This is a genomic window from uncultured Winogradskyella sp. (assembly GCF_947501905.1).
Lineage (GTDB): Bacteria > Bacteroidota > Bacteroidia > Flavobacteriales > Flavobacteriaceae > Winogradskyella.
Genome location: NZ_CANMXL010000002.1, coordinates 1 through 57,671 on the forward strand (window position 1 = coordinate 1; position 57,671 = coordinate 57,671).

At 33.0% G+C, this 57,671-nt stretch carries 58 protein-coding genes, 1 other RNA gene and 1 pseudogene (1 of these 60 running past the window's edge); 29 read left to right on the plus strand and 31 right to left on the minus strand.

Annotated elements, in window-relative coordinates; genetic code table 11:
- The 8 genes from Q0770_RS03550 to Q0770_RS03585 form a co-directional block, all read left to right on the plus strand.
- Nucleotides 1-3,720: gliding motility-associated C-terminal domain-containing protein (locus Q0770_RS03550; protein WP_299114088.1), on the plus strand; the 3,720-nt coding region annotated here is incomplete at its 5' end.
- Nucleotides 3,721-3,743: 23 nt separating this feature from the next.
- Nucleotides 3,744-4,661 (plus strand): type IX secretion system membrane protein PorP/SprF, encoded by a 918-nt coding sequence (locus Q0770_RS03555; protein WP_299114090.1) that lies wholly within the window; start codon nucleotides 3,744-3,746, stop codon nucleotides 4,659-4,661.
- A 13-nt stretch (nucleotides 4,662-4,674) separates the two neighbouring features.
- Nucleotides 4,675-6,594: an OmpA family protein gene (locus Q0770_RS03560; protein WP_299114092.1), complete on the plus strand. Its 1,920-nt coding sequence runs from the start codon at nucleotides 4,675-4,677 to the stop codon at nucleotides 6,592-6,594.
- Nucleotides 6,595-6,800: 206 nt separating this feature from the next.
- Entirely contained in the window at nucleotides 6,801-7,358 is a 558-nt protein-coding gene (locus Q0770_RS03565; protein ID WP_299114095.1) for a Crp/Fnr family transcriptional regulator, read from the plus strand.
- Between the two features lie 20 nt (nucleotides 7,359-7,378).
- Nucleotides 7,379-7,621 (plus strand): hypothetical protein, encoded by a 243-nt coding sequence (locus tag Q0770_RS03570; RefSeq protein ID WP_299114096.1) that lies wholly within the window; start codon nucleotides 7,379-7,381, stop codon nucleotides 7,619-7,621.
- Between the two features lie 51 nt (nucleotides 7,622-7,672).
- Nucleotides 7,673-8,191 carry a hypothetical protein gene (locus Q0770_RS03575; protein WP_299114098.1) on the plus strand — a complete coding sequence of 173 codons (519 nt, stop codon included), beginning with the start codon at nucleotides 7,673-7,675 and terminating at the stop codon, nucleotides 8,189-8,191.
- Nucleotides 8,192-8,193: 2 nt separating this feature from the next.
- Nucleotides 8,194-9,078 carry a sterol desaturase family protein gene (locus Q0770_RS03580; RefSeq protein WP_299114100.1) on the plus strand — a complete coding sequence of 295 codons (885 nt, stop codon included), beginning with the start codon at nucleotides 8,194-8,196 and terminating at the stop codon, nucleotides 9,076-9,078.
- An 8-nt stretch (nucleotides 9,079-9,086) separates the two neighbouring features.
- The gene (locus Q0770_RS03585) at nucleotides 9,087-9,836 is read left to right on the plus strand and encodes a VOC family protein (RefSeq protein ID WP_299114102.1); all 750 of its coding nucleotides are present in this window, start codon (nucleotides 9,087-9,089) and stop codon (nucleotides 9,834-9,836) included.
- 69 nt (nucleotides 9,837-9,905) lie between these two features.
- On the opposite strand, the gene Q0770_RS03590 is transcribed toward Q0770_RS03585, so the two are convergent.
- The 7 genes from Q0770_RS03590 to rpsA form a co-directional block, all read right to left on the minus strand.
- The gene (locus tag Q0770_RS03590) at nucleotides 9,906-10,403 is read right to left on the minus strand and encodes a CAP domain-containing protein (protein WP_299114103.1); all 498 of its coding nucleotides are present in this window, start codon (nucleotides 10,401-10,403) and stop codon (nucleotides 9,906-9,908) included.
- A gap of 200 nt (nucleotides 10,404-10,603) precedes the next feature.
- Entirely contained in the window at nucleotides 10,604-11,251 is a 648-nt protein-coding gene (gene pdxH / locus Q0770_RS03595; protein WP_299114105.1) for a pyridoxamine 5'-phosphate oxidase, read from the minus strand.
- Nucleotides 11,252-11,311: 60 nt separating this feature from the next.
- Nucleotides 11,312-12,217, minus strand: coding sequence for a ribonuclease Z (locus Q0770_RS03600; RefSeq protein ID WP_299114107.1), 906 nt, complete (start codon nucleotides 12,215-12,217; stop codon nucleotides 11,312-11,314).
- Between the two features lies 1 nt (nucleotide 12,218).
- A complete protein-coding gene (locus Q0770_RS03605) occupies nucleotides 12,219-12,551 on the minus strand; it encodes a ribonuclease Z (RefSeq protein WP_299114109.1) in 333 nt (110 codons plus the stop codon).
- 5 nt (nucleotides 12,552-12,556) lie between these two features.
- On the minus strand, nucleotides 12,557-13,483 hold the full coding sequence (locus Q0770_RS03610; RefSeq protein ID WP_299114111.1) for an aspartate carbamoyltransferase catalytic subunit: 927 nt from the start codon (nucleotides 13,481-13,483) through the stop codon (nucleotides 12,557-12,559).
- A 4-nt stretch (nucleotides 13,484-13,487) separates the two neighbouring features.
- Nucleotides 13,488-14,027: a bifunctional pyr operon transcriptional regulator/uracil phosphoribosyltransferase PyrR gene (gene pyrR, locus Q0770_RS03615; RefSeq protein WP_299114113.1), complete on the minus strand. Its 540-nt coding sequence runs from the start codon at nucleotides 14,025-14,027 to the stop codon at nucleotides 13,488-13,490.
- Nucleotides 14,028-14,152: 125 nt separating this feature from the next.
- On the minus strand, nucleotides 14,153-15,994 hold the full coding sequence (gene rpsA, locus Q0770_RS03620; RefSeq protein ID WP_299114115.1) for a 30S ribosomal protein S1: 1,842 nt from the start codon (nucleotides 15,992-15,994) through the stop codon (nucleotides 14,153-14,155).
- A 273-nt stretch (nucleotides 15,995-16,267) separates the two neighbouring features.
- Between rpsA and Q0770_RS03625 the strand changes: the two genes are divergently transcribed.
- The gene (locus tag Q0770_RS03625) at nucleotides 16,268-16,645 is read left to right on the plus strand and encodes a LysM peptidoglycan-binding domain-containing protein (protein WP_299114117.1); all 378 of its coding nucleotides are present in this window, start codon (nucleotides 16,268-16,270) and stop codon (nucleotides 16,643-16,645) included.
- Nucleotides 16,646-16,692: 47 nt separating this feature from the next.
- Here Q0770_RS03625 and cmk read toward each other — a convergent pair whose 3' ends face one another.
- The 4 genes from cmk to lon form a co-directional block, all read right to left on the minus strand.
- Nucleotides 16,693-17,382: a (d)CMP kinase gene (cmk, locus tag Q0770_RS03630; protein WP_299114119.1), complete on the minus strand. Its 690-nt coding sequence runs from the start codon at nucleotides 17,380-17,382 to the stop codon at nucleotides 16,693-16,695.
- A 5-nt stretch (nucleotides 17,383-17,387) separates the two neighbouring features.
- Nucleotides 17,388-18,074 (minus strand): hypothetical protein, encoded by a 687-nt coding sequence (locus tag Q0770_RS03635; protein WP_299114121.1) that lies wholly within the window; start codon nucleotides 18,072-18,074, stop codon nucleotides 17,388-17,390.
- 22 nt (nucleotides 18,075-18,096) lie between these two features.
- The gene (gene porQ / locus Q0770_RS03640) at nucleotides 18,097-19,119 is read right to left on the minus strand and encodes a type IX secretion system protein PorQ (RefSeq protein ID WP_299114123.1); all 1,023 of its coding nucleotides are present in this window, start codon (nucleotides 19,117-19,119) and stop codon (nucleotides 18,097-18,099) included.
- A 97-nt stretch (nucleotides 19,120-19,216) separates the two neighbouring features.
- On the minus strand, nucleotides 19,217-21,670 hold the full coding sequence (gene lon, locus Q0770_RS03645) for an endopeptidase La (protein ID WP_299114125.1): 2,454 nt from the start codon (nucleotides 21,668-21,670) through the stop codon (nucleotides 19,217-19,219).
- 228 nt (nucleotides 21,671-21,898) lie between these two features.
- Here lon and Q0770_RS03650 point away from each other — a divergent pair, with 228 nt between their 5' ends.
- The 4 genes from Q0770_RS03650 to Q0770_RS03665 are packed head-to-tail and all read left to right on the plus strand — an operon-like array spanning nucleotide 21,899 to nucleotide 24,855.
- A complete protein-coding gene (locus Q0770_RS03650; RefSeq protein WP_299114127.1) occupies nucleotides 21,899-22,450 on the plus strand; it encodes an RNA polymerase sigma factor in 552 nt (183 codons plus the stop codon).
- A 3-nt stretch (nucleotides 22,451-22,453) separates the two neighbouring features.
- Nucleotides 22,454-23,005 (plus strand): hypothetical protein, encoded by a 552-nt coding sequence (locus Q0770_RS03655; protein ID WP_299114129.1) that lies wholly within the window; start codon nucleotides 22,454-22,456, stop codon nucleotides 23,003-23,005.
- Nucleotides 22,983-24,074 carry a hypothetical protein gene (locus tag Q0770_RS03660; RefSeq protein ID WP_299114130.1) on the plus strand — a complete coding sequence of 364 codons (1,092 nt, stop codon included), beginning with the start codon at nucleotides 22,983-22,985 and terminating at the stop codon, nucleotides 24,072-24,074. Before Q0770_RS03655 ends, Q0770_RS03660 begins: the two co-directional genes overlap by 23 nt.
- 49 nt (nucleotides 24,075-24,123) lie before the next feature.
- Nucleotides 24,124-24,855 carry a head GIN domain-containing protein gene (locus Q0770_RS03665; protein WP_299114132.1) on the plus strand — a complete coding sequence of 244 codons (732 nt, stop codon included), beginning with the start codon at nucleotides 24,124-24,126 and terminating at the stop codon, nucleotides 24,853-24,855.
- Between the two features lie 61 nt (nucleotides 24,856-24,916).
- On the opposite strand, the gene Q0770_RS03670 is transcribed toward Q0770_RS03665, so the two are convergent.
- The 3 genes from Q0770_RS03670 to Q0770_RS03680 form a co-directional block, all read right to left on the minus strand.
- The gene (locus tag Q0770_RS03670; protein WP_299114134.1) at nucleotides 24,917-25,654 is read right to left on the minus strand and encodes a hypothetical protein; all 738 of its coding nucleotides are present in this window, start codon (nucleotides 25,652-25,654) and stop codon (nucleotides 24,917-24,919) included.
- Between the two features lie 40 nt (nucleotides 25,655-25,694).
- Nucleotides 25,695-27,020, minus strand: coding sequence for an MFS transporter (locus Q0770_RS03675; protein WP_299114136.1), 1,326 nt, complete (start codon nucleotides 27,018-27,020; stop codon nucleotides 25,695-25,697).
- 68 nt (nucleotides 27,021-27,088) lie between these two features.
- The gene (locus tag Q0770_RS03680; protein WP_299114138.1) at nucleotides 27,089-27,916 is read right to left on the minus strand and encodes a M48 family metallopeptidase; all 828 of its coding nucleotides are present in this window, start codon (nucleotides 27,914-27,916) and stop codon (nucleotides 27,089-27,091) included.
- Between the two features lie 121 nt (nucleotides 27,917-28,037).
- Here Q0770_RS03680 and msrB point away from each other — a divergent pair, with 121 nt between their 5' ends.
- Both msrB and Q0770_RS03690 read left to right on the plus strand, forming a co-directional pair.
- The gene (gene msrB / locus Q0770_RS03685; RefSeq protein WP_299114140.1) at nucleotides 28,038-28,523 is read left to right on the plus strand and encodes a peptide-methionine (R)-S-oxide reductase MsrB; all 486 of its coding nucleotides are present in this window, start codon (nucleotides 28,038-28,040) and stop codon (nucleotides 28,521-28,523) included.
- A complete protein-coding gene (locus Q0770_RS03690; RefSeq protein ID WP_299114142.1) occupies nucleotides 28,520-29,071 on the plus strand; it encodes a DUF1572 family protein in 552 nt (183 codons plus the stop codon). Before msrB ends, Q0770_RS03690 begins: the two co-directional genes overlap by 4 nt.
- Here Q0770_RS03690 and Q0770_RS03695 read toward each other — a convergent pair whose 3' ends face one another.
- Complete coding sequence (locus tag Q0770_RS03695; protein WP_299114144.1) at nucleotides 29,072-30,355, minus strand: NAD(P)/FAD-dependent oxidoreductase; 1,284 nt, start codon at nucleotides 30,353-30,355, stop codon at nucleotides 29,072-29,074. It abuts the gene before it with no gap.
- A gap of 106 nt (nucleotides 30,356-30,461) precedes the next feature.
- Between Q0770_RS03695 and lpdA the strand changes: the two genes are divergently transcribed.
- A complete protein-coding gene (lpdA, locus tag Q0770_RS03700) occupies nucleotides 30,462-31,838 on the plus strand; it encodes a dihydrolipoyl dehydrogenase (RefSeq protein WP_299114146.1) in 1,377 nt (458 codons plus the stop codon).
- A 72-nt stretch (nucleotides 31,839-31,910) separates the two neighbouring features.
- Here lpdA and aroQ read toward each other — a convergent pair whose 3' ends face one another.
- Both aroQ and Q0770_RS03710 read right to left on the minus strand, forming a co-directional pair.
- Nucleotides 31,911-32,327, minus strand: a complete 417-nt coding sequence (aroQ, locus tag Q0770_RS03705) for a type II 3-dehydroquinate dehydratase (RefSeq protein ID WP_299114148.1) — start codon at nucleotides 32,325-32,327, stop codon at nucleotides 31,911-31,913.
- A gap of 78 nt (nucleotides 32,328-32,405) precedes the next feature.
- The gene (locus tag Q0770_RS03710) at nucleotides 32,406-32,948 is read right to left on the minus strand and encodes a hypothetical protein (RefSeq protein ID WP_299114151.1); all 543 of its coding nucleotides are present in this window, start codon (nucleotides 32,946-32,948) and stop codon (nucleotides 32,406-32,408) included.
- Between the two features lie 214 nt (nucleotides 32,949-33,162).
- Here Q0770_RS03710 and xerD point away from each other — a divergent pair, with 214 nt between their 5' ends.
- Nucleotides 33,163-34,071, plus strand: coding sequence for a site-specific tyrosine recombinase XerD (xerD, locus tag Q0770_RS03715; protein ID WP_299114153.1), 909 nt, complete (start codon nucleotides 33,163-33,165; stop codon nucleotides 34,069-34,071).
- Between the two features lie 53 nt (nucleotides 34,072-34,124).
- On the opposite strand, the gene rny is transcribed toward xerD, so the two are convergent.
- The 4 genes from rny to Q0770_RS03735 form a co-directional block, all read right to left on the minus strand.
- Nucleotides 34,125-35,702: a ribonuclease Y gene (rny, locus tag Q0770_RS03720; RefSeq protein WP_299114154.1), complete on the minus strand. Its 1,578-nt coding sequence runs from the start codon at nucleotides 35,700-35,702 to the stop codon at nucleotides 34,125-34,127.
- 56 nt (nucleotides 35,703-35,758) lie between these two features.
- Nucleotides 35,759-35,884: non-coding RNA, 6S RNA (ssrS, locus tag Q0770_RS03725), on the minus strand.
- A 60-nt stretch (nucleotides 35,885-35,944) separates the two neighbouring features.
- Entirely contained in the window at nucleotides 35,945-36,232 is a 288-nt protein-coding gene (locus Q0770_RS03730) for a cell division protein ZapA (RefSeq protein WP_299114155.1), read from the minus strand.
- A 15-nt stretch (nucleotides 36,233-36,247) separates the two neighbouring features.
- Nucleotides 36,248-36,538, minus strand: coding sequence for a hypothetical protein (locus tag Q0770_RS03735; RefSeq protein ID WP_299114157.1), 291 nt, complete (start codon nucleotides 36,536-36,538; stop codon nucleotides 36,248-36,250).
- 277 nt (nucleotides 36,539-36,815) lie between these two features.
- Here Q0770_RS03735 and Q0770_RS03740 point away from each other — a divergent pair, with 277 nt between their 5' ends.
- A complete protein-coding gene (locus tag Q0770_RS03740; RefSeq protein WP_299114159.1) occupies nucleotides 36,816-38,504 on the plus strand; it encodes a M23 family metallopeptidase in 1,689 nt (562 codons plus the stop codon).
- Nucleotides 38,505-38,515: 11 nt separating this feature from the next.
- A complete protein-coding gene (locus Q0770_RS03745) occupies nucleotides 38,516-40,984 on the plus strand; it encodes a TonB-dependent receptor (RefSeq protein WP_299114160.1) in 2,469 nt (822 codons plus the stop codon).
- On the opposite strand, the gene Q0770_RS03750 is transcribed toward Q0770_RS03745, so the two are convergent.
- The gene (locus tag Q0770_RS03750) at nucleotides 40,981-42,126 is read right to left on the minus strand and encodes a cysteine desulfurase family protein (RefSeq protein WP_299114162.1); all 1,146 of its coding nucleotides are present in this window, start codon (nucleotides 42,124-42,126) and stop codon (nucleotides 40,981-40,983) included. The two genes, Q0770_RS03745 and Q0770_RS03750, sit on opposite strands and share 4 nt — an antisense overlap.
- A gap of 87 nt (nucleotides 42,127-42,213) precedes the next feature.
- Between Q0770_RS03750 and Q0770_RS03755 the strand changes: the two genes are divergently transcribed.
- The gene (locus Q0770_RS03755; protein WP_299114164.1) at nucleotides 42,214-43,158 is read left to right on the plus strand and encodes a hypothetical protein; all 945 of its coding nucleotides are present in this window, start codon (nucleotides 42,214-42,216) and stop codon (nucleotides 43,156-43,158) included.
- Here the strand turns inward: Q0770_RS03755 and Q0770_RS03760 are convergent.
- Together Q0770_RS03760 and Q0770_RS03765 are read right to left on the minus strand one after the other, a co-directional pair.
- Nucleotides 43,155-43,715, minus strand: a complete 561-nt coding sequence (locus Q0770_RS03760; protein ID WP_299114166.1) for a Smr/MutS family protein — start codon at nucleotides 43,713-43,715, stop codon at nucleotides 43,155-43,157. The genes Q0770_RS03755 and Q0770_RS03760 overlap by 4 nt on opposite strands.
- Entirely contained in the window at nucleotides 43,705-43,929 is a 225-nt protein-coding gene (locus Q0770_RS03765) for a hypothetical protein (protein WP_299114168.1), read from the minus strand. The genes Q0770_RS03760 and Q0770_RS03765 overlap by 11 nt, the downstream gene beginning before the upstream one ends.
- Before the next feature lie 43 nt (nucleotides 43,930-43,972).
- On the opposite strand from Q0770_RS03765, the gene Q0770_RS03770 reads away from it, so the two are divergent.
- Complete coding sequence (locus Q0770_RS03770; protein WP_299114170.1) at nucleotides 43,973-44,272, plus strand: DUF2752 domain-containing protein; 300 nt, start codon at nucleotides 43,973-43,975, stop codon at nucleotides 44,270-44,272.
- 11 nt (nucleotides 44,273-44,283) lie between these two features.
- The gene (locus Q0770_RS03775; protein ID WP_299114172.1) at nucleotides 44,284-44,619 is read left to right on the plus strand and encodes a CCC motif membrane protein; all 336 of its coding nucleotides are present in this window, start codon (nucleotides 44,284-44,286) and stop codon (nucleotides 44,617-44,619) included.
- Nucleotides 44,620-44,709: 90 nt separating this feature from the next.
- On the opposite strand, the gene rocD is transcribed toward Q0770_RS03775, so the two are convergent.
- From rocD to Q0770_RS03790, 4 genes and pseudogenes are all read right to left on the minus strand, one after another.
- Nucleotides 44,710-45,990, minus strand: coding sequence for an ornithine--oxo-acid transaminase (gene rocD, locus Q0770_RS03780; RefSeq protein WP_299114174.1), 1,281 nt, complete (start codon nucleotides 45,988-45,990; stop codon nucleotides 44,710-44,712).
- Nucleotides 45,991-46,169: 179 nt separating this feature from the next.
- Complete coding sequence (locus Q0770_RS03785) at nucleotides 46,170-46,556, minus strand: DUF6768 family protein (RefSeq protein ID WP_299114176.1); 387 nt, start codon at nucleotides 46,554-46,556, stop codon at nucleotides 46,170-46,172.
- Nucleotides 46,546-46,704: pseudogene (locus Q0770_RS14710) on the minus strand (RNA polymerase sigma factor); the annotation flags it as partial. The gene Q0770_RS03785 and the pseudogene Q0770_RS14710, both read right to left, overlap by 11 nt.
- A gap of 96 nt (nucleotides 46,705-46,800) precedes the next feature.
- A complete protein-coding gene (locus tag Q0770_RS03790; protein WP_299114178.1) occupies nucleotides 46,801-47,097 on the minus strand; it encodes an RNA polymerase sigma factor in 297 nt (98 codons plus the stop codon).
- 151 nt (nucleotides 47,098-47,248) lie between these two features.
- Between Q0770_RS03790 and rlmD the strand changes: the two genes are divergently transcribed.
- From rlmD to Q0770_RS03810, 4 genes are read left to right on the plus strand one after another with little or no spacing between them, the layout of a single operon-like run.
- Nucleotides 47,249-48,700: a 23S rRNA (uracil(1939)-C(5))-methyltransferase RlmD gene (rlmD, locus tag Q0770_RS03795; protein ID WP_299114180.1), complete on the plus strand. Its 1,452-nt coding sequence runs from the start codon at nucleotides 47,249-47,251 to the stop codon at nucleotides 48,698-48,700.
- A 7-nt stretch (nucleotides 48,701-48,707) separates the two neighbouring features.
- The gene (locus tag Q0770_RS03800; protein ID WP_299114182.1) at nucleotides 48,708-50,192 is read left to right on the plus strand and encodes a thioredoxin-like domain-containing protein; all 1,485 of its coding nucleotides are present in this window, start codon (nucleotides 48,708-48,710) and stop codon (nucleotides 50,190-50,192) included.
- Nucleotides 50,192-50,767: a DUF6452 family protein gene (locus Q0770_RS03805; protein ID WP_299114184.1), complete on the plus strand. Its 576-nt coding sequence runs from the start codon at nucleotides 50,192-50,194 to the stop codon at nucleotides 50,765-50,767. The genes Q0770_RS03800 and Q0770_RS03805 overlap by 1 nt, the downstream gene beginning before the upstream one ends.
- Nucleotides 50,748-51,506, plus strand: coding sequence for a DUF6048 family protein (locus Q0770_RS03810; RefSeq protein ID WP_299114186.1), 759 nt, complete (start codon nucleotides 50,748-50,750; stop codon nucleotides 51,504-51,506). The genes Q0770_RS03805 and Q0770_RS03810 overlap by 20 nt, the downstream gene beginning before the upstream one ends.
- Here the strand turns inward: Q0770_RS03810 and holA are convergent.
- Nucleotides 51,503-52,507 carry a DNA polymerase III subunit delta gene (gene holA / locus Q0770_RS03815; protein WP_299114189.1) on the minus strand — a complete coding sequence of 335 codons (1,005 nt, stop codon included), beginning with the start codon at nucleotides 52,505-52,507 and terminating at the stop codon, nucleotides 51,503-51,505. The genes Q0770_RS03810 and holA overlap by 4 nt on opposite strands.
- 85 nt (nucleotides 52,508-52,592) lie before the next feature.
- On the opposite strand from holA, the gene Q0770_RS03820 reads away from it, so the two are divergent.
- The 3 genes from Q0770_RS03820 to Q0770_RS03830 all read left to right on the plus strand — a co-directional run bounded on the left by Q0770_RS03820 (nucleotide 52,593) and on the right by Q0770_RS03830 (nucleotide 54,984).
- Nucleotides 52,593-53,036, plus strand: coding sequence for a type I restriction enzyme HsdR N-terminal domain-containing protein (locus tag Q0770_RS03820; RefSeq protein WP_299114191.1), 444 nt, complete (start codon nucleotides 52,593-52,595; stop codon nucleotides 53,034-53,036).
- Nucleotides 53,036-54,040 (plus strand): glycosyltransferase family 2 protein, encoded by a 1,005-nt coding sequence (locus Q0770_RS03825; RefSeq protein ID WP_299114193.1) that lies wholly within the window; start codon nucleotides 53,036-53,038, stop codon nucleotides 54,038-54,040. The genes Q0770_RS03820 and Q0770_RS03825 overlap by 1 nt, the downstream gene beginning before the upstream one ends.
- A gap of 86 nt (nucleotides 54,041-54,126) precedes the next feature.
- Nucleotides 54,127-54,984: an OmpA family protein gene (locus tag Q0770_RS03830; RefSeq protein ID WP_299114195.1), complete on the plus strand. Its 858-nt coding sequence runs from the start codon at nucleotides 54,127-54,129 to the stop codon at nucleotides 54,982-54,984.
- A 72-nt stretch (nucleotides 54,985-55,056) separates the two neighbouring features.
- Here the strand turns inward: Q0770_RS03830 and Q0770_RS03835 are convergent, their stop codons facing one another.
- Nucleotides 55,057-57,348 (minus strand): von Willebrand factor type A domain-containing protein, encoded by a 2,292-nt coding sequence (locus tag Q0770_RS03835; protein WP_299114197.1) that lies wholly within the window; start codon nucleotides 57,346-57,348, stop codon nucleotides 55,057-55,059.
- A 22-nt stretch (nucleotides 57,349-57,370) separates the two neighbouring features.
- Nucleotides 57,371-57,671, minus strand: the 3' portion of a protein-coding gene (locus Q0770_RS03840; protein ID WP_299114199.1) for a hypothetical protein. 305 nt of this gene lie beyond the right edge of the window; only the last 301 of its 606 coding nucleotides appear in the window; the start codon falls outside the window, past its right edge — the gene reads right to left on this strand; its stop codon occupies nucleotides 57,371-57,373.

Genomic DNA, 57,671 nt, shown 5'->3' on the forward strand with positions numbered 1-57,671 from the left:
TGTGATGATAATACTCCTACGCCTGCTTGTGATACCGCTACAGTAACTATTCAAGTCGTGCCTGATAATGGAAACATTACAGTTGCTAATGATGATGCGTATAATGGAGAGGTAAATACTGATATTTCTGGTAACGTTACGGATAATGACAATGATCCGGAAGGGGACGACTTTACCGTAACTAGTAATACGAACCCTAGTAATGGTACTGTTACTTTCAATCCTGATGGAAGTGGAAACTTTACATACACACCTAATCCTGGTTTTACAGGCACTGATTCATTTACATATACCATCACGGATGATAACGGGGCTACGGATACTGCTACAGTATATATTACTATTCAGCAAACACCAGATCCAGGAATTGCATTAATAAAAACTGGAATCTTTGTTGATGTAGATCAAGACCAGTGTACAGATGTAAACGAAACTATTGATTATACATTTACTGTGACTAATCAAGGTAACGTACCATTAAGTGCAGTTTCAATCACTGATCCATTGTTTGAGGCTCCAAATCCAATAGTAAATATTGTATTAGTAAGTGGAGATGATAATTCAGATAATTTATTAGACACAAATGAAACTTGGGTATTTACAGCAACTTATGCAATTACTCAAGAGAATATTGATGCAGGAAATGTTACTAACCAAGCGACAGTGCAAGGGACGTCAACTGGACCAAATCAAGATATAGTTACTGATTTATCTGACGATGATTCTATAATAGAGAATAATCCAACAGTAACTACGCTTTGTAATTCAGCATCTATAGATTTAGTTAAAGTTGGTGTATTCAATAATGAGAACTTAAATGAATGTTCCGAATTAGGTGAAACTATTTCTTATACTATTACTTTAACTAATACAGGTAATACAAGTTTAGAGAATGTTGTAGTTACTGATTCATTACTAGATAATGCAAATCCAGTTATACCGCTTCAATTTACTTCAGGTGATACTGATAATGATTCTGAATTAGACCCTAATGAAATATGGATTTATACAGCAGATTATCCAATTACTGAAATTGACATTGCAGCTCTTGAAGTTGATAATACAGCAGTTGTTACAGCAGTTGATGTATTAAATGGAAATAGCGTTACAGATATGGAAGAGGTAACCACAGATTTAGTTGAAGATATGACACCTCCTGATACATCTCAATGTCAGCCTTTAGACGAAACTATTGAATGTGATGGAAATAATAATGAAACTTTAGCTGATGCATGGAATACTGCCAATATTCAAGCACTATTAAACTGTGCTACAGATAATTGTGATGACAACTTTACTGTAACATCTAATTATGATTATGCCAACCTAGTTATTTCTTGTGGGGCAGCTGGAACAATTGATGTTATTTATACATTAACTGATGTACAGAATAATTCAAGTACATTTAATGCAACTTTCACTATTGAAGATAACACAGCTCCTGTAATTGATACATTACCTGCGGAATCAACTATAGATTGCCCAGACACACCTAGCTTTGCTACAGCTACAGCTACAGATGCTTGTGGTAGTGACTTTACATTAACTTTTGATGATGTAACTACACCTGGTAATTGTGCTGGAAACTATACAGTAACTCGTACATGGACGGCTACTGATGAATGTGGTAATTCTTCAACTGCAACTCAAGTTATAAATGTTCAAGATATTACTGCACCAGAATTAATAGTTCCTGCAGATGTCACTGTAGAATGCTCTGATGATTCTTCTACAACGGCTACGGGTACTGCTACAGCTACTGATAACTGTGCAACAACTATTGATATTGTTTTCAATGATGTAACAACGCCTGGTAACTGTACTGGTAACTTTACTATTACACGTACTTGGACGGCTACGGATGAGTGTGGTAACGCAACATCTTTAGATCAAGTGATTACGGTTCAAGATACTACTGCTCCGGAATTAACAATTCCTGCGGATGTCACTGTAGAATGCTCTGATGATTCTTCTACAACTGGTACTGGTACGGCTACGGCTACTGATAACTGTGCAACAACTATTGATGTTGTTTTCAATGATGTAACAACGCCTGGTAACTGTACTGGTAACTTTACTATTACACGTACTTGGACGGCTACAGATGAGTGTGGTAACGCAACATCTTTAGATCAAGTGATTACGGTTCAAGATACTACTGCTCCGGAATTAACAATTCCTGCGGATGTCACTGTAGAATGTTCTGATGATTCTTCTACAACGGCTACGGGTACTGCTACAGCTACTGATAACTGTGCTACAACTATTGATGTTGTTTTCAATGATGTAACAACGCCTGGTAACTGTCCTGGTAACTTTACTATTACACGTACTTGGACGGCTACGGATGAGTGTGGTAACGCAACATCTTTAGACCAAGTGATTACGGTTCAAGATACTACTGCTCCGGAATTAACAATTCCTGCAGATGTCACTGTAGAATGTTCTGATGATTCTTCTACAACGGCTACGGGTACTGCTACAGCTACTGATAACTGTGCTACAACTATTGATGTTGTTTTCAATGATGTAACAACGCCTGGTAACTGTCCTGGTAACTTTACTATTACACGTACTTGGACGGCTACGGATGAGTGTGGTAACGCAACATCTTTAGACCAAGTGATTACGGTTCAAGATACTACTGCACCAGAGATTACTAATCCTGATGGAGACTTAGATGTAACTATAGAATGTTCTGATACAGATGCATTAGATAACGCACTTAATTTAGTACCAACTGTTACAGACAATTGCTCTAATAATATTACAACTACTTTAGTTAGTGACGATACAGTTCAAGATCCAGATTGTGCAAATGCTTCTGTTAGAACAAGAACATGGACATTTGATGATGGATGTGGTAATATTTCTGAAGAATTCACTCAAGTGATTACTATAGTTGACACTACAGCTCCAGTATTAATTACTACAGATTTTGATGAAAATATCAGTGCTTCATGTGACGCAATACCTGAAATACCAGAGTTAATGTTCGAAGACAATTGTTCTACAGATGTTACTGTAGTATTTGATGAGCAAATAAACTTCTTCCCAAATACTGATGATTACGAAATTGTTAGAGATTGGACAGTTGATGACGGTTGTGGTAATACAGCAGTATTTACACAATTAATCTCTGTAACTACTCCAACTATTGACGCAATTGATGGTGATAGATGTATAGATGACGGTGTAATTAACTTATTCGATTTCTTACAAGGTAATGTAGATACAAGTGGTACATGGTCTATAGTAATAGGAAATGGAATTAATCTTAACGGAAGCTTATTTGACCCTCAAGATGGTGGCGAAGTAAATGATATATATACATTTAGATATACTATAGATGGTACTTGTAATACTCAAGTAGATGTAAATGTAACCTTAAATGACGATTGTATTGTTCTTCCTTGTGGAGAAGAAGATGTAAATATCTCTAAAACAGTTACTGCTAATGGTGATGGTGTAAATGAATTCTTCCAAATTACAGGTGTAGAAACTTGTGGATTTGTAACAGAAGTACAAATATTTAACCGTTGGGGTGCTGTAGTATACAAAAACAATAACTACCAAAATGATTGGAGTGGACAAACAATACGTTCATCTGTTGGTAGCTCTGGAAATGTCCCAACTGGAACATACTATTATGTAGTAACACTAAGAAATAGTGGTTTAGAACCATTTGCTGGTCCTATTTACGTAGTCACTGGCAATTAATAAAAAAGTAAAAACTGATACCTATGAAGTTAAATAAATTTTACGGCATTGCATTTATGTTACTGTTAACATCAGTAACCTTTGCTCAACAGCTTCCGCAGTTTACGCAGTATATGTTTAATACCATTTCTATAAATCCTGCTTATGCTGGATCTAGAGAAACATTAAGCGCTGTTGGATTGCACAGAAGTCAATGGGTAGGTCTTGAGGGTGGTCCCCAAACTCAGACACTATCTATACACGCGCCGTTGCGAAATGAAAAAGTTGGTCTAGGACTATCTGTAATTAATGACGAACTTGGATTTGAGAATTTCCAATATGTTTATGCAGATTTTTCATATACTATACAAACTGGTGTAAATACCAAATTAGCCTTTGGACTAAAAGGTGGTGTTACTGCTTATAACCTTGATGGTGACTATCAAGCATCAGAAGCTCAAGATCCATTAATTTTTGGATTCGAAGACCGTCTTGATTTTAATATAGGTGCTGGTGTGTATTGGCATAGTGATAGATGGTATGTTGGACTTTCTGCTCCAAGAATTTTTACTAACGAATATACTGGCCAAGGTACTTTTGAAGCTCTTGAAAGAGTAAGTTACTACTTTACGGGTGGTTATGTTTTTGATTTAAGCGAAAGCGTAAAGCTAAAGCCTTCTACCCTATTAAAAGCTACTAACGGTGCGCCTTTGTCATTTGATATTTCTGCTAATTTCTTATTTAACGAAAAATTTTGGATTGGTGGTGGATACCGAATTAATGAACAAGCAGCAGCAATTGGCGGAATTGCAGACTTTCAAGTCTCAAAACAATTACGTATTGGATATGCTTACGAATACCCGATTTCTGATATAAGGCCATTTACTAGTGGTACTCATGAAATTTTATTAATGTTCGAAATATTTAAGAGTCGTAGAATTAAATCACCAAGATACTTCTAAAATGCAGTTTACTATGAAAACAAGACTAATTTTAATACTATTTACACTCTGTTTTTCTTCAAGCTTTGCACAGTTGAAGTTAGCTGATAAGTTTTTTAAAGGCTATAGTTATATCAAAGCTATTGAGCTTTACGAAATAGCTGTCGAAAAAGGTGATAGTTCAATGCACGTCTTAACAAGGTTAGGTGATGCATATTATAACAATACAAATACTGAGAAATCTGCTTTATGGTATGGACTTGCAGCAGATAAGTATGAAGACAAATTAGAGTCTGAATACCTCTTTAAGTATATTCAATCTTTAGTAAGTACTAAGCAATATGACAAAGCTAAATTATGGGTACAGAAACTAAAAGATAAGCAAAGTGAAGATTCTGAAGCTAATAAATATATTACCGAAAACTTTGATGTCTATACAGTGACGGGTAATGTAGATGAGAGACGAATCATTAAACTAAACAATCTAAATTTTAATACTGAATATTCAGATTTTGGTGCTTATGTAAAAGATAATACACTTTATTTTGCATCTTCAAGAGATGCGTCTTCTGGAGTTTATGATTGGAACAAAGAACCATTCTTAGATCTTTATCAAGTAGAGATTAATCGAGGAAACAAATCTATTAGTTTTGATGCACCTCAAAAAATTTCGGCTAGTAAGGTAAATACGGACTATCATGAGGCAAATATTGCTATTACTAATGATGGAAAAACATTATACTTTACTAGAGATAATCTAACCAAAAGAAACAGATTAGAATACACAAAAGATGGTACAACGCATTTAGAGTTATATAAAGCAACTTTAAATGAAGAAAACAATCAATGGGAAAATCTTGAAGCACTTCCTTTTAATGATGATGTTTTTTCTACAGGTCACCCAGCTTTAAGCCCAGACAATAAACAATTATATTTTGCATCTGACCGTGAAGGTGGTTATGGCGCTTCAGATATCTATGTAGTAGATATTAATGAAGACGGCACATATTCAGAACCTCGCAATCTTGGCGAAAACATTAACACAGCTGGTCGAGAATTATTTCCTTCTATTGATAATGATGGCACATTTTATTACTCTTCTGATGGTCTAATTAACTACGGGCTTTTAGATATCTACAAATCAGATATTTTAAGCAATCCTGATGCTAAAAGCGAAAATATCGGTGAGCCTTTTAATACTGGTTATGATGATTTTAGTTATGTGTTTAATTCAGACACCAAAGAAGGTTACTTGTCTTCTAATAGAGAAGGTGGAAAAGGTGGAGATGACATCTATAGCTTTAATTCTTATGTGTGCGAGCAAACCATTGAAGGTGTTGTAAGAGATGAGTTAACAAATGAGGTTATACCTGGTGCAACTGTAAGATTAATTGATGATTCTGGTAAGGTGATTTCTGAGCTCACAACTGATGACCAAGGAAGTTATAAATTTGAGAAAACGCTATGCGAAAAAACATTCACTGTAGTAGGCTCAAAATCTGATTATAAAGATGACCAAAAAACGGTTACGACTTCTGATGAAAATGAAAAAGTAAACATGGCCGACTTATTGTTAACGCCACTAATTATAGATAACCAAATTGTAATAAATCCTATTTTCTTTGATTTCGATAAATGGAACATAAGAACAGATGCACAATTTGAATTAGAAAACATTGTAGATGTGATGCGTAGACACCCAACAATGGTTATTAAAATAGAATCTCATACAGATAGCCGTGGTGGAGAGCGTTATAACATGAGACTCTCAGACAGACGTGCAAAATCTACTAGAGATTATATTATATCCCGTGGTATTGAAGCTAATAGAATTGAGAGTGCTATCGGTTACGGTGAATCTCAACTATTAAACAGATGTTCTAACGGTGTAAAATGTAGTAAAGAAGAACACCAACTTAACAGACGTTCTTACTTCTATATATTACAAGACTAATCATACAAATAATTAATCCGCTTACAATAAAAATAGCTCAGCAAATCGCTGGGCTTTTTTATTACTGCTATGGTATTAGAAAAAGAATTAAATTTACCATAAGCAGCAACGAATTTACCTTTTATCTACTTATTTTTAGAATAGCAATAATATAAATCACTAAATAGTAATTTGATAAAAACTTTCAGATAAGAACAAAAATCAATATGCAAATCTTACTTCAGGAAATAAGTAAAAGATGTTTTTTAAGCCCAGAATTACAACAAAGAATTAAGAAGTGCTTTGAAGAAAAGAATGTGAAAAAAGGAGAAAAAATCCTAGTACAGGGAAACAAAGCTAATCACCTCTATTTCGTTAAAAAAGGAGTTTTACATAACTACTACTACCATGATGGCAAGCAAATATCCTCTTGGTTCTACAACGAAAACCTGTTTATAACGTCATGGTATAGCTTTTATGCTCAAAAATCAAGCTTTGAGGAAATTGAATGTTTAGAGAATTGCACTTTATTTCAAATAAGTTATAAAGATTATCAGAAATTAATAGCAGATTTTCCAGCATTTGGAAACTTTGCTCGACTGCTTGCCGAAGAGATGCTTACATTTATTGATGAGTTTTCAAAAGGCTGGTCTTTTCTATCTGCCAGCGAAAAGTATAAATTATTACTTACTTATTTCCCTGATATTGAATTAAGAGTAAAGCTTGGATATATTGCATCCTTCCTAGGAATTTCACAAGAAACTCTTAGCAGAATCAGAAAATAAAATTTTAGTAATTTTCATTTATGAAACACTGGAAAACTATTTTAGCTCTTATTTTTATGGCTTTAGCCATTTACTTTGATTGGCAATGGTTTTGGGCCATTTTTATTTTGCTTGGACTGTTAAATATGCTTAAAAGTAAAAACATTCATTTCGTGGAAGAGGTCTCTAGAGGGGATTCTCCAAAACTATATTGGTTCATGATTGTCATTTGGTCATTACTTGCCCTTTATTCAATTTTAAGTTATTTGAAGATTTTGACATAAGTCAAAAAATATGATTACAAACAGTCTCATTTTTGTAAAAATATTTAACACATGAAAAATTCAACATTACTATTTAGAAGCTTAGCAACTATAATTTTTATTGCTGGTACTGCTCATTTAGCAGGTTATACCTTTCAAAAAAATGACATTGATTATAATTACCAAGAATCCACTGATTCAAATAAAGAAAACCTTCTCACTAAAGATGAAAAATCCAAATCGAAAAACAATCCAGAAACTGATTATATCGTTGGAAAATGGAAAGTAAATTATAACACCGAAGATTTTAATGGAGCTGTTTTCTATACCATTAAAAAAGAAGGGGGAAATTTTAATGCATACTCTTATCAGTATCAAGATAAAAATGGCAACTCAGAAAAAGCTGAAGGTCTTAAAACTTTGATTATTAAAAGCTTTGATGGTTACCAAGGTAAAGGCGTTTATACAATTGAATACGAACAACAACAATACCAGGTTGATTGCCAAATTGATATGGTAGATGAAAATACTTTTAAGTTGAGCTATGACTATTATGGTTATAGTGATGTAGAAACCTGGAAAAGAAAATAGTTATGATAGAATTCTTGTCAAAAAAACTCGATTGGATAGATGTAGAATATTGGTTTTACATCTTAAATGACTTAAGCTTAGTGTATATCATTGTTCCTTTTTTTGTATTAGAGTTAGTTAGGTACGCCTATTTGAAAAAATTAGACAAAAATTTAATTTTAGATAGTGTAGCAAATCTTATAACATTTGGAGCATTTTTCTTAATAGAAATCATTCTGGGACTTTTAGCAATAACAAAAGTATATTTTTGGATCTATAACAACTTTAGTTTACCACATTTAGAATTAAACTGGATAACAATCATTACTTGTTTATTATTAGCCGATTTTGCCTATTATTGGGAACACAGAATGATGCATAGAATTGGCATTGGTTGGGCTACTCATACTGTACACCACAGTTCGCCTCATTTTAATATGTCTGTAGCGTACAGATTTGGACCTTTGGATGCAATTATGCCTATACTATTTTCTTTGCCCATTGTTATGTTAGGCTATGATCCTATTTTGGTATTACTAGCAGAAGTGTTCGTTCAAGTCTTTCAAACCTTATTGCATACAGAAATAATAGGTAAGCTTATAAAACCCGTAGAATATATTTTCAATACGCCATCACATCATCGTGTTCATCATGGCTCAAATCGACAGTATTGGGATAAAAACTATGCTGGTATTTTAATAATTTGGGATAGAATGTTTGGTACTTTCGAGCCCGAAGTAGAAAAAGTTCGTTATGGAATTTCGGAGCCTCTAAATAGTAACAACCCTATAAAAGTATTTTTTCATGGAATTATACGCCTAGCTAGGAAATTAAAAAAAGTAAATGGGTTTAAAAATAAACTTTTGGTTTTTATAAAGCCACCTGATTGGATGCCAACAAATAAATAGAGACGACAATGTTTAACAATCCTTTTTTTGCAGATATATCAACCTATTCTCCTAAAAAAACCATGTCATTTTATGAACGCATTTTTGGGTGGAAATACGACAAGACTAATAACTATTTCACAGCATTTTCAGGAAATACAGTAGTATCTGGCTTATACGAAACTCCTGAAAAGTTCAAACAAATGCGTATGCCACATTTTTGGATGACGTACATTAAAGTAGCTAATTTGGATGCTACAATAGATAAAGCTAAACAACTTGGAGGTATTATTGAATTGAATTACGAAATGAATGGTTTTGGTAAAGTGGCTTTAATTCGAGACCCTCAAGGTGCTGGTTTTACTATTTATGAAGGTGATAAACTAAAAAGCACAAGAACAGAAAACACAAAAAACACACTTATCTGGAACGAATTACACGTTTCTGATGTAACAAAAATTATCCCATTTTATGAAGGGATTTTTAATTGGCAGATTGTGCAAAATATAAATGGAATATATGAAGTCTTGAACAATGAAGGCGAATATATAGTTGACATTATGGAAATACAAAACCAATATAAAGGGAAATACGAATATTGGGCATGTACATTTGGTGTTGATAATTTAGAGAAATCTAAAAAGGTGATTTTAGAAAATGATGGTCATCTCATCAATAACGAAAGTAATCGCATATTGTTTACAGACAATTCTAATGAAGCATTTTTTTTCATTAAAGAAGTTAAAAGTTACATAAAAGGCAGTAGTAAAAATATATAGCTCGTTATAAATTAATTAAAAAAAAGGCCACAATATTGCGGCCTTATTACATTATATAATTAAACTACTTTACTTTTTAATAAATATGTTGGTGTAATACCAGTCACCATCAGCATTTTGCTCTGCTGAGATATCAAAGTCTGTATAATTACCTTCGATATTACTCTTGTGAGATGGGCTATTAAGCCATGCATTAACAAGAGATTCTGCAGAAGTATAACCATAGGCTACATTCTCAGACACCACTTGTGCATTCTGGTAAGTTTGTAAACTCTGCTTACGCTCGTAAAAATTATCGTGAGATACATTATCAACATCACGCATGTAATCCGAGTGCGTAAATGCAACAGCCTTTACGGTGTTATTATTTGTCAAAGTATTTAATCCTTGACTGATTCTGTAATCATTAATAAGCTCTAATACTTCAATTTCTAAAGGTTTAGCTTGAGGAGGATTTGTGATATCAACTGATAATACATCTTCTTCTGTCAAGTTCTCTGTAGAACAAGACGTGAACGATAGTAAAGCACAAATTGCCAATACTGGCACTAATGTAGAAACTCTCATAAGTAGGTATTTTATTGTTTGGGATTACTAAAGTAACCTACCTACAGAGTTAATATGTTAATAAAATGTTAAAATCGATAAAAAACATGCTTTTAATCGATTTTATATGTTTTTAATCGTCAAAAATAAGCTTGAAGTTAAAATTTTTGTTTTTAATCGAATATTTAATGCTTTTTAACGATTAACAATATATAAGATTATTAAGGTGCTAATCGTTCGATTTTCCAAGTAAAATCATCCTCTAATTTGTAGCGTATTCTATCGTGCAGCCTATTTGGTCTTCCTTGCCAAAACTCTAATTCAACAGGTTTTACAATAAAACCTCCCCAATGACTAGGCCTTTCAATTTCTTTTCCTTCGTATGCTTTCTCAAGTGTTTTCAGTCTATTTTCTAATTCTGACCTATCTTTTACAACTTCACTTTGATTAGATACTATGGCGCCTAATTGACTTCCTCTAGGACGAGATTCAAAATAACCATCACTTAAGTTGTCAGCTATTTTCTCAGCCTTACCTTTAATTATCACTTGACGTTCTGCTGCAGGCCAAAAGAAAGATAAACAAACACTGGGGTTGGCTAATATGGCTTTTCCTTTTTCACTATTATAGTTGGTATAAAAGATAAAGCCTTCATGCGTATATTTTTTAAGTAGCACTACTCTACTCTTAGGGTAACCATCTAGACCATGTGTAGAAATGGTCATAGCATTTGTTTCGCCTTGATTAAAATGCGTATCTACCTCTAAAAACCAATCTCTAAAAAGTTCAATAGGATTATCCGAAATATGTTTTAAAAGTAATTCTCCTTTCTCGTAGGACGCTCTATAATCGCTTAAGTCGTTTTCCATATTTACTTTTTTGTAAAGTTAGTGCTTTAAATAAATAGATATTTTAAAGAACCTATAAAATTATAACTCAAAGATTTTCCCATCATCAGCTAATTCTACATTATTGAAAACTGTTTCTGCTTCAGTTTTAAATAAAGAGATATCGTCGTAACGTGTTGAGTAATGCCCCAATATTAACTTTCCTGCATTAGCTTTTTTGGCAATGGTAGCGGCTTGTATCGCAGAACTATGCTTAGTCTTCTCACAAAGGTTAGCATTCTTTTCTAAAAATGTAGATTCATGATATAACACATCAACATCTTTAATTAACGGGATTTTGGCCTCGTCATAAGCAGTATCACTACAAAACGCATAACTCTTAGGTTTTGGTGGTGGTAATGTTACCGCATCATTCTTTACAAGCTTACCTTTATTGTTTTCAACATCAAAACCTTGCTTTAGCTTTCTATAATAAGCTTGATCAATATCTTCATTGAGTACGGCATTCATATCTAGTTTACGTTCTCCTTCTTTTTCCTTAAACAAAAATCCGTTGGTATAGACACGATGCTGAAGTGGAATGGTATAGACTTCAACCTTATCGTCTTCAAAAATTAATTCAGACGCTTTGGAAGTCAACTCATGAAAAATTAATTGGTAATTGGTCCATGAATCCGAAAGCTTCATTTGAAGTGTAATCACTTCTTTTAATCCCTTAGGACCATATATATGTAGGTCAGCCTCTCTAGTTAATAATCTAAAGGTGGAAATCAGCCCTACCAAACCAAAATAATGATCTCCGTGCAAGTGAGAAATAAAGATATGCTTGATTCTAGAGAACTTAATTCTATTCTTTCTGAGTTGGACTTGTGTACCTTCTCCACAATCTATTAAAAATAAATGATTACGAATTTCTAAAACTTGTGATGTGGGATTGGTAAATGTGCGAGGTGTGGCACTGTAGCAACCTAGAATGTTCAATTTCATATTAAAATCCTAAATCGCGTTCAATGTCTTCCATTTCAATAATGTCATAAGCCTCCTGCATTGTTGGCACCACACAAATTTCGTCTGGCATAATATCCAAATCTACTTTTTCAGAAACGATTACAAAAGATTTTTTGTCACCTCTGTGTGTATTACTTACTCTAAGAAACTCGATAATATCTTCAAGTGAAATACTATCTAAGCTTGACAGATTTACAATAATATGATCGTTTTTATACTTATCGTAAACTTGCTCAATATTATTCACTAATGTCTTTACAGATGCCTTTTCCTGTGTGATAATAGTAATATTACCGTCTTTGTCAAAAATCATATCCGCTATTTTATTTTTGAAGCTAAAAGATAAATAACTGCCATCCTAATTGCAACCCCGTTTTCAACTTGATTCAAAATAATAGATTGGTCAGAGTCTGCCACATCACTAGTAATCTCTACACCGCGATTTATTGGACCTGGATGCATGATGGTAATTTCTTTATCTAAACTATTTAATAATGCTTTATTAACTCCATATTGTTGCGCATACTCTCGTGTAGAAGGAAAATAACTAATGTCCATACGTTCGTTCTGAACACGAAGCATATTTGCCACATCACACCAGTTTAATGCTTTACGAAGATTAGTTTCTACCTTAACACCTAAGTCTTTTATATATTTAGGTAGTAAGGTCTTTGGGCCACAAACCATGACATTGGCACCTTGAAGCTGTAGAGCATATATATTAGATAAAGCAACTCGACTATGCAAAATATCTCCAACTATGACGACATTTTTCCCTTTTACGCTTCCTAATGATTCTCTTATAGAATACGTATCTAATAAGGCTTGTGTAGGGTGCTCATGAGCGCCATCGCCGGCATTAACAATACTGGCATCTATATGTTTTGACAAAAACACACCAGCTCCAGGGCTTGGGTGACGCATCACTACCATATCTACTTTCATAGATAGAATGTTGTTCACCGTATCTATAAGTGTTTCGCCTTTTTTTACTGAGGATTGACTTGCCGAAAAATTAATAACATCAGCAGAAAGTCTTTTTTCTGCCAGCTCAAAAGAGAGTTTTGTTCTAGTTGAATTTTCGAAAAATAAATTAGCAATGGTAATATCTCTAAGTGATGGTACTTTTTTAATCGGACGATTAATGACCTCTTTAAATTGATCAGCAGTTTCAAAAATAAGTTGAATATCTGCTTCAGTCAGATATTTAATTCCTAGTAAGTGATTGACACTTAATTGACTCATGCTTTTATTTATTTATTAAGTAGACGGCATCTTCACCTTCGTTTTCTAGCCAGTTTACTATAACTTTTTCTTTATTTATCGCATCTACCTGTCTTCCTCTATAATCTGGTTGAATAGGTAAATGTCGACTAAAACGCCTATCGATAAGGGTTAATAATTCTATATGGTTTGGTCGCCCAAAAGATTGAATTGCGGTTAATGCCGCACGAATACTACGTCCTGTATACAATACATCATCTACAAATACAACATCCTTATCCTCAACAATAAAATCTATATCTGTTGTATTTGCTTCAAGAGGTTTCTCGCCTCGGCGAAAATCGTCTCTAAAAAACGTAATATCTAAGTGACCATATTTAAGGTCTTTTACTTTATAATCTTCTTCTAGAATTTTTGCTAATCGGTCTGCCAAAAATTTACCTCTTGGTTGCAATCCTATTAGTACGGTATTAGAAAAGTCGTTGTGATTTTCAATAAGTTGACAAGCCAATCTGTGAAGGATTATGTTTACTTCTTTAGAATTAAGTAATACTTTTTGACTCATATAACTTCCAAACGCATTTGGTTGGCAAAGTTAATGTAAATAATTAGAGTATCAAATTTAAGAATAGTGATAAAAAAAGCCTCTCATTTCTGAGAGGCTTTTGATATTATAAATATCTGGAAGAATTACTTCTTACCGTCCATTTTATCTTTAAGTGCTTGTAATGCATCATTAGCATCACCTAAAGTAGGCTTCGCTTCTGCTGCTTGAGCCTCTGCTTTACGTACAGCTTGCTTTACAATCTTAGCTTCTTCTTCTCTAAATACAGCAGTATGAGATGCTACAACTCTTTTGAATTCTTTATTAAATTCAATGATTTTGAATTCAGCTTCTTCACCTTTCTTTAATTTAGATCCGTCTTCTTTTTCTAAGTGACGTTGAGGAACAAATGCTACGATATCTTCGTTAAACTCGATAGTCGCACCTTTATCAACGATTTCTGAAATCGCTGCTTTATGTACAGAATCTAAAGCAAATTCAGTTTCGTACTTGTCCCAAGGATTTTCAGTAGTTTGTTTATGACCTAGAGATAACTTACGTCCTTCTACGTCTAATTCTAATACAACTACATCTAACTTGTCACCTACGTTACAGAACTCCGATGGATGCTTCACTTTCTTAGTCCAAGATAAATCAGAGATGTAAATTAATCCATCGATACCTTCTTCTAATTCTACGAATACACCAAAGTTTGTAAAGTTACGTACAATACCTGTGTGCTTAGAACCTACAGGATACTTAGTTGTAATATCTGTCCATGGGTCTGGTGTTAATTGCTTAATACCAAGAGACATTTTACGATCTTCTCTATCTAAAGTTAAAATAACAGCATCAATCTCATCTCCAACAGATACGAAATCTTGAGCTGATCTTAAATGCGTTGACCAAGACATTTCTGATACGTGAACTAATCCTTCAACACCTTCTGCTACTTCGATAAATGCACCGTAATCAGCAATTACAACAACTTTACCTTTTACTTTATCTCCAACTTTTACGTCTTCAGCTAAAGCTTCCCATGGGTGCTTAGATAATTGTTTAAGACCTAATTGAATTCTTGATTTGTTTTCATCAAAGTCAAGGATTACAACATTTAATTTCTGATCAAGCTCAACAATCTCATTTGGATGGTTGATTCGAGACCAAGAAAGGTCAGTAATATGAACTAAACCATCTACACCACCTAGGTCAATAAACACACCGTATGAAGTAATGTTTTTAACAACACCTTCTAATACTTGTCCTTTTTCTAATTGGCCAATGATTTCTTTCTTCTGCTCTTCTATATCTGCTTCGATAAGTGCTTTATGAGAAACAACAATATTTTTGAATTCGTGGTTGATTTTTACAACTTTAAATTCCATTGTTTTGTTTACATACTGATCGTAATCTCTAATAGGCTTCACATCGATTTGAGAACCTGGTAAGAACGCTTCAATACCAAATACATCTACAATCATTCCACCTTTAGTTCTGCATTTCACAAAACCATTTACGATTTCGCCTGTATCGTGTGCATTGTTTACACGATCCCATGCTTTGATAACACGTGCTTTTCTGTGAGATAATACTAATTGTCCTGTTGCATCTTCACGAACATCAATTAATACTTCAACCTTATCACCTACTGCTAAGTTAGGGTTGTAACGGAACTCGTTAAGAGAAATTACACCTTCTGACTTTGCGTTGATGTCAATGATTGCATCACGATCTGTAATAGTAATTACAGTTCCTTCTACAACTTGATCATCTAAAGTATCTACGAAGTTTTCAGATACTAACTTCTCGAACTCTTCAAGTTTAGTGTCTTCTACTTGCTCAATACCTTCTTCGTAATTGTGCCAATCAAACTCTTTTAAGAATTTTTCAGGGTTTGCCTGTGCTTCAGATACTACAGGTGCTTGGGTTGCTTTTGCTTCAGTTGCTTCTACTGCTACTTCTGCTTCTTTTGTTTTGTTTTCAGCCATTGCTGATAAAAATTTGTATTCTGTACGGTTCGAAAGTTAGGGAGAAACTATACAGAAGTTATTAATTAAAAATTTATAATTCCTTTTCAACTTTCAAAAACTCCTTGAAAAGGAGCGCAAAAATACTATTAAATCTTAATAAAAGCAAACATAAAAACACATGATAAATTCTTGCTAAAGAACTGAATATCATAATGATTAATTTAAACTTAATTTTTGGCACATAAATTGGTATATTTACGATAGTATTAACACTTAAACATTATAACACTTATGTACAGAGCTAAATATCAAGCTGTATTAGATTTAGGAGAAGAACTAAACATCAAAGATGGAAAAGTAGAAGAAGCTGCAGATAAACTCAAAGTTTGGGGAACAGCAAACACTCCATATGAAAAAGATGCATTATGGAATAAAATTAAAGAAATTGGAGGCGACAACCCATCAGATATCATGGCAGATATCAAAGTCGCTGATGATTCTGTTTATGCAAGACATACTGTAGCTTCTGGTGAAACTTTAGGAGGAATTGCAAAGCACTATTATGGTGACGTAATGAAGTATAAAGACATATTTGCAGCAAATACAGACATTCTTAAAAATCCAGATGTCATTCATCCAGATCAAGAATTAATTATCCCTAACTTATAGGGAAACAATTATTGCAAAAATAAAAAGCGACCTGATGGTCGCTTTTTTTATGCTAATTTTTCTTCAACCAACTGCCTAATAGCTTCCAACTGTTCTTCTATAGTCATAGCAGAATTATCGAATTCAATGGCATCATCAGCTTTTACTAAAGGAGAATCTTCTCTAGTTGAATCTATTTCATCTCGAGTTATCACATTCTGCAATACCTCATCATAGCTTAAGTTGTGGCCGCGCTCTAACAATTCTTTGTAACGTCTGGTTGCACGTTTTTCGGCAGAAGCAGTCATAAATATTTTAAGTTCAGCATCAGGAAAAACAACGGTTGCTATATCACGACCGTCCATAACAATACCTTTATCTTTTCCCATTAATTGTTGCTGCTGCACTAATTTTCTCCTGACTTCTGATACTTCAGCGATATGGCTAACGTATTGTGATACTTTAAGGGTTCTAATCTCAGATTCTATATTTTGGTCATTCAAATACACCTCTGCAAAACCCAAATCTGAATTAAACTTAAAAGTAATGTGGATGTTATCTAACTCTGAAATTAGACCCTCTCTATCTATAGTCTTCTTCTTGGAAACAAAACCATTTTCTAAAGCAAAATAAGTCACTGCCCTATACATAGCGCCAGTATCAACATATATATAGCCCAACTCTTTAGCCAATAGTTTTGCAACTGTGCTTTTTCCTGTGGAAGAAAATCCGTCTATGGCTATGACTATTTTTTGCATATTTATTATAATAATTTCAGATTTAATTTTGACCGAATTTTGAACTCTAACTCATCAGAACAAGCTCTATGATTTAAAAATTGATTCAAATAAAGCTCAGTATTTTCCTTATCTCCTAACTGATTATATAAAAAACTCAATACATAATTCTGATTAGGAAAATGTGTTGAATATTTATCATTTGATTTCAATTGATTTTCAGCAGTTGATAAACAATTGCTAATTGTATTGTTGCTATTAAACCATTCATCAATATATTCAACTCCAAAGTTAAACATATTTGATATTCCGTTTTTAAATTCATTTTGATTAATAATTGAAATCTCTAAGGATTTCTTACTAACTAATGAATTAGAATAAATATGCGAAGAATAATCAAATAAATGCAATTTGGTAGATTTATCTGTTTTATGATTTATAAATCTTGAATTATTTGATATTGTTGGGAGAAAACTAAAACATTTTCCAAAAATAAAAACTGCTCCTAATCCTTTTGATAATTGAAATCGAATGACATTTTTGGTTCCTTCTGAATCAAAATCACTAAACCAAATTCGGTTTCCTAGCTTTTTATTTAATCCTAGTTTCTCAAAAGAACTGTCAATTTTATCAATCAATATAGTATCTATCTCGGCTTTTGATAGAGGATTTATCTTTGAAATGTTAATATTAGCTCTGATTCTTTTAAACATAAATCATAGTTATCAAAGTGATTTATCTATTCAAATCTATTTGCAAACCAAAGAAACTAGTATTTGCTGAGCCTGTATATCTGGCATGTGTGTAACTAAACTTCATTTTATTAATCTTAAGCCCTAATCCAAATGACAAACCAGAAAAATTACGCTGATCTACAATTCTTAATTCTTCTGCGCGTCTAAAGTTATAACCTAATCTTATATTAAATCCTTTATCTGGCCATAATTCTGCACCTAATATAAGGTGACGAAGTGCATTATTTAAAAAACCAACTTTTTCTTCGGTGAGATTTCCACTTAAATCTGTAGTAGCTCTAGCTGGATTTGAAACGCCAATTGGCCATTCTTGTAAATTCTCCATCGTTAAATGCCAACGTAGCGGAATGTATTCTAAGGTCTGAGACATTCCGAAATTAACCTCAAACGGTAAGCGCTCATTTAAACCTGCATAAGTTTTGAACTGTGTTCCAAAATTTCTGACTGTCAATGCTGCATGAAAATCTAAATCTTCGTTGATATACATCACACCAAGGTCTAATGCGCCTCCAATAGAATTATATTGCTCCAATTGAGATGTTATAACTTTTGCATTAGCGCCAACATAAAAATCTGTAAAAGGTATATTGTAATTATAACCAAATGAAAGTGCTACTTCATTGCCACTAAAAGAACCCGTAGAAACACCATTTAAATCATAACCATCAAACTGGCCATAGTTAATATAAGTCACCCCAAAATGAAAAGTTTGCACTCGCCTATCCCAAGTATATGCATAGGCTGCGGTACCGTATGTAATGCCGCCTAAATAACTTGAAAAATTTAGTGCAGCTTGATTATGCATATCACTGTTTATTGAAGCTGGATTATATAGAGCTTCCGTAACATCTTTATCGAAATTAGTAATGATTTTACCACCAAGAGCTGCTTGACGTGGAGAAGACACTAAGTTGAGGAATTGGTATGTTGACTCACCTCCCAATTGGGCGTAAGTAACAGTAGCACAACAAATAAAAAGTAGAGTTGTAATCCTCTTAGTCATAGCTTGCAAAATAACTAAATCTATCTTAGAACGCAGTTCTAATTCTTTTATTTTTTGAAAAGCAAAAACCTCAATATTTCTATTGAGGTTTTTAGGATTATAATGTCTTTGGATTACTTACTTTTTGTTTGGTAATGGCTAAATCTAAAACCTCATCCATACTTGAGACATAATGAAATTTTAAACCTTTAAGATATTCTGGTTTTATTTCGTCAATATCACGTTTATTTTCTACACAAAGAAGTATCTCTTTGATTTTTGCACGTTTAGCAGCTAATATTTTTTCTTTAATTCCCCCAACTGGCAATACTTTACCTCTTAAAGTAATTTCTCCCGTCATTGCTATACTCTTCTTTACTTTACGCTGAGTAAACAACGACACTAAAGATGTTAGCATTGTGACTCCAGCACTTGGTCCATCTTTTGGTGTTGCACCTTCAGGTACATGGATATGTACATTATACTTATCAAAAACTTCAGTCTTAATACCAAACTTATCTGCATTAGCTTTAATGTATTCCATGGCAATTGTAGCAGATTCTTTCATGACCTTGCCTAAATTACCAGTAATAGAAAGACTCCCTTTTCCTTTTGATAAAATAGATTCTATAAATAATATATCGCCTCCAACTCTAGTCCAAGCTAATCCAGTAACTACTCCTGCAACATTATTATTCTCGTATTTATCGCGTTCTAATCTTGGGCTTCCTAACACCTCAACAACATCCTCAGTAGATACTTTGATATTGTAATCTTCTTCCATTGCAATGTTTTTAGCCGCATAACGTACCATTTTTGCAACTTGCTTCTCTAGTCCACGAACGCCAGATTCTCTTGTGTAACCTTCAACTATTTTTTCTAATTGTGGCTTTGCAATTTTTAACGCTTTATCATCTAGACCATGCTCTTTTAATTGTTTAGGTAATAAATGTCGCTTAGCAATTTCAACTTTTTCTTCAATAGTATAACCAGTAACGTTTATAATTTCCATTCGGTCACGTAATGCAGGCTGAATGGTATTTAAACTATTAGAAGTGGCAATAAACATGACTTTAGATAAATCATAACCCATTTCTAAGAAGTTATCATAAAATTCGCTGTTTTGCTCTGGATCCAAAACCTCAAGCATTGCAGAAGATGGGTCGCCTTGATGACCAGAAGACAACTTATCAATTTCGTCTAAAACAAAAACAGGATTAGACGTTCCGGCTTTCTTTAAACTTTGAATAATACGACCTGGCATGGCACCGATATAAGTTTTACGATGCCCTCTAATTTCTGCCTCATCACGTAAACCACCTAAAGATATGCGGACATACTCTCTTCCTAAAGCTTCAGCCACAGACTTCCCTAAAGATGTTTTACCAACTCCTGGAGGTCCGTAAAGGCACAATATTGGAGACTTCATATCATTCCTTAGCTTCAATACAGCTAAATACTCTATGATTCTCTTTTTAACATCATCTAACCCAAAGTGATCTCTATCCAGAATTTTCATAGCGCGTTTTAAATCGAATTGATCTTCGCTAAACTCATTCCAAGGTAAATCCAAAAATAAATCTAAGTAGTTACGTTGAATAGAGTATTCCGCAACTTGAGGATTCATGCGTTGCATCTTAGCCAATTCTTTATCAAAATGAGTTTTTACTTTATCATCCCATTTTTTTGACTTAGCACGATTACGCATGTCTTCAATCTCTTCTCCAGAAGACACACCACCACCCAATTCTTCTTGAATAGTTTTCATCTGTTGATGCAGAAAGTATTCACGCTGTTGTTGATTCATATCACTTTGAACCTTATTCTGAATATCATTTTTAAGCTCCAGCTTTTGATACTCTAAATTCATGTACTTTAAAGTGGCTAAAGCACGCTCTTTTAAATCATTAATAGTCAACAATTCCTGCTTCTCCTCTACTTTTAAATTCATATTGGAGGACACAAAATTGACTAGGAAAGAGTTACTTTCAATATTTTTAATTGCAAAACTAGCCTCTGAAGGAATGTTTGGGCTTTCTTTTATAATCTCTAAAGACAAATCTTTTATTGACTCTATAATAGCTTTAAACTCTTCGTTATCTTTTGCCGGCTTAGCTTCAGCGATGTCAGAAATGGTTGCAGTGAGATATGGTTTTTCAGAAACAACCTCTTTAATTTGAAAACGCTTCTTACCTTGGATAATAACTGTTGTATTACCATCAGGCATTTTTAACACCTTTAAAATACGAGCAACTGTACCCGTTTTGTATATATCTTTCTCCGTTGGATTTTCTACACCTTCATCTTTCTGAGAAACAACACCAATTACTTTTCCGCCATTATTGGCATCATTAATCAATTTAATTGAAGCATCTCTTCCTGCAGTAATAGGAATAACCACACCAGGAAACAATACCGTATTACGCAATGGTAATATAGGTAGAGACTCAGGTAAAACTTCTTTATTTATTAATTCTTCATCTTCTGGTGTCATTAAAGGAATTAACTCTGAATTTTCATCAAAATCCTGAAATGACAAACTGTCAAGCCCTAAAAATTTTTGTTTCGCCATACTATATTTTAAGCCATTCTGTCATTAAAAGACATAGAATGTACTGTTCTTTCGTTATACATTTTCTAACTTTACGCTAGATACTAAGGTTTTATGGTGCATAGCGCACTTTACCTTTTACATTAAATTCAATTGTTGTGCCATTCAGTTTTAAATTAATAAAACTTTTTTCTTTAAAACTGTAACACTCATTAAACAAGTTCATCTATAAGTAAAAGCATTAGTTTTTTGTCTACAACCAATCAAAATATAGAACAATTACTCGTGCTTTGTAGTACTGGCAATCAACGTGCACAATTAGAGATTTACAACCGCTACTACAAGGCTATGTATAACACATCTTTGAGGATTATAAGAGATACTTATAAAGCCGAAGATATTATGCAAGAGTCATTTTTAGCCGCGTTTTCAAAACTAGAAGCATTAAAAGATAAATCTGTTTTTGGTTCTTGGTTAAAAAGAATTGTAGTTAATAACAGTATTGCAGAGTACAACAAAACAACCAAAGAGAACACTATTGCTTTAGATGATGTGATGTACAAAGTAGAAGACACTATTGGATTAAAAGAAGATGATTTACAAAAGGAAAAAGTAGCCTATATTTTGAAAGCTATTAAACAATTAAAATCTAATTACAGCTTAGGTCTTACGTTACATCTAATTGAAGGTTATGATTATGGAGAAATTTCTGAAATTATGAATATGTCTCAAGGAAATTGTAGAACATTAATCTCTAGAGCAAAAGAAAGCTTGAGACAAAAACTAAGCATTAGCGCATAAATTATGAGTGATAAAGATAATTTTGACAATTTATTTGAAAAGCTTCAAGGTCAGTTTGACCATGAAGAACCAAATAATGGTCATGAAACTCGGTTTTTAGAAAAACTGCAAGCCCAAAAAGAAGTAAAAAAAGGCAGTGGCTTTAACTCTGTTTGGAAGCCTTTTTTAGCAATCGCTGCTAGTATCATTATTTGTCTTTCTGTATTTGGCGGCATAAATAATTCTGATGAAGTAACAGATTTGGCAAGTGTATCTCCAGAAATGTCAGAAGTGCAAGATTTCTTTACAGCTACAATTACTGAAGAGTTAAAAAAGCTAGATGCTGAGCGCTCACCATTAACAGAACATATAATTTATGAAGCCGAGCGCCAATTAAAAGCTTTAGAAGAAGACTACAGTACTTTAAAAGATGACCTAAAACAAAGCGGAAATGATAAACGCGTTATATATGCTATGATATCAAATTTTCAAAGCAGAATAGATATACTCAATAATATATTAGATAAAATAGAAGACTTAAAAGAAACACAATATGAGACAACAAATACACTATAAATTACTAATAGTTTTATTGCTGTTACCAACAGTAATATTCGCTAATAACACTTCATTTAATGATGATATAACGACAAGAGAACGTGTTATCCAAAAATCCTATAATGTAGATAAAAATGCCACTTTAAAGGTGAGTAATAAATTTGGAAATGTGGATATCATTACATGGGACAAAAACACTGTTGAATTTGATATTTTAATAAGAGTAAGCGGTAATGATGAAGATAAAGTAGAAGACCGTTTAGAAAGAATTGATGTTAATTTTTCAGCAACAAATTCTTTAGTTTCTGCTATTACAAAAATTGATAAAAACAAATCTAATTGGTGGAATTGGGGTAAAAAAATGAATCTAAAATTAGAAATTAATTATGTAGTTAAAATACCAATCAACAACTCTATAGATATTAGCAATGATTTTGGAAATGTAAATGTTGATACACTTAAAGGTGTCGCAAAAATAAATTGTGACCATGGAAACATTACAACGAAAGAACTTATGGCAGACGGTAATGAATTAAATTTCGACCACACCAAAGATTGCTATTTCGAATACATAAAAAGTGGGAAAATAAATGCTGATTTTAGTAGCTATACTGTCGCAAAAACCAAAGACTTAAGCATTAATGCAGACCATACAGCAGGACATGTTGAAACAGCAGAAAACATAACTTATAATTGCGATTTTAAATCACTTAAAATAGATAACGTAAATAATATAACTGGTAACGCCGACCATCTATCACTACGTATTGGTAACGTCTACAAAAACGCATCAGTTAAGTCAGATTTTGGCTCTATAAAGATTGGAAAAATTGCCTCAAATGCACAAAATATAGAAATTGATGGAGAACATGCTGGCATCAGTATTGGCTATGATGCTGCTTACCGTTTTAATTTCGATATTAATTTAGAACATGCATCTTTACGAAATAGTGACGACTTCAACTTTACAAAAAAGAGAATTGATGGATCAGACAAATACTATTCTGGAAGTTATGGAAATAGTAACTCTCAAAATCTAGTAAAAATAGATTCAGAATTTGGAAACGTAACATTTAAAAAACAATAAATAAATAATCAAAAATCGAACAGTAATGTTCATTATAAAATCAAATATTATGAAAACTCAAAAATTAACATTAAGCCTTATCTTTTTATTAGCAATTACTTTTTCTCATGCACAATGGTGGGGTGGAAAAGGTATAAAAGGAAATGGAGAGGTTACAACAATTACGAGAACTACTGGAGAATATGACGCCGTTAAATGTGGTGGCTCAATGGACTTTAAACTTGTTGAGGGTGCAGAAGGTAAGATTACTATTAAAGGAGAATCAAACTTATTAGAACACATTGTTACAGAAGTAAAAAACGGAACTCTAGTGGTAAAAGTAAAAAATGGAAAAAACATTAGACCTAGTAACAACAAACCTTTAATAATTACAATTCCTTATAGAGATATTGATGGTGTGTCATTAGCTGGTTCTGGAGATGTTTGGAATGAAGGCACAATTAAATCTAAAGACTTTTCTGCTGCTGTTGCAGGTTCGGGAGATTTAATTTTAAATATTGACACAGGTTATACGAAAGCAAGTGTTGCTGGTTCGGGAGATTTAACCTTAAAAGGAAAAGCTAATACATTAAAAGCAAGTGTTGCAGGTTCTGGTGATATCCATGGATTTAAACTAAATTCTGTAAATGTTGATGCAAAAGTTGCTGGTTCTGGAGACATCTCTGTAAACTGCTCTGGAGAACTTAAAGCTCGTGTTGCAGGTTCTGGTGATATAGAGTATCGTGGTAACCCAACAAAAGAAGATACTAAGGTAGCTGGTTCTGGAAGTATAGAGAATTAAAAAATAGATTTTGCAAATAAAAAAGCCGCTATTAAGCGGCTTTTTTATTTGCAAAATCTATCTACTGTTTGGTATATACAAAAGTTAAGTCTTGTATAGTGCTAACGGTAGCATCTTCTATATTAATGACTGTAAAACCTTCAGGAATAGTAGTTGATAAGGTATTTCCATCTAACTCCCAATCAAAAGTACCAAAAACATCTGTAGTTGTAATCGTACTGCCTGATTGAGACCATGTAAACTCAGTTGATTCATTTTCAAGAATACAATCTACAGTAAAATCAAATTCAGAATCAGAACCATCTTCAAGGAATATTTCAATATCAGCAAATGATGTACTCACGGTCATACCTGTATTGTCATTGTTAAAAACCAGAGTTTCATTATTGTAACAATCCATTTCTTCAAGAAAGTTAGTATTCTCTGTACCATCATTATTTAAATCAATAGGCTCTTCGCCTATCCAAGCTGTTAATAACCAAGTTCCTACAATATCAGCTTCAGGTGTAGTTGTCATGGTACAATCACCTAATTGTTCTATAATAGCCTGCAAACTACCATCTTCATCTCCACAAGCTAATATTTGTGCTTCAATTGCCGTCTTATAAGCATTACATATTTCTGTAAATGTATCATCTCCTGCACCTAAGAATGCAAGTGCGGCTTCTGCTGTTTCTAATGTTGCTACTTGGCATGCCGCAGCTTCATCAGAGATAAACTCACCTTCTAAAGGCTCATCATCACATTGAAATGCAGAGCATAACAAAAAGACACAGAATAAAGCAATTATTTTTTTCATTATAAATATAGATTTGGTTCTTGATATCACAAACATACTATTATTTTACATATTTCGTCTTTTCTATGGTGCTTAATACAAGAAATGAAATTAGAAAAAATACGCCTAAACTTAGCACAGACCACTGCATAGAACCCGTAATTGAAATAAGTAACCCAAAAACAATCATACCTAAAACTATAGCAATCTTTTCAGTCACATCATAAAAACTAAAATAGGTCGCAGTATCTGTTGTTTCCGGTAATAATTTTGAATACGTAGAGCGAGAAATAGATTGAATAGCTCCTAAAACCAGGCCTAGTAAACCTCCGAGACCATAAAAATATAACTCAACGTTTTCTTGCGATTTATCAATCATAAATGCTATAAAGCAGACCAAGCACCATATTGCTATAGTGATTTTTAGAGTTTTTATATTTCCGATTCTATTAGATAATCTAGAAAATAAATAAGCACCTACCACTGCAACTAGTTGTACGACTAAAATTGTAAGTATTAAATTCATTGTTGGCAATCCCAATTCATTACTGCCAAAAATTCCAGCCATATATATAATCGTTTGGGCGCCTACACTAAAAAGAAAGAAAGAAATTAAAAATGTTCTTAATTGCGGATAACCCACTATCTCATTAGCAACTGTTTTTAACTCTTTAAAACCGCTCCAGATTATAGATTGACTAGACGTTTTCTGATGCTCACTTACATTTAATTTGGAAAGTCTTTTGTATGTGATTTGTGCAAAACCAATCCACCAAACACCAACTAATAAAAAAGTTATTCGAGAACCAAATGCTTTATCATAAAGGCCAAAAACTTCAGTTTCTATTAGTACAAGACTTATAATAAGTAATAATACAGAACCTAAATACCCATATATAAATCCTTTAGCACTTACATTGTCCTGTTGTTCTGGATGGGCAACCTCAGGTAAATAAGCATTATAAAAAACAATACTTCCCCAAAAACCTATACCTGCAGTAATTGTACATAAAATTCCAACCCAAAGCGTATTCGTATCTTTAAAGAAAAATAAGTAAGCCACTGAGAGAGAACCTAGTAAACAGAAGAACTTAAGAAACTTGAGCTTATTCCCTGTATAATCGGCAATACCAGATAATATTGGAGAAATAAACGCTACTACTAGCATATAAAATCCTATAGTATAATTTAATAATGTTGTTGAATTCCATAGTGTTCCCAAGAATTCAATTTCGCCATTGTTATTAGCCATAGCTGATGTCATACCATCATAATAAATTGGAAAAACAGCTGTGCTTATTACCAAAGAATAAACCGAATTGGCCCAATCGTAAAATGCCCATGCATTAATGAGTTTTTTACTTCCTTTTTCTAATGTTTTTTTCATATAAATAAAAATAAAAGCCATTCATAATGAACGGCTTCTAAAGTAAACAATATATTATTATCCAAAGATTAATTTATTGGTCTAAATTCTGTAACTCCAAATTTTGCAGCTTCTTGCTTTGCAGCTGGTGCCCATTGTTTCAAGTTTGCTATACGTGTATCATTACTAGGATGAGTACTCATAAATTCTGGCGGTGCTTGCCCACCACTTTTTGCCTTCATACGCTTCCATAACTCAGAAGCTTCATCAGGGTTATAGCCTGCTAATGCCATCAATCGCAATCCTATTTCATCAGCTTGAGTCTCATGAGAGCGACTAAAAGGCAACATTCCTCCAACATTAGAAACTACACCATAAGATTGGTTAAAAATGTTCCTGCTTTTAGGATCATTAGCTAGTGCTACATTTCCTGCTAATGCCAAACCTTGTTGAAGATAAGCAGCACTCATACGTTGTTGTCCATGATTTGCAAGTGCATGGGCAACCTCATGCCCCATAATTGCAGCTACTCCTGTTTCGTTTGCTGCTATAGGCAAAATCCCTGTATAAAAAGCAATTTTCCCGCCAGGCATGCACCAAGCGTTCACTTGTTCAGAATCTATTAAAGTGTATTCCCATTTGTAGTCTTTAAGATAACCTTGGTTTCCATTTGCATTTAACCAACGCTCTGCAGCGACTGCAATACGTTGTCCAACACGTTTTATCATTTCGGCATCCTTTGTACCGGTCACAACTTTATTTTCGTTTAAAACTTGATTGTACTGTGCAAAAGAAGTGGGAAATAACTGTGCGTTAGATACAAAAGCCATTGTTTTCTTCCCTGTAAAAGGGTTTGTAGCACATGAAATAAAGACTAAAACAAGTCCTAATATGGCTATAGATTTTTTAATATTCATTATAGTAAATGGTTTTTCAATTTTTTTAAAAATACAAAAATCATGTTAAAATCTGTAAACTAAAACCTTCAAATTCGACTTTGAATGTATATTTATATAAAGATCAAATTTAAATGTTGTTATGAAAAAAATTACTCTATTTGCTGTAATAAGTCTTTTTTTGAGTTGTAACGGTTCTGCTCAAAACTCTAAAAAGAAAGAAAAAAAAGAATTCCCAATTACCAAAACAGATTCTGAATGGAAGAATCAGCTATCTGATATACAATATTATGTCTTAAGAGAAGCAGGAACTGAGCGTCCTTTTACAAGCCCTCTTAACAAAAACTATGAGAAAGGTGTTTACCATTGTGCTGCTTGTGATACACCTTTATTTAAAGGCGAGCATAAATTTGATTCTGGAACAGGTTGGCCAAGCTTTGATAGAGAAATTAAAGGTAATGTGGACTTCTCAACGGATTACAACGTTGGTTATGCACGAACCGAGGAACATTGCGCAACATGCGGAGGGCACTTAGGACATGTTTTTAATGATGGTCCTAAAACTACTGGAAAACGTCATTGTATAAATGGTGTAGCACTTAAGTTTATACCTTCTGAAAAAGAATGAAAAGCTATTTATCAAGCTCTATAAAACAATTTCAATACTACAAAGACCTTGGAGACAAAACTATCTCACAACTGTCATTTGAAGAATTACAAAAAGAATTTGTTGATGATTCAAATTCAATTGCCCTTATCGTAAAACATTTAGCAGGCAATATGCTTAGCCGTTGGACAAATTTTTTAAATGAAGATGGTGAAAAAGAATGGAGACAAAGAGATCAAGAGTTTATTAATACATTCTCCTCTAAAGATGAATTAATCGACTTGTGGAATAAAGGCTGGAATTGCTTATTTGATGCTATTAATCCTTTGGTTGAGGATAATTTAAATACAATTATTTACATCCGAAATCAAGGACACACTGTTACAGAAGCTATAAATAGGCAAATGATGCATTACGCCTATCATGTAGGGCAAATAGTTTTTTTAGGTAAACTAATTAAAGGCAACAATTGGAAATCTCTATCTATTCCTAAAGGGAAGTCTAAAGATTATAACAAAGATAAATTCCAAAAAGAAAAAGGCCGAAGACATTTTACTGAAGATTTGTGACTAAGATTTATGACTCTTTTTATAAGGTCGTATGATTAATCGAGCTTCTCTATCAAATCTAATATAGTTGTATACCCAATTGATAAATACTATTATACGGTTTCTGAATCCGATTATAAAGAACAAGTGTACAAACATCCACACATACCAAGCAAAAACACCCTGAAACTTAAATCTTTTTAGATCTACTACAGCCTTATTACGACCTATTGTTGCCATTGAGCCTTTATCCTTATATACAAATGGTTTTAGTGGTTTCTTTTTTACGATTCTTATCAAATTTTCTCCTAAAAGTCTGCCTTGCTGTATGGCAGGTTGAGCAACCATTGGTAACCCATTGGGGAATTTTTTGGTCTTCATAAATGCGATATCCCCAATTGCAAAAATATCTAAAAACCCCTTTACCTGATTATACTCGTTAACCATAACGCGGTTCCCTGGCCCTATTAAGTCCTTTGCATTAATACCATTAATAGTAGCTCCTTTTACTCCTGCTGCCCATACTACAGTAGCTGCTTCAAACGAAACCTCACTATTGGTTGTCACAGTAGTACCATCATAATTTGTTACTCTTAGATTCTTCCAAACATGAACTCCTAATTTCTCTAAAAATTTCTCTGCTTTTTCCGAAGATTTATGACTCATACCATACAATAGACGATTCTCACCCTGAACTATATGTATTTGAGCTAAACGTGTATCTAAATCTGGATAATCTTTAGGTAAAATACCTTTTTTAATTTCTGCTAAGGCTCCAGCCAATTCTACACCAGTAGGGCCTCCTCCAACTATTACAAAATTCATTAATGCATTCCGCTCATTCAAATCAGGAGTCAATAAGGCATCTTCAAAATTTTCGAGTATTAAACTTCTTAAATTAAGTGATTGTGGTATGGTCTTCATAGCCATACTATGTTTTTTTATCTCACTATTACCATAATAATTGGTTTGTGATCCAGAAGCAATGACTAAATAATCAAAACTTAGTTCACCTATGTTAGTATTTACTAGTTTATCCTGATGATTAATACTCTCTACATTAGCTAATCTAAAGTAAAAATTAGGGAAATCTTTCAATATTTTTCTAATAGGATATGCAATGGAATCAGGTTCTAATCCTCCAGTAGAAACCTGATATAACAATGGTTGAAAAGTGTGATAATTATTCTTATCTAAAAGTATAACTTGTACTTCTTGTTTTGCTAATTTTTTTGCTAACGCTATACCTGCAAAACCACCGCCAATAATTACAATTCTAGGAAAACTTGTCTTGGGAATATTCATATGAACTATATTTTGTAAAGATAATGAATTTATGAGGCACTAAATTCATTATTCTAATTCGATTTTGTAAATTCGTAGCTTAAAATTTCAACTAAAAAACTTACGCATGAGTAAATACGATATCATAGTTTTAGGAAGTGGCCCAGGAGGTTATGTTACAGCAATTAGAGCTTCTCAATTAGGTTTTAAAACTGCAGTTGTAGAAAAAGAAAGTTTAGGTGGTGTATGCTTGAATTGGGGTTGTATTCCAACAAAAGCCCTATTAAAATCTGCTCAAGTTTTCGAATATCTTAAACATGCTGAGGATTACGGCTTAAAAGTTACCGATGCACAGCATGATTTTGATGCTGTGGTAAAACGTAGCCGAGGTGTTGCTGATGGTATGAGTAATGGCGTTAAATTTTTAATGAAAAAAAATAAGATTGATGTCATAGAAGGTTTCGGAAAATTAAAACCTGGAAAAAAGATTGATGTAGATGGAACTGAATACTCAGCTGATCACATCATTGTAGCAACTGGAGCTCGTTCTCGTGAGTTACCAAGTTTACCGCAAGATGGTAAAAAAGTGATTGGTTATCGTCAAGCTATGACGCTGGCTACTCAACCAAAGAAAATGATTGTTGTTGGATCTGGCGCTATTGGAGTTGAGTTTGCATATTTCTATAACTCAATGGGCACAGAAGTAACCATCGTTGAGTATATGCCAAAAATAGTTCCTGTAGAAGATGATGAAGTATCAAAACAATTAGAGCGTAGCTTTAAAAAATCTGGAATTAAGATTATGACCTCTGCTGAAGTGACTTCGGTAGATACATCTGGTAAAGGTGTTAAAGCGACTGTAAAAACTAAAAAAGGAGAAGAAATCCTAGAAGCTGATATCGTTTTGTCTGCTGTAGGTATTAAATCTAATATAGAAAATATAGGATTAGAAGATGTAGGTATTGCTGTAGATAGAGATAAAATTTTAGTAAACGATTATTACCAAACTAACATTCCTGGTTACTATGCCATTGGTGATGTAACACCTGGTCAAGCCTTAGCTCATGTCGCGTCAGCTGAAGGCATATTATGTGTTGAAAAAATCGCTGGACAACATGTTGAAGCCTTAGATTACGGAAACATTCCTGGTTGCACCTATTGCTCGCCAGAAATAGCGAGTGTTGGTTTAACTGAAGCTCAAGCTAAAGAACAAGGTCTTGATGTGAAAATCGGAAAATTCCCATTCTCTGCTTCAGGAAAGGCAAGCGCTGGTGGTAATAAAGATGGTTTTGTAAAAGTGATTTTTGATGCTAAATATGGCGAATGGTTAGGTTGCCACATGATTGGTGCTGGTGTTACAGATATGATTGCTGAAGCTGTTTTAGGTCGTAAACTTGAAACTACAGGGCACGAAGTATTAAAAGCTGTACATCCTCATCCAACCATGAGCGAAGCCGTTATGGAAGCTGTTGCAGATGCTTACGATGAAGTTATTCATCTGTAAATAAAGCAAAATATATACTATCAAAAAAAAGCGACTCTTAAGTAGAGTCGCTTTTTTTATTTTTTACTGTAATTATATCAAGCTGTTTACAGCCAGCTCATAACTTTTAAGACCAAAGCCAATAATAATACCTTTTGCATTAGGCGCAATAAAAGATTTATGCCTAAACTCTTCTCTTGAATAGGTGTTTGATATATGGACTTCAATAACTGGAGTTTTAATACCGGAAATAGCATCTCCAATACCTATCGAAGTATGTGTATAAGCTCCAGCATTTATAATAATACCATCATAAGAGAAACCAATTTCATGTAATTTATTAATGAGTTCGCCTTCTATATTACTTTGATAGTATTCTAATTCTATACCTTCAAAGTGATGCTTAAGTAATTCGAAATAATCTTTAAAGGTCTGATTGCCATAAATCTCAGGTTCTCGCTTTCCAAGCAGATTAAGATTTGGACCATTAATAATAATAATCTTCTTCATAAAGTAAAGGTATTAAAAATTGGACATAAAAAAACCGAGACTAAAGCCTCGGTTTTTAATATTTATCTATTATTCTGATTATAAGAATAATGTAAAACCAATGTTAAATTGGAAAACACCCTCATCAGTAAAATCTTCATTTAAAGATAAGTTATAACGTAATCCTGGCTCAATTGCAATATTATCTGCAACAAACCAAGCATATCCTCCTTGAAGACCTAACCATAACGGAGTTTCACCAGCACCGTTCTCAGCACCATCACCTGAAGCTCCAGTTAAATCTACTCCGATAGGAAACTCACCACCTAGATAGTACTTAGCCCCTAGTCTGTATGAAAATGCACTTACATTATCTCCTACATCAGGACTAATCCCACCAAAACCTAAACCAGCTTTAATAGCAAGGTCATCAGCAATGAAGTATCCTCCATCTAAACCTAGATTGTACTGAGAAGTTCCATCCGATGAAGCAAACATGAAAGAAGTAGAACCAAGCATTGCATTACCAGTATTAGCTTCAATTAGCCAAGTACCTTCTGAAGTAGCTGAACCACCTTCATCTTGAGCGTTAGAAAAACTAAACGCAAATACAGTTAAAACTGCAAAAAATAATTTTTTCATAATTAATAAGTTTTTAAAATTGATAGTACAAACTAAACACTTTTTCATTTAAAAATAAAGCATTAGTTTAGGTTTATTAACATTTTTATGAACACATTTTTTAAAATATTGAAAATCAATTAATTAAGAATTATGTTATTAACAATTTAGAAGTATGCTAAATAATATTCTTAAAAAAAGTGTACTTTCAACGGTAAATACATACGTGTAAACGATGAAATGGAGCGCTTATCTTGTTGATTTTAAGAACTATTTGAAGCTAGAAAGAGGGCTATCTGATAATACTATTGACAACTATGAATATGACATTAAACGATTAATTTCTTTTCTAAATAATAACTCAAATTCTGTATCCCCAATTGCTATAAAAAAAGATGATGTTCAGCAATTCATTTATAAAATATCAAAAGATTTAAGCCCAAGAACTCAAGCTCGGATTATTTCTGGATTACGAAATTTCTTTGATTACTTAGTTTTTGAAAACTACAGAGAAACAAACCCTTTAGATTTAATTGAATCGCCTCGATTAGGTCGTAAACTTCCAGATACACTTTCGGTTGAAGATATAGATAATATTATATCCGCTATAGACTTAAGCTATGAGTTTAGAGGTGTAAACCTAGGTCATCGCAATAAGGCTATTTTGGAGAGTCTTTATAGCTGTGGCTTGCGCGTTAGTGAACTAACTGATTTAAAAATCTCGGATTTATATTTTGACGAAGGATTTATTAAAGTAAGCGGAAAAGGCAATAAAGAACGTTTTGTGCCTATCGGAAGAACTACACAAAATTTAATAAATATTTGGTTAGATATCAGGAATCACGTTGATATCAACCCAGAAGCAAAAGATATTTTATTTCTTAATTATAAAGGGAACAAGCTTACACGAGCAATGGTATTTACTATTATTAAAAGACTTGTAGCCCAAATTGGGCTTGAAAAAACAGTATCTCCACATACACTTAGACATTCATTTGCAACACATCTGCTAGAAAATGGTGCAGATTTAAGAGCTATACAAATGATGCTTGGCCATGAAAGTATTACTACAACAGAGATATACACGCATATTGACAAATCTCATCTAAATAAGGTTATAAACACCTTTCATCCTAGAAAATAAAATAGCACTCTAAGTTAGAGTGCTATTTTATTTTCTATATACTACAGAGTATTTTATTTAGCTATATTGACTGCTCTAGTTTCTCTAATCACAGTAACTTTAACCTGACCAGGATATGTCATATCTGTTTGTATTTTCTGAGAAATCTCAAAAGATAAACTAGCAGCTTTATCATCAGACACTTTTTCGCTTTCCACAATTACACGTAATTCTCTACCTGCTTGTATTGCATAAGCTTTTTTAACACCAGAAAAACCAAAAGCTACAGCTTCTAAATCCTTAAGACGTTGTATGTAAGAATCTAATACTTGTCTTCTTGCACCTGGACGTGCTCCAGAAATTGCATCACAAACCTGAATAATTGGTGACAGCAATGTGGTCATCTCTATCTCGTCATGATGGGCACCAATAGCATTACAAACTTCTGGTTTTTCACCATGTTTCTCAGCCCATTTCATACCTAAAATAGCATGAGGTGTTTCTACATCTGCCTCTGCATCTGGTACTTTTCCAATATCGTGTAATAAACCTGCACGTTTGGCTAATTTTGGATTTAATCCTAATTCTGCTGCCATAACACCACAAAGTTTTGCGACTTCACGTGAGTGTTGTAATAAATTTTGTCCATAAGAAGAACGGTACTTCATACGACCTACCATCTTAATCAATTCTGGATGTAATCCATGAATTCCTAAATCGATAACAGTACGTTTACCAACTTCTATAATTTCTTGCTCAATTTGCTTTTGTGTTTTACGCACTACTTCTTCAATACGTGCTGGGTGAATACGTCCATCAGTCACTAATTTATGCAATGACAAACGTGCAATCTCACGTCTAACAGAGTCAAAACAAGATAAAATAATAGCTTCTGGTGTATCGTCCACAATAATCTCAACCCCTGTTGCTGCTTCTATGGCACGAATATTACGACCCTCTCGACCAATAATACGTCCTTTTACATCATCAGATTCAATATTAAATACAGAGACACAATTATCAACAGCTTCTTCTGTACCTATACGCTGAATAGTATTTATAATAATCTTTTTGGCCTCTTGCTGTGCAGTAAGTTTCGCTTCTTCTACTCTATCTTGCACAAAAGCCATAGCATCTGTCTTAGCTTCCTCTTTAAGCGACTCTACCAATTGCTCTTTTGCTTCATCGGCAGATAATGCAGATATGACTTCTAACTGTTTAATTTGGCTTCTATGTGCCTTTTCTAGTTCATCTTTTTTCTTTTCTACAAACTCAAGTCTAAAATCATAATCTTTAATTTTATCTTCTAGAGATTGATTAGATTTTTTTGCTTTGGATAGTTCGTTAGAAATCTGAGATTCTTTGTCTCTAATTCGCTTCTCAGCTTCAGCCATTTTTTTATCTCTCGACAAAATTACTTTTTCATGCTCGGCTTTAAGCTCTATAAATTTTTCTTTGGCTTGGAGTATTTTGTCTTTCTTTAATGCATCTGCATCTAATTTAGCTTGCTTAAGAATGGTTTTAGACTCGCTCTCTGCTTCAGATATTAATTTTGAAGCTTTTCCTTTTTCTAAGGATTTAGCTATTATAAAGCCAATTACCAATCCCAAAACAACCGCTCCAGCAATATATATAATAGTGTTAGTGTCCATGTTTATAGTTTAGTTTAGTATATAAAAAAAGCCTACATCAGTTTTGGATTCTGTATAAACTCCTTAAAAACAAGTTTAGGGCTAACAAGCTGCTCAAAAATCTGCCTAGATTCTAAATGAATAGAAACAGCAGCGCGATTTTACAACTTCAACTCACCCTTTTTAAAGAATTAACGTTGAGTTTATCAAAAAATATAACTAATGTAGGCAGTAACCTTTGTTTATTTTAAAGAACGTACGAGTTAAATATGGTTATGCAAAAGTTCGTTTAAAGCTTCTAACTTTTCCTGAACTTCTTCATTTACATATTCTTTGTCTATTGTTTTTTGCTCTACTTGAGCTGCAAATTGTAACGCACACATGGCTAATACATCTTGCTTATCTCTTACAGAGTAGCTTTGCTCAAATTGTCCAATCATTGCCTCAATCTTCTTTGCCGCTTTACGCAAACCTTCTTCTTGGCTTGGATTTATTGTCAATGGATATACACGATTAGCTATTGAAATTTTTATTTTAAGCTGATTTGACATCCACTATGTTTTACACTACTCAGACAATTGCGCAATACAATGGTCAATATCTCTGATTAGTGAATTTATTTTGAGCTTTGTTTCTCGTTTATTTTCGTCACTACCAAGCATTGCATTTGCTGTTTTGAGTGTTTCATATCTATCAGACCATTCGCTTATTTGTTCCTGGTATTCAAGAACTTGCTTTTGATAGCTTTCTAATTGTTCCGAAAGTTTTGCATTTGTTTGTTTAAGCACTTCTTGCTTGTGCAAAACCTTTGAAATTCGGTTTTCTAACGTATCAACAATGTCTTCAATTTTACTCATTTGCGTCTTACAACACTATGTAACAAAGTTAACATACCTAATCTAAAAACCCAATTGTTTTACAATTATTTTTGATTTACATAACATCAATAAGATTAAAACGTTAAGAAATTATCATGGATAAAAGAAGCTTTAATTATACCCGCAAATGATAATTTTCTTTATTAAATGTTCAAGGTTTCAAACAAAAACTTTAAATTTCTGTATTAAAAATAATACAGTTTCAACGTTTGACATTCACATTCAAATTAATATTTTAGCCTCAATGGAATCCTAAATGAAAAAAATTCTTCTCTTTTTCTTAATTAGCTCAAGTTTATATTCACAATCCGAATACCCTCAAGATTATTTTAGAGACCCTTTGGATATTACTCTTGTGCTGTCTGGTACTTTTGCAGAATTGAGGTCAAATCATTTTCATTCAGGACTTGATATAAAAACACAACGGAAAACTGGACTCAAAGTATACACTTCAGCTATGGGTTATGTGAGTAGAATTAAGATATCACATTATGGCTATGGAAAAGCCCTTTACGTTACACATCCTAATGGTTATACAACTGTCTATGGGCATCTTAAAAAATTTTCACCTAGAATAGAAGCCTACATTAAAGAGTGTCAATACGAAAAAGAGAGTTATGAAGTTGAGATGTTTCCTAGTACTAAAGAGCTATTGGTTGATACTGATGAAGTCATAGCATTTTCAGGAAATACAGGAGGTTCTGGTGGTCCGCATTTGCATTTTGAAATTAGAGATAATGCTGAACGACCTATAAACCCAATGCTCTTTGGTATTGATATTAAAGACAGTAAAAAACCTTTTATTTCTTCGGTTTATGCCTACCCAAAAAACGAGAACTCTTTTATTAATGGTAAAAATGAAAGAATTCCACTACGTCTTATCCCAAAGAAAAATGGAGATTATAAAGTAGAAAAGATTACTGCTTATGGAGATATTGGATTTGGCGTTGTGAGTTACGATAAGCAGGATTTAGCACCAAATAATAATGGTGTAAGTAATATTTCGTCTTTTTTAAACGGTAATAAAGTGTTTGAAATGGATTTTAAACGTTTTAGCTTTAGTGAAACAAAACACCTTAACCGCTATGTCGATTTTGAACTATGGAAAACTAAAAAGACGCGAAGTCAAAAACTATTTGTTGAAGAGAACAATCCATTAAGTATGTATAAAAATGTAGTTGATAATGGCTACATTAAAGTAGAAGATAGTACATCTTCAGTTTACAGAATCGATATCAAAGACTACAAAAACAATACGACTCAATTAAAAATACCAATTGCTGGAAAACTAAAAACAGTAAAAATTAAAAATGATACAACCGCTACAGATAAGCACTTAATAAAAAATCAAGATACAACTGTTTTAAAAGAGCAGAATATGCAAGTTACGTTTTACACAAATACAGTCTATCAAGATGTTTTAATGGATTTTAAGGCTAGCTGTGATACTATTTACCTCCATAAAGATACAGTGCCGTTACAAAAAAGCTTTGTAGTTAATTATGACATTAGCAAATATAAGGATGTAGACAAAAGCAAATTATTTATTGCTAGACTTTATGGTTATTATAAAAAACCAAGTTATGTGAGTACTAAACGTAAAGGAGATACATTGACTGCAAGAAGTAAAACCTTAGGGCTTTATACTTTGGCTACAGATACTATTTCTCCAGAGATTAAACCTATAAATTTCACCAACAAAAAGTGGTTAAGTAAATACCGATATCTAAAAGTGAAGATAAGTGACGACTTATCAGGAATATCTAAATATAGAGCTACAGTAAATGGTAAATGGATTTTGATGGAATACGACTACAAAACCAATACACTAACACACGATTTTAATGATAATGTCGTTACTGATACAGAAAACAATTTAAAAATTATTGTAACTGATAATGTTGGAAATAGTTCTACATTTGAAGCGACATTTTTCAGAAAATAAAACCTAACTATTTGAAACCTCTACAAAACTTACTTCTAATATTCTTTTTATTCGCTTCATTTATAGCCATATCGCAGACTGCAACAATTAGAGGGATTATTCTCGATGAAAATAATGTTCCAATTGAAGGTGTTAACATTAAAGCTAGTACTGGGCAAGGTGCCACAACCAATGCTAATGGCTTTTATGAATTAAAAATTACTGCTAATACTGAAGTAACTGTTATTTTCACACATTTATCACACAAACGTGTTGAAGCAAAATTTAATTTAAAAAATGGCAGTGAGATTGAATATAACCCAGTCTTAAAAACAGATGTTGAACAAATAGCTGTTGTTGTTATTAATAGTAACACACGTCAAAATCGTGATGGTGTTGTTACGATTTCGCCTAAAGTCATCAGAACCATAAAAGGTGCTCAACCAGGTGTAGAGAATATTTTAAAAACACTTCCTGGTGTTAACATTTCTAATGAATTAAGTACACAATATTCTGTTCGTGGTGGAAATTTTGATGAAAATTTAGTCTATGTCAATGAGATTGAAGTCTATCGTCCATTTCTTATACGTTCTGGAAATCAAGAAGGCTTGAGTTTTGTAAATACGGATTTGGTCTCAAATGTAGATTTTTCTGCCGGTGGGTTTCAAGCGCGCTATGGAGATAAGCTATCTTCAGTATTAGATATCACATACAAAAAACCATCAAAGTTTGGTGTTAGTACAGATTTAAGTCTTTTAGGCGGAAGCCTAGCAGTTGAAACAGCATCTAAAGATGGTAAGTTTTCGAGTATTACTGGTGTTCGTTACAGAGACAATAGCCTTGTATTAAATAGTCTTGAAACTAATGGTAATGTAGAACCTGTTTTTGCAGATGCCCAAACATATTTGACCTATCGTTTTTCTGATAAATTTCATTTGAATTTTTTAGGAAACATCTCCTTAAACCAATATAATTTTGAACCAGAAAACAGGCAAACAAATTTTGGTACAATAGACGAGCCTGTTGCTTTGTTAGTGTTTTATGAAGGCCAAGAACAAACCGAATACCAAACCTATTTTGGAGCTTTTAAGGCCAACTATTTCTTGAACAACAAAACCACTTTAAAACTTATTGGTTCCGCATATCATGCTACTGAACAGGAGTATTTTGACATTTTTGCACAATACCGTCTTGGAGAAGTGAATACTAATATAGGCGATGACGATTTAGGAGAAGTAGAATTTAGTGAAGGCATAGGTTCGCAGTTGACAAGAGCACGTAATGATTTAGACGCACTTATCTATAATCTAGAACATCGTGGTGATTATAATATTAATGAGGATAGTAACCTTGAGTGGTCAGTAAAATATACGCGTGAAGATATCCGCGACCGCCTAGTTGAATCTGAAGTTATTGATTCTGCAGGCTTCTCGATTAGACCTCCAATTCTTACACAACCTAACTTTCAACCAGATGTCCCTTTTAATGGTCCATTAGTGGCGTTTCAGAATATCAGAGCATTTAATCAAGTAAAGATAGACCGAATTCAAGCCTTTCTTCAATATAAAAAGAGTACAAAGATTGGAGAACATGATGCGTATTACAACATCGGAGTAAGAGCACACAATTGGAATGTATCTGGAGAAGGCTTAGAAAGTAATTCTCAAACCGTTTTTAGTCCTCGCGCACAATTTGCTATAAAGCCCAATTGGGAAAGCGATATGCTATTTAGAGTTGCTGGAGGTTTGTATTACCAGCCGCCTTTTTACAGAGAACTAAGAGATTCTTCAGGAATTGTTCAACCTAATGTAAAAGCGCAGAAATCTTTTCATGTTGTTTTAGGGAATGAGTATAGTTTTAAAATGTGGGATAGGCCATTTAAATTAGTCACTGAAGCTTATTACAAAGGATTGTCAGATGTAAATCCCTATACTTTAGAGAATGTTCGTATTCGCTATCGTGCCAATAATAATGCGAAAGCTTATGCATATGGTTTAGATATGCGTTTGAATGGTGAGTTTGTACCTGGAACTGAATCATGGTTTAGTTTTGGCTATCTTAAAACTGAAGAGAATATTGATAATCGTGGTTATATATCAAGACCTACGGATCAACGTCTAAAATTTGGTGTCCTTTTTCAAGATTATGTGCCTAATATGCCTGACTTAAAAATGTATCTCAACTTAGTATACAATACAGGATTACCTGGAGGTTCACCAAGTTATGCGGACCCCTATGATTTTCAATTTAGACTACGAGATTACAGACGTGCAGATTTAGGAATGTCCTACGAAATAGTAAATCCTGAAAAGACCTACTCATCAAAATGGAAGCAAAGCTTTAGAAGCTTGTCTTTAGGTATTGAAATCTATAACATGTTCAATAACCAAAATGCTATTACCAATACTTGGGTAAGAGATGTTAATAGTAAACGCCAATTTGCCATACCTAACTTTTTAACACCTAGAGTATTTAATGTGAGACTGTCAGCTAGACTTTAAGATTTCGCAAACTCACAAAGCGTATCCACCACATAATCTATCTCTTCTTTGGTATTGTATTTACTTAAAGAAAAGCGTACTGATGGGCGTTGTAGACGTTCTTTAGGTAAAAAGGCAGATAATACATGTGACGCCATGGAGCTTCCGCTTTGGCAAGCACTACCCTTAGAACACGCAATCCCTTTTAAATCCAATTGAAATTGAAGCATCGCTGCTTTTTCTGGCGGTAATGGCAAACAAACATTGATTAATGTGTAAGTACTTTTATCTAAATCTCCTGATGTACCATTAAAATGACAACCTTCAAGGTTATTATTTAAACTATCAATAAAATACTGCTTTAAATCTTTGATATAAGCACTTTCAGTTTCTATATTTTGATATGCGAATTTTAATGCTTCATCCATACCTACAATATTATGCAAACTCTCAGTGCCAGCTCGGTAACCTCGCTCCTGCTCTCCTCCAAAAATTAAAGGCTTTAATCCAGACTCTTTTCTTATAAAGCAAAAACCCACACCTTTTGGTCCATGAAATTTATGAGCACTTGCTGCCATAAAGTCAATTTTGATGTCTTGTAAATCTATGTGATAATGTCCAACAGATTGTACCGTATCTGTATGAAATAAAGCATTATTAGCTTTGCATAAATCTGCAACACGCTTAATATCTAAAATATTACCAATCTCATTATTAATATGCATTAAGCTTACTAGTTTTTTAGCATCACCTTTTAATAATACCTCTAGATGGTTGTAATCTACTGTTCCGTTTTCATCTAATTGTATGTATGAAACCTTAATATCATACTCTTTTTGTAATTGCTCTGCAGTATGCAAAACTGCATGATGTTCAATTTTTGAAGTAATAATCTCAGTTATACCTAAATCTCTTACTGCACTTCTTAATGCCAAGTTATCGGCTTCTGTGCCACCAGAAGTAAAAATTATCTCAGCCGCAGATACATTAAAATAGGATGCAATAGTCTTACGACATTGTTCCATAATAGATTTTGATGAGCGACCAAAGCTATGTGTAGATGAAGCATTTCCATAGTTGTCATGCAAAACTTCTGTCATTTTATCTATGACTTCTGGACGTAAAGCAGTCGTTGCAGCGTTATCAAGGTAGATATTTTTCATATTGCAAAAGTAAAGCATAAAATTATTTTATGTAAGCCACGTTATAATTTTATAAATGGATTATTTTTGTTGAAAACTGAAGAGCTTATGCGTAATATTTTTGTGGTTTTATTTGCTGTATTTTTAATGACATCTTGTGATGATGGTGATATTATAACTGTTGACTTATCATTTGACCAACAATTAAGCATTTGCGAAAACAATACAGAATCTTATATCGTTTATGATTTAAGAAATGACCCAAGCGAATCGCTGTCTTTACTTTTTCCTCGAACTGGTAACGAGTCATTATTTACTGACCCAACTCCAGAAGGTACACCAACTATGTTGACCATAAATGGTACTTCAACACGATTTATATATAGAACATATAATAGAGATATTGTTGATACAGAGACTAACCAAGAATTCTGTAACACATTAACGCCTGCAGATTTAATAATTCTTGAAGATTACGAAGCCATGTCTGGTACTGCAGAAGTTACAGTTACTGTAACTGATGATGACAACGATGGTGTACCAACCGCTTTTGAAGGTGCAGACCCAAATGGTGACGGTGATTTTTCAGATTCACTAGATACAGATGGAGATGGTATTTTTGATTATTTGGATGAGGATGACGATAATGATAACGTAAAAACTATTAATGAAATTGATAATACAGATGGTGATGATGACCCAACTACTAATCCACTGAATAGTGATTTTGGTTTAGTTAATGGTGATGATATCCCAGATTATCTAGACACTGATGATGATGGTGATTTGATTCCAACAATAGAAGAAGATGAAGATGGTGACATGAATCCTAGAGATGATTTGGGAAATAATGCAGATAATATACAAGTTCCTCATTATCTAAATACTATAGAGACTATAAGTTATGGTAGTCCAGGTAATACTTCAGATAATATCTATACAAGAACAGTAAATACCAGTTTTATTATAAAAGAAATAGATTTAGAAATTCTTAGACAAGATGTAATAAACTTGGGGACTTTAATAACATCATTTACAGTTCCGCAAAACTAAGAAGCTACATTCTGAAATATCTTTACTTCAGTAGCTCCTAAACCATATTCTTTATAATCAGCATCATAAAACGTAACGTTATTATAACGTCTTAAAACCGTATGTAACTCTTGTTTAAGTACGCCTTCTCCAACACCATGAATAAATACCATCTTAGGCATACGTTCTCTAATTGCAAATTCTAATTGACCTCTAGCAGTATCTAATTGCAAATTCAGCATGTCAAAATTAGTCATCCCTTTTGTAGAATCTGTTAACTGATGGATATGTAAATCGACCACAAAAGTTGGTCTATGACGCTTTTTAGGTTTGGTGTTTGGGAGCTTTCTTTTTTTAGAGCCTTCTTTTTCTATAGCTATATCTTTAATACTGCGATTGGTTAAAGACCCTAAGTTGATGGATTCGTCGGTATTAAGGTTTATCAATTCCCTTTTAGCAAACTCAAATTCAAAACCATCTTCACTTTCAATAATAACGGTATTACCATTAACTTTGGTGACAGTACCTTTAATAGCATCGTCAATAGTTTCGACAGTATCTCCTACTTTAATCTTCATCCTCTTCGATATATTCAGTTTTTACAAACGTTTCTTCTTGAGGGTTATCAAACTTACTAGGTACACCTCTTGAGATTCTATAAATACCAAACATTAAAAGCACAATACCTCCTACTAAAACGTAAATGTTTTGTTCCTCTTCCGCATTAGCGTATATAGCTACTGCTCCACCAAGGATAATGCAAATGATATTGATATATCTAGATAAATTCATACTACAAAAGTAATCTATTCTTTAAAACATTTATATTTGAAATATGAAGCTACTCCTTCTACAAATTGAAGATTATATGCTACCATGTCTTAATAAAAGCCTTTTTGGTTTTGACTGTATGGGTTGTGGTATTCAGCGGTCTCTACATCTTCTGTTTCATGGCGAATTTATTGCCGCATTCTACATGTATCCTGCCATCTATCCTTTAATAGGGTTGTTTGCTGTAATAGGGATTAACATTTTTAAAAAAATAAAATATTTCAATAAAATAATTACTATTTTGGCTATTGTTACTGTAGCTACAATTATGGTAAGCTTTACTATTAAAACCTTAATCAACTAAAAAATATTAAAATGGAAAAAGAAAAATTAAATCCCGCCTTAGTCTATGTATTAGCAATAATCGGTTTATTATGTTGCTGTTTCGGCGGATTGGGCTTTATATTAGCTGGTGCCGCATATTTTATTGCACATACTCAAATAAATAAAGTTGCAGATAATCCTGATGCATACGATTTAGATTCGGCCAAGGCTATGAAAACTGCAAAAATTGTAGCACTTGTAATACTTATAATTAATATTTTATACTTAGCATGGTCAATTTACTCAATACAAGCAATGGGTGGCTGGGATGTTTACATGGAAAAAATCACTGAAATTATAGAAGAAGCACAAAGAAACCAAGGTTAACATATTACAAACCTTATAAAATAAAAAAAGCCTTTTCTCCCGACAGCTATTGGGATTGAAAAGGCTTTTTTATTTAATAGTTATTTTTATTTAAACTTCAAATTCTTGAAGTGTCGATATAATTATAGAAACACAATCTAATAGTTGTTCTTTATTCATCACTAAAGGTGGTGCAAAACGGATAATATTTCCGTGTGTTGGTTTTGCCAATAAGCCATTATCTCTAAGTCTAAGACAAATGTTCCAAGCCGTGTCACTTTCTTCAGAATCGTTAATTAAAATAGCATTTAACAAGCCTTTACCTCTAACACCATTAACAATAGTGCTAGTTTCAATATATTTTGATAATTCTGCTCTAAATACTTTACCTAACTCTTCAGCATTATGTGCTAACTCTTCATCTTTAATAACCTCAAGAGCCGCAACTCCAATAGCAGCTGCTACAGGATTACCACCAAATGTACTACCATGATTCCCAGGTTTAATAACATTCATAATATTATCATTTGCTAAAACTGCAGAAACCGGATAAGCCCCACCAGATAAGGCTTTTCCTAAAATCAAAATATCAGCTTTTACTTCTGGAGTACCTGAACAATGCTTATCTGCACAAGAACAATTACCACAAGTAGCTAATAAACGTCCTGTACGAGCAATACCAGTTTGTACTTCATCTGCAATAAATAGTACATTATGTTTTTCACATAAAGCCTTAGCAGCAGCCAAATAACCTTCACTAGGTACGTAAACACCTGCTTCACCTTGAATTGGCTCAACTAAAAAACCTGCAACGTTAGTATTGCTATTAAGAGCATCTTCTAAAGCCTGAAGGTTATCATACTCAATCTTAATAAACCCATCTGTGTATGGTCCAAAGTTTTTACGAGCTACAGGGTCATTCGAAAAAGAAATAATCGTTGTCGTACGTCCATGAAAATTATTTTCGCAAACTATAATTTGTGCCTCGTTTTCATTAATGCCTTTGACTTCGTAAGCCCATTTTCTGCATAGCTTTAACGCAGTCTCTACAGCTTCAGCACCAGTGTTCATTGGTAACAGCTTATCGAAATTAAAAGTTTCAGTTGCAAATTTTTCAAACTTACCTAACATGTCATTATAGAACGCACGTGACGTTAATGTTAATGTTTGTGCTTGATTAGTCATTGCGCCAACAATTTTTGGATGGCAATGCCCTTGGTTTACTGCAGAATATGCAGACAGGAAATCATAATATTTCTTTCCTTCTACATCCCAGACGTAAACGCCTTCACCTCTACTTAATACTACTGGTAACGGATGGTAATTGTGGGCTCCGTACTTGTTTTCTAAATCTATCGCTTGTTGCGATGTTAATTGGTCTAAAACAGCCATTCTAAAAGTTTTTTAGTTAAAAATTCACTTAAACTAAGTCAAGAGTCAGTATGTGCCAAATCTCGCTTAGCGAGTTCCTGTTCTACCTTTATCCTTTCGAGAAGTCCGAAAATTCAGCGTGGGAAAGAAATCATCCCTAGGGCTTGCAAATTACTAAATAATCCTTTTGGTTAAAAACACTATTCCAAAATTTTATGAGACAAAGATGAGACTTGCAATTCTAAACGCTTCAATTCTCTTAGCAAGGCATTTTTATCCATTTGCATCCAAACAAATATTTTAATCATACTAACTCCAAGCAAAAACACAATGCTACCAAATCCCCACTTTAATAATTCAATTGTCTCATTAGTATTAAAAAAATTGACAACGCAATACACTGATAATGCAAAAAACACTAAAGTCATAACATTCATTAATATAATAATCCATTTGTGCTTTCCTCTAAATAGACCCCAAATCATATCCAAAATATTTTGCTCTTCTAACTCATCATAAAACTTTACTTCTTCTTCTGTTAAAGTCTCTTTTATTAGTTTGTCTATGTCTTCCATATTAGTTTTCATAATTCCTAGTTTTTAAAATTGTTTTTAATTTCTCTCTGGCATAAAACAAGCGTGACTTTGCAGTTCCTATAGATATATCAAGCATTTCACTTATTTGTTTTAAACTGTATTCTTGCAAATAAAAAAGCTGAACAACCACTTTCTGGCTATGAGGTAAATCTTTTTATAGCTTTTGACATCTCGCTCTTTAATTGTTGATTTTCTGAATAATTATCGTCGGATTTGATATCAATATTAAGTCTTACTATTTTTTTTGTTGTCTAGATTGTACACGTAACCAATCAGTAGATTTATTTACAACAATTCTATATGCCCAATACTTAAACTGTTCAGGGTTTTTAAGTTCATTAATTTTGTTAATTATTACCAACCAACTCTCTTGCGCTATATCTTTTGCAACGTCTTTGTCTCTAACCAACCAATATGCCTTTTCACAAAATAACTTATGCCATTTTTTGACTAAAAAAGCAAGTGCGCTTTTATCACCAGATTGTAATCTTTGGATTAAGGAGGTATCACATTGATTCTGTCTTGTTGGCATTTTAGATTGGGTTTCTATTACTAATGACGGGAAAGACCATAAAAGGTTCAATCTATAGAAAGATAAGATTAAATATAATCTAAAACGGAAAATAAAATTATGAACCAATTATTACAAAATGCAATTATCTTTGCAATCTAATTTTTAATAGATGCCACGGAGAGAACGAAACAAATTTGTAAAACGCGGACAAGTCCTTGAACTTTTAATAGAAGATTATGCCTACGGCGGAAAAGGAATTGCACGCATAAGAAATGAACATGGCGAATTTGTAGTCTTTGTGCCTAATACTCTACCTGGGCAATTGGTTAAAGCTCAAGTTAAAAAATCTAGTAAGACTTACGCAGAATGTAAGTTGTTTGAAGTTCTAAAACCTTCAGAAGATGAAATAGATGTGCCATATCAAGATATACCTGGTGCGCCATATATAAAATTACCAATTGAAAAACAGCACGCATATAAAAAACAGAGTACTATAGAACTCTTTAAGCGTATAGGTAAAGTAGCTGATATAGAAGATAAGTTTGATGAATTTGTAACATCGCCAAACACGTTTCATTACAGAAATAAAATGGAATATGGATTTTCTGCAATTGGTTACAATCATGAGTTAAAAACTGATGTTGACGAGTTTACTTTAGGATTTAAAAAGCGAGGAACTTGGTGGTGTGGTGATAATCTAAATAATGATTCTGGTTTATTTGATGCCGAATTTGAAAATAATCTAAAAGACATTAGAAACTATTGCCAGGATACAGGTTTAGCGCCTTGGCATGCTCCAAAAAAAGAAGGTTTCTTCAGGTATTTTGTAGTCCGTAAATCTTATAAGACTAATAAACTATTATTTAATCTAGTAACAACATCTTATGATTTACCTCAGTTTGATTTAGACAAATTTGCAAACTATTTGGTTGCGCTTTTTGGTGACCGCGTTGCTGGTTTATTACATACTATTAATGACGAAGTTGGTGACCGGACTATTGCCACAACAGGTAGTATTAACTTGATTTATGGTAAAGATAAAATCGTTGAAGAGTTACTAAATCTTAACTTTGAAATAAGTATGAAAAGCTTTTTTCAAACCAATCCAAAATCCGCAGAAAAACTCTACACCAAAGTTATTGATTATGCTTTAGAGAATAAAGAAGCCATAGACAATACTGTTGTTATGGATTTATTTTGTGGCACAGGAACAATTGGTCAAATTCTTGCATCGAGAAGTGAAAATGCAAAAATTGTAGGTGTAGATATTGTAGTTTCAGCTATAGAAGACGCAAAAGAAAATGCCAAGCGTAACGGTATTGAAGGTTTAAAATTTTATGCCGCAGATGTTGGTAAATTTTTAAGCGAACATCCCGAATACGAAAACAAAATCCGAACAATTATTTTGGATCCAGCACGTGCTGGGATTTCGCCAAAGACTCTTAAAAAAATAATAAACCTCAATGCGGAACGATTGGTTTATGTATCTTGTAACCCATCAACTCAAGCTAGAGATACAGAGCAATTGATGCATGCTGGATATAACATAAAAAAGTTTAGTTTAGTAGACCAGTTTCCGCATACATCACATATTGAAACTGTAGTTTTATTTGAGAAATAAATAATTTATGAAAATTATTAAATTAACTCTATTACTTCTAATTTTTGTCAGTTGCAATAAAGATAATAAGGACCTTACTGAGTCTTTAAAAGACACTAAAACCCTTATCCAAGGTCATATCAAAAATTACAAAAACTCTGACGAACAAAAGCAAGTTACGCTATATTTTAATAACGAAATACTTCAACAACAGAGCTTCAAAATAGATATCGACAGTTTAGGTAATTTTAAAACTGAAATAGATTTACCTTTTCAACAAGATGTAAATATTTATTATAAAGGTTGGTTAACTTTTATAGTTAAACCCTCAGATTCTATATCATTTTCAATAGATGGAAGCCGTAATAAATCAAAAGATATATTTGAATCTTTAGTATTAAACGGTGACTCAAAAAGAATTAATAAAAGTCTACATAAATTCATAAAGAATGACACATTATTAAACAACTACTATGATGATTTTTCTAAATTGGAACCAAATACTTTTTTAAATTATCACGATAGTATTTTCACAAAACGTAATGAGTACATAACAAAGTTCATTTCAAAAAATAGTGATATAGATGCAGGATTAAAAAATTATTTAAAAGCTGAAAAAGATATAACACCAATCGAAAAAATATTAGAGTTTCCAATGTACTTTGAAATGTATAATCGAGAGAAATCTAAATCTATAGAGTATCCAGATTCATTCTTTGCTTCATTAAAAAATTTACCAAAAATAGACTATAAGATTATGGTTAATGGTAATGTGTCTGGCTTTGGAAACCATCTTCTTTTTTATTATTACAAAAAATTAGATAAGCAATCTGGTAAATTTGACAAAGCTAATAGAGATTCTTTAATAGTTAAAACTATAAGTAATGACTTTAAAGATAATACTGTGGTTGCGCAGTTAGCTATTAACGACCGTATAAAATCTGATTTAGCAGCTATGAATCTTGATTTTGCAGAAAGTCAAGAAGCTCAACTACAATTATTATATGGCAAATCTCATTTAGGGAAGGCTATTTTTAAGAACATAGAAGACACAAAAAAAGCTATTGAGAATCCACCTGTTCCAAAAGATGTTCAGTTATTAGCCTTTGACTCAAAAAATCCTGAAGATTTTTTACAAGAAATAATTAATAATGCTAACGGTAAAATTATATATATAGACAATTGGGGTCCTTGGTGTGCTCCTTGTCGTTCAGAATTTAAAACAGCAACTCCAAAACTAAAAGAACGCTTCGGAGATAAAATAGAATATGTTTATATATGTCACTTATCTGAAGAAAAGCCATGGAAATCTTCTATTGCAAAGTATGGTCTAAGTGGCAAACACTATATAGTAACAAAAGAACAAACTGAAAAAATGCGTCAAAGTTTTAAAATAAATGGCTACCCAACATACAATATTATAGACGTAAATGGCAACATGCTTCACGCTGGATTTGAATATCGACCTAGTCTACCAAATACTATTGAAATTTTAGATAAATTAGTAAACTAATGAAGAGAATTAAATTTTTTGGCTTTATTGGTTTTATTTTATTGATTGGAAGCTGCGAGCGTGACGATATTTGTGCTGATGGCACACCAACTACACCACGATTATTAATTGAGTTTTTTGATGCTGCTGATACAGAGACATTAAAAAGTGTGACTAGATTATCTGTTTATGGTGAAAATTTAATTACAGCTGGATTACCAGAAAGCACAACCGAAGCTGAAGATGTAGCCATAATATTTAACTCAAACTCTAACGCTATTGAATTACCACTACTTATAGGTGATGAAGGTATAGAAACAACAACACGTTACATCTTAGAAAAAGACACTAATCTTAGAATAGACGGAGATGTTGCCACAGATTCTAATATTGATATTTTAGTCGTAAGATATGCACCTCAATTTGTATATGTTTCTAGAGCTTGTGGTTTTAAAAGTATTTTTACAAATTTAGAAGTCTCTATTGAAAGTAATGATGCTAGTCAATGGATACAAAACGTAACTTTTGCAAACACCACAGATACACAAATAACAGTTGAAAACGAAGACGCCACACATGTACAAATATTTCATTAAGAGTTTAGTCGCTTTATTGTTATGTTCTTCAACTACATTTGCTCAAGTTGAAGAGCAAGAAAAGACTCAAGACACTACTGTTTTTAAACAAAAATATGGCCTTCGATTAGGTGCAGATATTTCAAAGTTGGTGCGTTCAGTTATAGATGATGATTATCAAGGTTTTGAAATTAATGGAGATTATCGTTTAACACAACGCCTATATTTAGCTGGAGAATTGGGTAATGAAGAACGAACATTAGATAGTGAAGCTTTAAGTTCTACTGCAAAAGGAAGCTATTTTAAAGTTGGTGTGGATTATAACTTATACCGAAACTGGCTAGACATGGAAAACATGATATATTCAGGTTTTAGGGTTGGTGCTAGTTCATTTAGCCAAACCTTGAATAGCTATACTATATATGATGTAAATAATCAATATTTTGGTCAGCAGGTGACAGTAACAAACCCTGAAGAATTCGACGGACTTACTGCTATTTGGGGCGAAATTATTTTGGGTATTAAAGCAGAAGTCTTAACCAATCTCTTTATGGGACTCAATGTACAACTCAAGTTTTTGGTTTCTGAAACAAGTCCAGATAATTTTGAAAACCTCTACATACCTGGATTTAATAGAACTTATGATAGTGGTATCGTTGGTGCAGGTTTTGGTTATAACATTTCGTATTTGATTCCTATTTACAAGAAAGCGAAACCAGTTAAAAAAGAGGCTGAGGAACCTATTGAAGAAAATAACTAGCCAAAAATCTTTACCAAAAGTTCTTTTAGTAAATCGCCTTGTGGAGTTGCATTAGCGCCTACACCTTTACCTTTAACATCAAAATCTCTAAGTAAGGCTACCGCTCTACTCACATTTTTCATCGGGAAATTTCGTGCGGCAATTGTATATTCATTCACAAAATAAGGATTGATTTTTAATGCTGATGCCACACTTCTTGGTGATTTATCATTTAATCCGTGGTATTGTAAAAGTTGCGAGAAGAAATTAAAAAGTAAGGATACTGTGATTACCATTGGATTATCCTTAGGATTATCTCCAAAGTATTTTACAATTCTAAAAGCCTTTGTCATGTTACGTTCGCCAACAGCTTTACGCAATTCAAAATTATTAAAGTCTTTACTAATGCCAATATTCTCCTCAATAGCTTCGGGTGTAATCTGAGAATTTTTTGGTAATACTATTTTTAGTTTATTAAGCTCGTTTTCAATCTTAGATAAATCAGTACCTAAAAACTCTACCAGCATTTGCGAAGCTTTAGGTGTGATAGTATAACCTTGTCCAGACAAAACACGACGAATCCAATCTGGCACTTGATTGTCGTATAGTTTTTTACTTTCTAGTACCAAACCAGTTTTTTGTATAGCTTTATACAAGGCTTTACGCTTATCAATCTTTTTGTACTTATAATTAACCACAAGAACCGTAGTCGGTTGTGGATTATTTACATAATCTACTAATTTTTCAATAGTACGACTTAAGTCTTGAGCTTCCTTGACAATAACGACTTGTCGTTCTGCCATCATAGGATAGCGCTTGGCATTACTTACAATATCATCAATAGAAATATCACGCCCATAAAGTACCATTTGGTTAAAACCCTTTTCAGCTTCGTCCAAAACATTGTTTTCAATAAAATCTGAAATCTTATCAATGTAATAGGCCTCTTCTCCCATCAAAAAATAGATAGGCTTAATATCTCCTTTTTGTATGGCGGTAACTATTTGTTTTGCTTCTTCCAAAAAATTGGTTAATTAGGCGAATACTTCTCAATAAAATTTTCTAAGAAAATCTCTCGAAGTGACGTTAAAGTTTTAATTTTGTGTAGTGCAAGACCTTAATTTTCCAAAGTTCGACTATCGTTTCAAAAGTACAGAAAATAAAGTTTCTATTTTTGATATCATTCGCAAAAAATTTGTGGTTTTACAGCCTGAAGAATGGGTAAGACAACACTGTGTACATTATCTAATTTCTGAAAAAAACTACCCGAAATCTTTAATCAATGTAGAAAAAGAACTCACTATCAATGATTTAAAAAAACGATATGACATCGTTATCTTTAATCCTGATGGTTCTATTTTTTTGATTGTAGAATGTAAAGCCCCAAAAATTAAGATTAATCAAAATACGTTTGATCAAATTGCACGCTATAACTTAGCATTAAACGCCACCTATTTGATGGTGACCAACGGAATTAATCACTATTATTGTCAAACAGACTTAGAAGCTGAGCAATATTCATTTTTAAAGGATATACCAGATTACAAATAATGACATTTACAACAAAAGATATCGCCGTTGTTATCCTTAACTGGAATGGAAAAGCACTCCTAGAGCAGTTTTTACCTTCGGTAATTTCATTTTCTGATGAAGCCAAAATCTATGTTGCTGATAATGCATCAACTGACGAATCGATTGCTTTTATTTCTGAAAAATATCCTGAAATTAAGATTATTCAGAATGCTGAGAACGGCGGTTATGCAAAAGGTTATAACGATGCTTTAAAGCACGTCGACGAGCCTCTACTCTGTCTTCTGAATAGTGATATCCAAGTCACTAAAAATTGGTTATTATCAATTGTTATGGCATACAATTCTGAAAAAGACGTTGCTATAATTCAACCAAAAATATTAGATTATAAACAAAAATCTCATTTTGAATATGCCGGTGCAGCTGGAGGTTTTATTGACAAATATGGGTATCCGTTTTGTCGCGGTCGCATTTTTAACACCATCGAAGAAGACAAAGGACAGTATAATGATACTATTGAAATCTTCTGGGCTTCTGGTGCCTGCTTCTTTATAAAAAATAAAGTGTTTAAATCACTTCATGGTTTTGACGACACTTATTTTGCGCATATGGAAGAGATAGATTTATGCTGGCGGGCATTTAACAATAACTATAAAACACTCTATGTAGGTGTATCAACAGTTTTTCATGTTGGGGGAGCTACATTGCAAAATACGAGTCCAAGAAAGACGTATCTCAACTTTAGGAACAGCCTCTTTACATTAGTAAAAAATACTGATAGAAATGTCTTTGAGCGTGTCTTTTTGAGACTATTTTTAGATGGTATTGCAGGCATTCGATTTTTAGCTCAAGGTAAACCTTTGCATTGTTTTGCTATCCTTAAAGCACATGTTAATTTTTATAGAGATTTGCCTAGAATATTAAAGCAGCGTAAGCATATAAAGCAACTTCCTAACTATAATAATCGTACTTCAATCGTTTGGGATTATTTCATAAAAAAGAAACAGAAATTTGACTGTTTATAAATCTGTTAAAAGTTTTGTTAATCAGACTATCATTCGCTTTTCTTTTCTATAATTTTGTCTCGGTTTATAATAACAAATTATTGATTATGAAGAAAACGATTCTACTTAGTATTTGTGCAATGTTGGTACTTACCGCATGTGTATCAAAGAAAGACTATTTAGCACTACAAGAAAAACAAAAAGAAACACAAGATTTATTAAATACAGCTACTGTAAAATTAAATGCTTGTTTATCTGACCAAGCTGCAGCTAATGCGCGTTTAGAAGGTCTTAAAGAACAATTAGCAGACATGCGTCGTAGTAATGAAGCATTAATTAAGAGTTCTCAAGACTTAACCGAATTAACTAGTAAAGGTGCAGAAAATCTTGAAAAATCTCTTGAATCTTTAAAAGAAAGAGATTTAAAGATTACACGTCTACAAGATGCACTAACTAGAAAAGATAGTGTTACTCTTGCTATTGTTACTAGTTTAAAGAAAGAGGTAGGTATTAATGACCCAGACATTGAGGTAAATGTAGAAAAAGGTGTTGTTTTTATTTCTATTGCTGATAAGTTGTTGTTTAAGAGCGGTAGCTATAACGTTACTGACAGAGCCAACGAAGTGTTAGGTAAAGTTGCTAAAGTCATTAATAGCAAACCAAACTTTGAAGCTATGGTTGAGTCTCACACTGATAATGTATCCTACAGTAAACCTCCTTTACTAGACAATTGGGATTTAAGTGTAAAACGAGCAACTTCTGTTGTTAGGGTTTTAGAAAGTTTAGGCGTAAACTCACAACAGCTTATCGCTGCTGGTCGTAGTTCTTATGTGCCTTTAGTAGAAAACGATACTGCAGAAAACAGAGCAAAAAATAGACGTACACGTATAGTTGTATTACCAAAAATTGATCAATTCTACGAAATGATTGAAGAAGAAATGAAAAACCTTTCTGCTGGTAACTAATTATTTCTTTGTTTAAATATTAAAAACCCCGATGCATGGCATCGGGGTTTTTGGTTTTATATTGATATATACTTAATCTAGATTATCATAAGACTTTACAAGTCTTATAAACTCTGCTCTATAACCTTCTTTATCTTTTCCTCTACCATTTTCTGCTAATTCAATAACCTTATCAATCGATGCATTATTATAATATTGAGAAGTTCTCAATTGCATACCGAATAAAGCTACAGCTGAAGCAAAATTCATATCTTCTGTTGATTTAGTAATTTCTGTATTTTGGACATGTACCATTTCTATACTTTTTGAAGCATCAGGTTTCTTATATCTAAACTTAACAGTGAATAATTCATCATAATAATTATCAGTTGTTTTAGTTTCTGTATATTTTAAATCTGCAACATTATTTAAATATTCGGTCTCAATTCCTGTTGGCACAACTTCATATAAAGCAGTAACTGTATGTCCACTTCCTAATTCCCCAGCATCTATAGTGTCATCTACAAAGTCTTCATCATTAAGTAATCTATTTTCATAACCAATAAGTCGATATGCTTGCACTTTTTTTGGATTAAACTCAACTTGAATTTTTACGTCCTTAGCTATTGTATATAGTGTCCCTCCAAATTCTTTACCGAATACTTTTTGAGCTTCTTGCATAGTATCTATATAAGCATGATTTCCGTTTCCCCTATCTGCTAATGTCTCTAGTTTTGAATCTTTATAATTCCCATAACCGAACCCTAAAACTGATAAAAACACACCAGACTTGCGCTTTTCTTCAATAAGCTCTTCCATAGCTTTATCGCTTGATGCACCAACATTAAAATCGCCATCTGTTGCTAAAATCACTCTGTTGTTTCCATTCTTTTTAAAATTCTTTTCAGCTAGCTTATATGCTAATTGAATACCTGCGCCACCTGCCGTAGAACCACCAGAATTTAAATTATCTAATGCTGCTATAATTTTATCTTTTCTATCACCAGATGTAGGCTCCAAAACAACACCAGCTGCTCCAGCATAAACCACTATAGAGACTTTATCTTGTTGACGCAATTGATTGACTAATAATTTAAAGGCCGATTTTAAAAGTGGTAGTTTATTACGATTACCCATTGAACCAGAAACATCAATTAAAAAAGTAAGATTAGATGCTGGTAACTCTTCATTTTTATAGGTTTTGCCCTGTAAACCAATTCTAACCAAATTAGTATTATCATGCCAAGGTGTTTTTACCACTTCAGTATTTATGGAAAATGGATGCTCATCTGTTGGCTGAGGATATTCATAGTTAAAATAATTTACCATTTCTTCAATCTTTACAGCATCTGGTTGAATTGCCTCTCCGTTATTAATCATTCGTCTAACATTACTGTAAGAAGCCTTGTCTACGTCAATAGAAAAGGTTGACAATGGAGACAGGGTCGTTCTTTCAAATACGTTTTCATTAATTACTGCGTAGGTTTCATCATCTTGAATTCTGAAATTGCCTTTATGAGTTGTAATAACAATGCATCCATGTTTAGCATCCCTTCCAAATTTACGTTTAGCTTCAGCTTTAGTATATTCGATTTTACTATCAATATCAGCTTCAGAAATATTTGCAATTGCAAAGTTATCTTGCTTTTTAATTGGAACACCATCTACAATATATAGTGCATTAGGATTTATAGACTTTCCTTTTCCTGTAGTTATTATTACAACACCATTTCTTCCTCTATTTCCATAAATTGAGAGTGCTTTTGCATCTTTAATTACATCTACAGATTTAATGTTCTTTGGGTTTAAGTTTTTAAAACTGCTTTCTTTAACTGGCATTCCATTTATAATAAATAATGGTTCTTTATTACCATTTATAGAACTAACACCTCTAAGTTGTACTAATGAATTTCCTCCTGGCTGCCCAGAATTTGTTGCAATATTTAATCCTGCTACTTGTCCTGAAAGCGTTTGCGTAAATTTTGAATTTGGTCTATTTTCTATTCTCTGACTTGAAACACTTACTGAAGCTACGCTTGATTTTGATTTTGTTGTAGTACTATATCCAGTAATTACAATTTCATCTAAAGTCTCGAGATCTTCTTCTAAGGCTACATTAATGGTATTATATTTACCAACAAGAATTTGTTTTGTCTTAAAACCTAAATAAGCAAATATTAACTTATCTCCTTTTTTAGCTTTTATAGAAAACCTACCATCAAAATCGGAAGCTGTCCTATAAGAAGTTCCCTTGACAATGACATTAACACCTGGCAATGGTAAACCATCACTTGCTGCCGTTACTATACCTGTGATGTTTATTTGTTGTGCTTGAAGCTGAAATGCCACAAACAAAATTGTAAAAATTTGCAATACGTGTTTCATGATATAATTGTTTTAATGATTTTTAATTTTTAATGACCTGAATTATTTCTGGTAGTAAGGCCAATGCTGATAAAACAACTGCTGCACCATTCCCTTTTTGTTTGGATGGCGTAATGTTTGCTGTCACTGAGTTTTGTATACTATTAATAGATGTCTTACGCTCAGGAAGTCTTATCATAATAACTTTATTATCGTAGTCTTCTTCGTATATCTCATTAGCATATTGGTAGACTAACTCAATACCATCCTTAGCAAAAGCTTTAATACTTTCTTTTGGGTATTCTACAGTGTAAAGTATTTTCTTTAACTCTTTTGGAGATGTT

Coding starts and splice junctions, on each gene's coding strand:
- Q0770_RS03810 (WP_299114186.1), top strand. CDS start 50,748: ATGTACAAATATTTCATTAAGAGTTTAGTCGCTTTATTGTTATGTTCT.
- Q0770_RS03790 (WP_299114178.1), bottom strand. CDS start 47,097: ATGCCAACAAGACAGAATCAATGTGATACCTCCTTAATCCAAAGATTA.
- Q0770_RS03670 (WP_299114134.1), bottom strand. CDS start 25,654: ATGAAAAAAATAATTGCTTTATTCTGTGTCTTTTTGTTATGCTCTGCA.
- Q0770_RS03775 (WP_299114172.1), top strand. CDS start 44,284: ATGGAAAAAGAAAAATTAAATCCCGCCTTAGTCTATGTATTAGCAATA.
- Q0770_RS03675 (WP_299114136.1), bottom strand. CDS start 27,020: ATGAAAAAAACATTAGAAAAAGGAAGTAAAAAACTCATTAATGCATGG.
- Q0770_RS03710 (WP_299114151.1), bottom strand. CDS start 32,948: ATGAAAAAATTATTTTTTGCAGTTTTAACTGTATTTGCGTTTAGTTTT.
- pdxH (WP_299114105.1), bottom strand. CDS start 11,251: ATGGAAAACGACTTAAGCGATTATAGAGCGTCCTACGAGAAAGGAGAA.
- Q0770_RS03580 (WP_299114100.1), top strand. CDS start 8,194: ATGATAGAATTCTTGTCAAAAAAACTCGATTGGATAGATGTAGAATAT.
- msrB (WP_299114140.1), top strand. CDS start 28,038: ATGAAAAAAATTACTCTATTTGCTGTAATAAGTCTTTTTTTGAGTTGT.
- Q0770_RS03600 (WP_299114107.1), bottom strand. CDS start 12,217: ATGAAATTGAACATTCTAGGTTGCTACAGTGCCACACCTCGCACATTT.
- Q0770_RS03805 (WP_299114184.1), top strand. CDS start 50,192: ATGAAGAGAATTAAATTTTTTGGCTTTATTGGTTTTATTTTATTGATT.
- Q0770_RS03740 (WP_299114159.1), top strand. CDS start 36,816: ATGAAAAAAATTCTTCTCTTTTTCTTAATTAGCTCAAGTTTATATTCA.
- Q0770_RS03830 (WP_299114195.1), top strand. CDS start 54,127: ATGAAGAAAACGATTCTACTTAGTATTTGTGCAATGTTGGTACTTACC.
- Q0770_RS03760 (WP_299114166.1), bottom strand. CDS start 43,715: ATGAAGATTAAAGTAGGAGATACTGTCGAAACTATTGACGATGCTATT.
- Q0770_RS03565 (WP_299114095.1), top strand. CDS start 6,801: ATGCAAATCTTACTTCAGGAAATAAGTAAAAGATGTTTTTTAAGCCCA.
- Q0770_RS03765 (WP_299114168.1), bottom strand. CDS start 43,929: ATGAATTTATCTAGATATATCAATATCATTTGCATTATCCTTGGTGGA.
- Q0770_RS03750 (WP_299114162.1), bottom strand. CDS start 42,126: ATGAAAAATATCTACCTTGATAACGCTGCAACGACTGCTTTACGTCCA.
- porQ (WP_299114123.1), bottom strand. CDS start 19,119: ATGACTAAGAGGATTACAACTCTACTTTTTATTTGTTGTGCTACTGTT.
- Q0770_RS03570 (WP_299114096.1), top strand. CDS start 7,379: ATGAAACACTGGAAAACTATTTTAGCTCTTATTTTTATGGCTTTAGCC.
- pyrR (WP_299114113.1), bottom strand. CDS start 14,027: ATGAGTCAAAAAGTATTACTTAATTCTAAAGAAGTAAACATAATCCTT.
- Q0770_RS03735 (WP_299114157.1), bottom strand. CDS start 36,538: ATGAGTAAAATTGAAGACATTGTTGATACGTTAGAAAACCGAATTTCA.
- Q0770_RS03560 (WP_299114092.1), top strand. CDS start 4,675: ATGAAAACAAGACTAATTTTAATACTATTTACACTCTGTTTTTCTTCA.
- Q0770_RS03625 (WP_299114117.1), top strand. CDS start 16,268: ATGTACAGAGCTAAATATCAAGCTGTATTAGATTTAGGAGAAGAACTA.
- rocD (WP_299114174.1), bottom strand. CDS start 45,990: ATGGCTGTTTTAGACCAATTAACATCGCAACAAGCGATAGATTTAGAA.
- Q0770_RS03695 (WP_299114144.1), bottom strand. CDS start 30,355: ATGAATATTCCCAAGACAAGTTTTCCTAGAATTGTAATTATTGGCGGT.
- Q0770_RS03665 (WP_299114132.1), top strand. CDS start 24,124: ATGAAAACTCAAAAATTAACATTAAGCCTTATCTTTTTATTAGCAATT.
- Q0770_RS03680 (WP_299114138.1), bottom strand. CDS start 27,916: ATGAATATTAAAAAATCTATAGCCATATTAGGACTTGTTTTAGTCTTT.
- Q0770_RS03800 (WP_299114182.1), top strand. CDS start 48,708: ATGAAAATTATTAAATTAACTCTATTACTTCTAATTTTTGTCAGTTGC.
- Q0770_RS03635 (WP_299114121.1), bottom strand. CDS start 18,074: ATGTTTAAAAGAATCAGAGCTAATATTAACATTTCAAAGATAAATCCT.
- Q0770_RS03590 (WP_299114103.1), bottom strand. CDS start 10,403: ATGAGAGTTTCTACATTAGTGCCAGTATTGGCAATTTGTGCTTTACTA.
- xerD (WP_299114153.1), top strand. CDS start 33,163: ATGAAATGGAGCGCTTATCTTGTTGATTTTAAGAACTATTTGAAGCTA.
- Q0770_RS03655 (WP_299114129.1), top strand. CDS start 22,454: ATGAGTGATAAAGATAATTTTGACAATTTATTTGAAAAGCTTCAAGGT.
- cmk (WP_299114119.1), bottom strand. CDS start 17,382: ATGCAAAAAATAGTCATAGCCATAGACGGATTTTCTTCCACAGGAAAA.
- lon (WP_299114125.1), bottom strand. CDS start 21,670: ATGGCGAAACAAAAATTTTTAGGGCTTGACAGTTTGTCATTTCAGGAT.
- rlmD (WP_299114180.1), top strand. CDS start 47,249: ATGCCACGGAGAGAACGAAACAAATTTGTAAAACGCGGACAAGTCCTT.
- Q0770_RS03575 (WP_299114098.1), top strand. CDS start 7,673: ATGAAAAATTCAACATTACTATTTAGAAGCTTAGCAACTATAATTTTT.
- aroQ (WP_299114148.1), bottom strand. CDS start 32,327: ATGAAGAAGATTATTATTATTAATGGTCCAAATCTTAATCTGCTTGGA.
- Q0770_RS03785 (WP_299114176.1), bottom strand. CDS start 46,556: ATGAAAACTAATATGGAAGACATAGACAAACTAATAAAAGAGACTTTA.
- Q0770_RS03690 (WP_299114142.1), top strand. CDS start 28,520: ATGAAAAGCTATTTATCAAGCTCTATAAAACAATTTCAATACTACAAA.
- Q0770_RS03610 (WP_299114111.1), bottom strand. CDS start 13,483: ATGAGTCAATTAAGTGTCAATCACTTACTAGGAATTAAATATCTGACT.
- Q0770_RS03825 (WP_299114193.1), top strand. CDS start 53,036: ATGACATTTACAACAAAAGATATCGCCGTTGTTATCCTTAACTGGAAT.
- Q0770_RS03835 (WP_299114197.1), bottom strand. CDS start 57,348: ATGAAACACGTATTGCAAATTTTTACAATTTTGTTTGTGGCATTTCAG.
- Q0770_RS03755 (WP_299114164.1), top strand. CDS start 42,214: ATGCGTAATATTTTTGTGGTTTTATTTGCTGTATTTTTAATGACATCT.
- Q0770_RS03770 (WP_299114170.1), top strand. CDS start 43,973: ATGAAGCTACTCCTTCTACAAATTGAAGATTATATGCTACCATGTCTT.
- rpsA (WP_299114115.1), bottom strand. CDS start 15,994: ATGGCTGAAAACAAAACAAAAGAAGCAGAAGTAGCAGTAGAAGCAACT.
- Q0770_RS03585 (WP_299114102.1), top strand. CDS start 9,087: ATGTTTAACAATCCTTTTTTTGCAGATATATCAACCTATTCTCCTAAA.
- Q0770_RS03730 (WP_299114155.1), bottom strand. CDS start 36,232: ATGTCAAATCAGCTTAAAATAAAAATTTCAATAGCTAATCGTGTATAT.
- Q0770_RS03555 (WP_299114090.1), top strand. CDS start 3,744: ATGAAGTTAAATAAATTTTACGGCATTGCATTTATGTTACTGTTAACA.
- Q0770_RS03660 (WP_299114130.1), top strand. CDS start 22,983: ATGAGACAACAAATACACTATAAATTACTAATAGTTTTATTGCTGTTA.
- Q0770_RS03605 (WP_299114109.1), bottom strand. CDS start 12,551: ATGATTTTTGACAAAGACGGTAATATTACTATTATCACACAGGAAAAG.
- lpdA (WP_299114146.1), top strand. CDS start 30,462: ATGAGTAAATACGATATCATAGTTTTAGGAAGTGGCCCAGGAGGTTAT.
- rny (WP_299114154.1), bottom strand. CDS start 35,702: ATGGACACTAACACTATTATATATATTGCTGGAGCGGTTGTTTTGGGA.